This window comes from Leptolyngbya sp. FACHB-321, from assembly GCF_014695975.1.
GTDB lineage: Bacteria > Cyanobacteriota > Cyanobacteriia > Leptolyngbyales > Leptolyngbyaceae > Stenomitos.
In genome coordinates, this window is the sequence record NZ_JACJPI010000077.1 from 1 (window position 1) to 43,345 (window position 43,345).

The 43,345-nt window shown below is 48.8% G+C and carries 41 protein-coding genes and 1 CRISPR repeat array; of the genes, 23 read left to right on the forward strand and 18 right to left on the reverse strand.

All coding sequences use genetic code 11. The features are described 5' to 3' along the window. Window positions 1–462 precede the first annotated feature (462 nt). The gene (locus H6F76_RS22500; protein WP_190511649.1) at window positions 463–654 is read right to left on the reverse strand and encodes a hypothetical protein; all 192 of its coding nucleotides are present in this window, start codon (window positions 652–654) and stop codon (window positions 463–465) included. A gap of 91 nt (window positions 655–745) precedes the next feature. On the opposite strand from H6F76_RS22500, the gene H6F76_RS22505 reads away from it, so the two are divergent. Continuing rightward, window positions 746–1,021: a GlsB/YeaQ/YmgE family stress response membrane protein gene (locus tag H6F76_RS22505; protein WP_190511650.1), complete on the forward strand. Its 276-nt coding sequence runs from the start codon at window positions 746–748 to the stop codon at window positions 1,019–1,021. A 160-nt stretch (window positions 1,022–1,181) separates the two neighbouring features. Here H6F76_RS22505 and H6F76_RS22510 read toward each other — a convergent pair whose 3' ends face one another. Further along, the gene (locus H6F76_RS22510; protein WP_190511653.1) at window positions 1,182–1,334 is read right to left on the reverse strand and encodes a hypothetical protein; all 153 of its coding nucleotides are present in this window, start codon (window positions 1,332–1,334) and stop codon (window positions 1,182–1,184) included. 37 nt (window positions 1,335–1,371) lie between these two features. Continuing rightward, on the reverse strand, window positions 1,372–1,830 hold the full coding sequence (locus H6F76_RS22515) for a hypothetical protein (protein WP_190511654.1): 459 nt from the start codon (window positions 1,828–1,830) through the stop codon (window positions 1,372–1,374). 252 nt (window positions 1,831–2,082) lie between these two features. On the opposite strand from H6F76_RS22515, the gene H6F76_RS22520 reads away from it, so the two are divergent. Continuing rightward, window positions 2,083–2,922, forward strand: coding sequence for a hypothetical protein (locus H6F76_RS22520; RefSeq protein WP_190511656.1), 840 nt, complete (start codon window positions 2,083–2,085; stop codon window positions 2,920–2,922). Between the two features lie 182 nt (window positions 2,923–3,104). Here the strand turns inward: H6F76_RS22520 and H6F76_RS31160 are convergent, their stop codons facing one another. From H6F76_RS31160 to H6F76_RS22540, 4 genes are all read right to left on the reverse strand, one after another. Next, a complete protein-coding gene (locus tag H6F76_RS31160) occupies window positions 3,105–4,034 on the reverse strand; it encodes a ParB/RepB/Spo0J family partition protein (RefSeq protein ID WP_190511657.1) in 930 nt (309 codons plus the stop codon). Further along, window positions 4,031–4,786 carry a ParA family protein gene (locus tag H6F76_RS22530; RefSeq protein ID WP_190511660.1) on the reverse strand — a complete coding sequence of 252 codons (756 nt, stop codon included), beginning with the start codon at window positions 4,784–4,786 and terminating at the stop codon, window positions 4,031–4,033. The genes H6F76_RS31160 and H6F76_RS22530 overlap by 4 nt, the downstream gene beginning before the upstream one ends. Window positions 4,787–4,948: 162 nt before the next feature. Then, window positions 4,949–5,563: a tyrosine-type recombinase/integrase gene (locus H6F76_RS22535; RefSeq protein ID WP_190511662.1), complete on the reverse strand. Its 615-nt coding sequence runs from the start codon at window positions 5,561–5,563 to the stop codon at window positions 4,949–4,951. Further along, entirely contained in the window at window positions 5,560–6,651 is a 1,092-nt protein-coding gene (locus H6F76_RS22540) for a PDDEXK nuclease domain-containing protein (protein WP_190511664.1), read from the reverse strand. Before H6F76_RS22540 ends, H6F76_RS22535 begins: the two co-directional genes overlap by 4 nt. Window positions 6,652–7,189: 538 nt before the next feature. Here H6F76_RS22540 and H6F76_RS22545 point away from each other — a divergent pair. From H6F76_RS22545 to H6F76_RS22555, 3 genes are all read left to right on the forward strand, one after another. Next, window positions 7,190–8,140 carry a DUF559 domain-containing protein gene (locus H6F76_RS22545; protein WP_190511666.1) on the forward strand — a complete coding sequence of 317 codons (951 nt, stop codon included), beginning with the start codon at window positions 7,190–7,192 and terminating at the stop codon, window positions 8,138–8,140. Between the two features lie 456 nt (window positions 8,141–8,596). Next, a complete protein-coding gene (locus tag H6F76_RS22550; protein WP_190511668.1) occupies window positions 8,597–9,613 on the forward strand; it encodes a DNA methyltransferase in 1,017 nt (338 codons plus the stop codon). Between the two features lie 8 nt (window positions 9,614–9,621). Continuing rightward, window positions 9,622–10,287 carry a hypothetical protein gene (locus H6F76_RS22555; protein ID WP_190511670.1) on the forward strand — a complete coding sequence of 222 codons (666 nt, stop codon included), beginning with the start codon at window positions 9,622–9,624 and terminating at the stop codon, window positions 10,285–10,287. Window positions 10,288–10,779: 492 nt separating this feature from the next. On the opposite strand, the gene H6F76_RS22560 is transcribed toward H6F76_RS22555, so the two are convergent. Continuing rightward, window positions 10,780–13,203, reverse strand: a complete 2,424-nt coding sequence (locus tag H6F76_RS22560) for a tetratricopeptide repeat protein (RefSeq protein WP_190511672.1) — start codon at window positions 13,201–13,203, stop codon at window positions 10,780–10,782. A gap of 186 nt (window positions 13,204–13,389) precedes the next feature. Here H6F76_RS22560 and H6F76_RS22565 point away from each other — a divergent pair, with 186 nt between their 5' ends. Both H6F76_RS22565 and H6F76_RS22570 read left to right on the forward strand, forming a co-directional pair. Continuing rightward, window positions 13,390–13,716 (forward strand): hypothetical protein, encoded by a 327-nt coding sequence (locus H6F76_RS22565; protein WP_190511674.1) that lies wholly within the window; start codon window positions 13,390–13,392, stop codon window positions 13,714–13,716. Window positions 13,717–13,846: 130 nt separating this feature from the next. Beyond that, window positions 13,847–14,146 carry a hypothetical protein gene (locus H6F76_RS22570; RefSeq protein ID WP_190511676.1) on the forward strand — a complete coding sequence of 100 codons (300 nt, stop codon included), beginning with the start codon at window positions 13,847–13,849 and terminating at the stop codon, window positions 14,144–14,146. Between the two features lie 463 nt (window positions 14,147–14,609). On the opposite strand, the gene H6F76_RS22575 is transcribed toward H6F76_RS22570, so the two are convergent. The 6 genes from H6F76_RS22575 to H6F76_RS22600 all read right to left on the reverse strand — a co-directional run bounded on the left by H6F76_RS22575 (window position 14,610) and on the right by H6F76_RS22600 (window position 21,449). Next, window positions 14,610–16,451, reverse strand: coding sequence for a DUF262 domain-containing protein (locus tag H6F76_RS22575; protein WP_190511678.1), 1,842 nt, complete (start codon window positions 16,449–16,451; stop codon window positions 14,610–14,612). Window positions 16,452–16,757: 306 nt separating this feature from the next. After that, window positions 16,758–17,525 (reverse strand): hypothetical protein, encoded by a 768-nt coding sequence (locus tag H6F76_RS22580; RefSeq protein ID WP_190511680.1) that lies wholly within the window; start codon window positions 17,523–17,525, stop codon window positions 16,758–16,760. Between the two features lie 148 nt (window positions 17,526–17,673). Beyond that, on the reverse strand, window positions 17,674–19,926 hold the full coding sequence (locus H6F76_RS22585; RefSeq protein ID WP_190511682.1) for a hypothetical protein: 2,253 nt from the start codon (window positions 19,924–19,926) through the stop codon (window positions 17,674–17,676). 471 nt (window positions 19,927–20,397) lie between these two features. Further along, window positions 20,398–21,018, reverse strand: coding sequence for a Uma2 family endonuclease (locus H6F76_RS22590; RefSeq protein WP_190511684.1), 621 nt, complete (start codon window positions 21,016–21,018; stop codon window positions 20,398–20,400). Between the two features lie 11 nt (window positions 21,019–21,029). Continuing rightward, entirely contained in the window at window positions 21,030–21,182 is a 153-nt protein-coding gene (locus H6F76_RS22595) for a hypothetical protein (RefSeq protein ID WP_190511686.1), read from the reverse strand. Window positions 21,183–21,212: 30 nt separating this feature from the next. Further along, a complete protein-coding gene (locus tag H6F76_RS22600; protein ID WP_199322296.1) occupies window positions 21,213–21,449 on the reverse strand; it encodes a hypothetical protein in 237 nt (78 codons plus the stop codon). A 342-nt stretch (window positions 21,450–21,791) separates the two neighbouring features. On the opposite strand from H6F76_RS22600, the gene H6F76_RS22605 reads away from it, so the two are divergent. The 4 genes from H6F76_RS22605 (at window position 21,792) to H6F76_RS22620 (ending at window position 26,569) form a co-directional block, all read left to right on the forward strand. Continuing rightward, on the forward strand, window positions 21,792–22,091 hold the full coding sequence (locus H6F76_RS22605) for a hypothetical protein (protein WP_190511688.1): 300 nt from the start codon (window positions 21,792–21,794) through the stop codon (window positions 22,089–22,091). Window positions 22,092–22,118: 27 nt separating this feature from the next. Then, a complete protein-coding gene (locus H6F76_RS22610) occupies window positions 22,119–22,412 on the forward strand; it encodes a helix-turn-helix domain-containing protein (protein ID WP_190511690.1) in 294 nt (97 codons plus the stop codon). 95 nt (window positions 22,413–22,507) lie between these two features. Beyond that, complete coding sequence (locus H6F76_RS22615) at window positions 22,508–22,696, forward strand: hypothetical protein (protein WP_190511691.1); 189 nt, start codon at window positions 22,508–22,510, stop codon at window positions 22,694–22,696. 2,088 nt (window positions 22,697–24,784) lie between these two features. Continuing rightward, window positions 24,785–26,569 carry a tyrosine-type recombinase/integrase gene (locus H6F76_RS22620; protein ID WP_190511692.1) on the forward strand — a complete coding sequence of 595 codons (1,785 nt, stop codon included), beginning with the start codon at window positions 24,785–24,787 and terminating at the stop codon, window positions 26,567–26,569. A gap of 93 nt (window positions 26,570–26,662) precedes the next feature. Here H6F76_RS22620 and H6F76_RS22625 read toward each other — a convergent pair whose 3' ends face one another. The 3 genes from H6F76_RS22625 to H6F76_RS22635 all read right to left on the reverse strand — a co-directional run bounded on the left by H6F76_RS22625 (window position 26,663) and on the right by H6F76_RS22635 (window position 29,199). After that, window positions 26,663–27,649 carry a hypothetical protein gene (locus tag H6F76_RS22625; protein ID WP_190511693.1) on the reverse strand — a complete coding sequence of 329 codons (987 nt, stop codon included), beginning with the start codon at window positions 27,647–27,649 and terminating at the stop codon, window positions 26,663–26,665. Window positions 27,650–27,763: 114 nt separating this feature from the next. Further along, window positions 27,764–28,510 (reverse strand): hypothetical protein, encoded by a 747-nt coding sequence (locus H6F76_RS22630; RefSeq protein ID WP_190511694.1) that lies wholly within the window; start codon window positions 28,508–28,510, stop codon window positions 27,764–27,766. Beyond that, window positions 28,507–29,199 carry a hypothetical protein gene (locus H6F76_RS22635; protein ID WP_190511695.1) on the reverse strand — a complete coding sequence of 231 codons (693 nt, stop codon included), beginning with the start codon at window positions 29,197–29,199 and terminating at the stop codon, window positions 28,507–28,509. The genes H6F76_RS22630 and H6F76_RS22635 overlap by 4 nt, the downstream gene beginning before the upstream one ends. Before the next feature lie 290 nt (window positions 29,200–29,489). Here H6F76_RS22635 and H6F76_RS22640 point away from each other — a divergent pair, with 290 nt between their 5' ends. The 9 genes from H6F76_RS22640 to casB all read left to right on the forward strand — a co-directional run bounded on the left by H6F76_RS22640 (window position 29,490) and on the right by casB (window position 37,543). Then, window positions 29,490–30,110, forward strand: a complete 621-nt coding sequence (locus H6F76_RS22640; protein WP_190511696.1) for a hypothetical protein — start codon at window positions 29,490–29,492, stop codon at window positions 30,108–30,110. Between the two features lie 426 nt (window positions 30,111–30,536). Beyond that, window positions 30,537–31,136 (forward strand): thermonuclease family protein, encoded by a 600-nt coding sequence (locus H6F76_RS22645; RefSeq protein ID WP_190511698.1) that lies wholly within the window; start codon window positions 30,537–30,539, stop codon window positions 31,134–31,136. Between the two features lie 553 nt (window positions 31,137–31,689). Next, window positions 31,690–32,676 (forward strand): YafY family protein, encoded by a 987-nt coding sequence (locus H6F76_RS22650; RefSeq protein ID WP_190511701.1) that lies wholly within the window; start codon window positions 31,690–31,692, stop codon window positions 32,674–32,676. A gap of 19 nt (window positions 32,677–32,695) precedes the next feature. Continuing rightward, complete coding sequence (locus H6F76_RS22655; RefSeq protein ID WP_190511703.1) at window positions 32,696–32,884, forward strand: HD domain-containing protein; 189 nt, start codon at window positions 32,696–32,698, stop codon at window positions 32,882–32,884. 115 nt (window positions 32,885–32,999) lie between these two features. Beyond that, window positions 33,000–34,292: a type I-E CRISPR-associated protein Cas7/Cse4/CasC gene (locus H6F76_RS22660; protein WP_190511705.1), complete on the forward strand. Its 1,293-nt coding sequence runs from the start codon at window positions 33,000–33,002 to the stop codon at window positions 34,290–34,292. 1 nt (window position 34,293) lies between these two features. Continuing rightward, window positions 34,294–34,926 (forward strand): type I-E CRISPR-associated protein Cas5/CasD, encoded by a 633-nt coding sequence (gene cas5e / locus H6F76_RS22665; protein ID WP_190511707.1) that lies wholly within the window; start codon window positions 34,294–34,296, stop codon window positions 34,924–34,926. Beyond that, window positions 34,926–35,522: a type I-E CRISPR-associated protein Cas6/Cse3/CasE gene (gene cas6e / locus H6F76_RS22670; RefSeq protein WP_190511709.1), complete on the forward strand. Its 597-nt coding sequence runs from the start codon at window positions 34,926–34,928 to the stop codon at window positions 35,520–35,522. Before cas5e ends, cas6e begins: the two co-directional genes overlap by 1 nt. Further along, window positions 35,522–36,955 carry a type I-E CRISPR-associated protein Cse1/CasA gene (gene casA, locus H6F76_RS22675; RefSeq protein ID WP_190511711.1) on the forward strand — a complete coding sequence of 478 codons (1,434 nt, stop codon included), beginning with the start codon at window positions 35,522–35,524 and terminating at the stop codon, window positions 36,953–36,955. Before cas6e ends, casA begins: the two co-directional genes overlap by 1 nt. A gap of 21 nt (window positions 36,956–36,976) precedes the next feature. Next, the gene (gene casB / locus H6F76_RS22680) at window positions 36,977–37,543 is read left to right on the forward strand and encodes a type I-E CRISPR-associated protein Cse2/CasB (RefSeq protein WP_190511713.1); all 567 of its coding nucleotides are present in this window, start codon (window positions 36,977–36,979) and stop codon (window positions 37,541–37,543) included. On the opposite strand, the gene H6F76_RS22685 is transcribed toward casB, so the two are convergent. Continuing rightward, window positions 37,540–37,752, reverse strand: coding sequence for a hypothetical protein (locus H6F76_RS22685; protein WP_190511714.1), 213 nt, complete (start codon window positions 37,750–37,752; stop codon window positions 37,540–37,542). The two genes, casB and H6F76_RS22685, sit on opposite strands and share 4 nt — an antisense overlap. Between H6F76_RS22685 and cas3 the strand changes: the two genes are divergently transcribed. Genes cas3 through cas2e form a run of 3 tightly spaced genes read left to right on the forward strand, consistent with a single transcriptional unit; the run spans window position 37,751 to window position 41,654 of the window. Beyond that, complete coding sequence (gene cas3 / locus H6F76_RS22690) at window positions 37,751–40,450, forward strand: CRISPR-associated helicase Cas3' (protein ID WP_190511715.1); 2,700 nt, start codon at window positions 37,751–37,753, stop codon at window positions 40,448–40,450. The two genes, H6F76_RS22685 and cas3, sit on opposite strands and share 2 nt — an antisense overlap. 23 nt (window positions 40,451–40,473) lie before the next feature. Then, entirely contained in the window at window positions 40,474–41,385 is a 912-nt protein-coding gene (gene cas1e / locus H6F76_RS22695) for a type I-E CRISPR-associated endonuclease Cas1e (RefSeq protein ID WP_190511716.1), read from the forward strand. Then, window positions 41,385–41,654 carry a type I-E CRISPR-associated endoribonuclease Cas2e gene (cas2e, locus tag H6F76_RS22700; protein WP_190511717.1) on the forward strand — a complete coding sequence of 90 codons (270 nt, stop codon included), beginning with the start codon at window positions 41,385–41,387 and terminating at the stop codon, window positions 41,652–41,654. Before cas1e ends, cas2e begins: the two co-directional genes overlap by 1 nt. Before the next feature lie 22 nt (window positions 41,655–41,676). Continuing rightward, window positions 41,677–43,307: direct repeats of the CRISPR family, unit length 29 nt; unit sequence GTTGTCCCCACGAGCGTGGGGGTGCCCCG. Window positions 43,308–43,345: the final 38 nt, after the last annotated feature.

Below are 43,345 nucleotides of genomic sequence, written 5' to 3' on the forward strand. Positions count from 1 at the left end.
GGTAGAGGCGCATAAAGGTATGTTCTGGCATCAACCAATTCAGGATGCCCATGCAGACAGAGTAATCCTACCCGTTACGAAAAAGGCGTGTGTCTACCGAGCCTCCTTGCACCATGCCTAAAAGGGATTGCGACAGGATACGTGTAAAAACCTGCAATATAGCCCCCTAATCCTTGATACTCTTAGCTTCTAGCGATTCAACCTTAAATAGGGTGAAAACCTTGAATAGTTGCTGTGTGATGCAACTATTCAACCAAGGAATCAGGGTTTTAGCCTCTAAAAAAGCTGAGAAATCGCGGGTGTACTACTAATTTTCAAGTAGTACGCAGTCCAAAAGCAGTCCAAACCTGTACTACTGCAAGGTTTTAAGGATATTGCCTGGAAAGGTAAAAGCTGAAATGTAGCTAAATCAAGCATTTGAACCGCATCTTGCAGGTTTTTACACGTATCCTGTCGCAATCCCTAAAAGTGTTCCTTGCCAATGTAGACAGCGGTTTGGCTCAGCCGTGAAGGGACATCATCAGCGAAGTGACCCTCTCTTATGAGAGATAAATCATCAGCTTCGGCTGACTTGCCTTGCGCCATCGGGCAGAGTGCTGCTCCCTTTTTCTCCTCCCTCTGCTTTGCCCAGGTTCTCGCTACAGGCAGGGACAAGTCAGCGGGTGCGCCTGTTAACTTAAGAACATCAAAAGAGTTTTTCAGCGCCCTTTTTCAGCGCACTCACTATTTAACTGGAGTTAACATTATGAATATCTTGGCTTGGATCGTTTTAGGTTTGATTGCAGGCGCGATTGCTAAAGCGCTGTTTCCTGGTCATCAAGGTGGCGGCATCCTGGGCACCATGATTCTGGGTATTGTCGGTGCTTTTGTCGGTGGTAGCCTCTTCAGCTTTTTGACCACGGGTACCCTAGCGTTAACCTCAGCCGGACTGAGTTTGGGCGGCATCTTGGTCGCCGTGCTAGGCGCGATTGTTGCGCTGTTCATCTACTATGCTGTGACCCGTCGGAGCGCTTCCTACTAAGCATTGAAGCAAGCGACTAGCCTTAAGTAACAATGAAGCCCCTGCAAGTACAGGGGCTTTTGCATGGCGATCGATTTGGGGTCAGGAAGGCTGACTCCCACGGCTGTCGAGCGCATGAGGGTCAGCGGAAATGAACATCTTGCTTGGACTCAGGAGTCCACTACTTCAGGTTATTGCGAGTCACTAGGCGCTTACGTCCATCGTTAGTAGAGTCGAGCAAGCAAACAAGCATCCCTTGCGGCAGAAACCGTTTCTGTCGGCTTTCCACCCCTTGAGGGAGCTTTGTGCTGACCGCTATTGACTGCTTCATCATGCAACTCACTGCTGCACTGCTTTAATGCTGGCGCTGCTTAAGTCAAGTTAAGGTGGGTATGCACATGCGCCTGAAAGTTCTTCAGCCCGTCATTCCCGTGCCAACGTTTTTGGAAGGTCGGCAGCGCCGCTAGGTACATAGCATCGCCGCCCTCGTAGTACATAACTCCAGGGTACTCAAAGACTTTATCGGCTTTGAGTGTAGTGGCTAGGTTGGACCAGTCTATGACCCAAAGAACTTCCACAATCCGGTAAATGTTGAAGTCACCACGCCAAGCATCGTTTTCGGACTTATAGTCCAGCACTCTCACTAAGTGGGTAACGTACCCATGTTGTCGCAGTAGCAGCAGGTCTTCTCTTGCTGGTTTGTTAGCATTGCCTTCATTGTCTCGCCACGCCAACTTGAATAGGTGTCCTTTGTCAAACGGTTGGTATGCCCAGTGTTCGTGGTTCTGCGGCACAATGTTCTTCGTCCACTTCAGGTTTTGTAAATCCACATTGACGCTCCACCACGCTTAAAAATAGGTTGTGTGACTGAGCCGAGTGATCAGCTTGTTTAGGGTCGCAGTCACTGCCTCAATCAAAGCCGATCAGAATGCCAACCGTCCAGTGTGGTGGTGAGAAGTCTAACGAGCGATCACAGTCGGGTATGGGTTAGCCCAGAAGTCACACGACGGCAGACTATTGGCAACAGCCAGCGCCTTGGTCAGGGGTGAGCGAGCAGCACAATTCGAGCATCCTGATGAGAGGTGACCGCCTCGCTACCCGTCACCACGCTGAACAACCGTATGAAACTTTGGCACCGTGGTCAAACCTTCTTTATCTGCCTGCTGGCGGCTAGCTTCACGCCCGGTGTTTTGCTGTCACCAGGGCTGACCCACTCCGTGACAGACTCGTTGCAGGTAAGATACCGCGCTGCCATTCAAGATGCCGCGTTCGTCGAGCCTGAAAAAGCGGTCGATACGCTCCTTCCCATTACATCAGATAATCCCCTTTTGGTGTGGAATCCAACCAGGACGCAAGTTTTAGTCGTGACCTGGAAAAGCCAACGTGTGTATGAGCAGTTCATCCAGCCCAATACGCAGAGTTCCAGGCGTGAAGATCAGCTAGTCTGGGTGACGGTGGCACCCCAAGTCAAAGCCTTTTGCCAGCGCTATTTGCAACAACATCCCAACGCCACAGCCGCTGAGTTAACGCTTCGCTTAAAGCAGTACCTAGGACTCAATCCCACCTGGAAGTACGAGCAGTTTGTTGAACTCTGGGTGCGTCCCCAGGATCTGTTTCGACCGTGCGTCAACCCAGACATTACGCAGCGACAATGCCCACTCCATTTTGCTGGGGTTGTGCCTCAAGTGACTGGGCACACTCAGGGTACTGGGATTCAAGACTATCAGTCTTTTTATCAAACGTTGTACTTTCGCAGCATTCGAACAGCGCTTCAACCCTGGACAGGACTGGGTTACACCTATGATTGGGGCAGTCCGATCAGCCAGGTCGGTGCGAGTGAGTTTATCTTAGTGCCTGGAGCCACCTATGCCGTGAAACAAGCAGTACCGACGTTACAGTACTGTCAAACTGCCAGACCTTAAACGCGGTAGGGTTGATGCCGTCAGAGGTTAGGCACTGCTTAGCTTAGTTTGAGCAGCGGATGACACTAAGCCTAGTTAGTCAGCACTATAAATGTCACAGTTTGCTCCAACAACTCACTGAGAAGGGAAGCTATTGCTTCTGGCTCGTCTTCTTCCTCTCTACTTTGCTTGCACAATTTGGACTAATCTTGCTCTACAAGCTGTTCTAATGTTTCCAGAAGTTTCTCCAACGTCTTCTTCTGCTTGGGGCTATCCCAAACTTTTGAATTTTTAATACGCTTGTAAGCTGATTCAAAGCGCGTTTTGAGCGATGTAACTGGTGCTTCAACACTATTAACTTTGGCACTAGTTACTATGCGTTCCTTGATCTGAACCAGCGACAATTCCTCCTTAATAGCCGTTGCAAGTAACTCATGCCGTTGAGCTTCATCTTTTACCCGTGCAATTGCCCTCGCTTTGGTATAGGCAAGCTTCCCTTCCCTCAAAGCGTTCAAAATGTCAGTTGGCAAATTCAGTAGAGGCAGCCGATTAGTACGGAAGCTCTCAGGGGTAAAGCGTCCAACAGTAGCAAAAACCTTTTGCAGCACTTGCCATTCTTCTTTGTGGATAACGTTATCCACAGCGTTGCGTTCTGGATGGGCTGCCTGATTGAGTAAGGTAATAACGTACTCAACATCCTTCTGTAAGCGAAGTGCTACCAACTCTAAAATGCCCTCAGTTTCCTCAATAGGATTCAGGTCTTCCCGTTGCAGGTTTTCGATCAGGGCAACTTGTAGCGCTTCTTGATCGTTGAAATTCCGAATGACTACAGGCACTTCAGTCAGTCCAAGCATCGTTGCCGCTCGATAACGGCGTTCTCCGGCAACAATCTCATATTTGCCATCCTTTGAAGAACGCACCAACAACGGTTCCAAAATACCGTGCTGTTTGATTGACTCAACAAGCTGGTTCAATTTCTCTGGGTCAAAGTATCGGCGCGGCTGTTGCTCAAATGGCACGATGTCAGCCGTTGCTAAATGGCGATCCTCCGTCTCTGTTTGGTCTGTTCCACCAAAGAGAGCGTCAACACCTTTAATTTGATAAGGCTGGTTGGTGCGCTTTCTTCCACTCATGGTAATTTTTCTAGACTACGAGCAATCTGGTTGAACAAAGGCACCGCTGGATGCTTAGGGCTGTACAGTGCCAACGGTATATGTTCCTGGGATGCATCAGCAAAGCTTACAGAGCGAGGGATGGTTGGAAACACAGCCCCAATCTTAGCTAACTGTTCTTGAATAGACTGTAAAGACATAACTCCCTGTACGGTTCTGGCTTCATGCATTGTCGGTACTACACCCGCAACACTCAACGTTTTGTTAGCACGCGACCGCACACGAGCGATCGTACTCAGCAGAAGCTCCGTTCCTTTAAGGGCTTTGTATTGCGTCTGGATGGGAATGAGTACATGCGTTGCTGCTACCAAGGAGATGTAGCTCAAGATGCCAAGACTAGGAGGGCAATCAATAAAAATAAAATTGTACTTGTCTACAACAGCACTTAACGCTTCTTTTAACCGATAGTCTCTCATGTCCGCTACTACCAGTTCTAACTCTGCCCCACTTAAATTAATGTTGGCAGGCACAAGATCGATACCATGAAGATTGGTATGAATGGGTAGGGGTTCTGATGACATCACAGATTCGTAGATCGTTTTGTCTAGGTCAGATGGCTCTAGCCCCATAAAAGCTGTCAGGCTCGCTTGTGGGTCCATGTCAACTAACAGCACTTTCTTTTTGCGCTGCGCCAAGTGATAACCCAAATTCATGGTTAACGTGCTTTTTCCAACGCCTCCAGATTGATTGAAGACGGCAATAACCTGTCCCATTGGGTTGCCATTCGACAGTAACAACAGAAGGATACTGCACTGCTGATCGAATTGATAGGCTTACCAACTGAATCGAACCCTCGATCACAGTGTCGATACAACTGCTGACATGGACCTCTTTTTCCCTCATTAAAGGTATAGTGCTCTCCCTCAGTACAGTCACTAATCGTCCCATAAGCCCTTGAAACGACCGGGTGCAAGCTCCGTATACCGTACCGTGTGCTGAATGTTGCAATGTCCCAAATAAGCTTGGATCGTGCGCGTGTCTACGCCTTTATTTGCCAGGTAGTACCCCGTGCCATGCCGCAACATATGCGGATGTGTTGGAAACGGTAAAGCTGCCAGTACTCCCGCTTGCTCCACGATCCCTGAGATCGTGTCATTTGCTAGTGGTCCTTTACGACTGGACTGAAAGACAAAGGGCGAAGTCGGGTACTCCCGCTGGAGCTTTCGTAGCGCTCGCAACTCATCACCGCCTAACGGCTGAGTCGAAGGTGTACCCCGCTTGATCCGCCGCACATGGATGTTGCCAGACGCGAAATCAACCTGCTCCCACTTCAAATTGGCGGCTTCTTCTACCCGTAAACCGTGCCGATAGATCACTAAAATGAGGGTGCTATCCCGATGGGCATGGCGACCACCGTTCTTCTTGATCGCCCCACGCATGGCTTCGACCTCTTCCGCCAGCAGATGCTCGCGCGATCGCACCTCTGCATACGTGCGCGAGTTGGGCGATTTCCGGGATACTGTCTTTTGCGTATTCGGTGTTGTTGTCATGAGGGTGGTGCCTCATCAGACTCGCTCTGTGCTGTCTCGTCTAACGTTGCCTCGATTGACGCTGCTGCCGTATTGAGCACGATCTCCAGTTGCGCTACTGAAGGCAGACTGCTTTCCAGAGCAGGGGGCAGTTTGGACTGGAGTTGATAGGACGAGACCCCAATCGGTAAGTGGCTGCCTTGCAGTGCATATTCGACGATCGTGCGGTCTTTGGACTTGCACAGGATGATGCCGATCGTCGGATCATCCCGTTCAGTGCGTAACAAGTTATCGACTGCCGCCACATAGAAGCCCATCTGCCCGGAGTGCTGCGGCTCGAATTCACCCATTTTCAGGTCAATCACTACGTAACGGTGCAGTGGGATGTGATAGAAAAGCAGGTCGATCCTGTACTCCTTCCCACTGACTTCAAGGGGATGCTGGCTGCCCACAAAGGCAAAGCCTGTGCCCAGCTCCATCAAAAAGTCGCGGATATGTTCTACCAACCCCCGCTCCAGGTCACGCTCCTGAGCCTCTTCGCCTAGCGTCAAGAAGTCCAGCGCATACGGGTCTTTAATGAGTTGGTGTGCTAAATCCGATTGTGAGGGGGGCAGAGTGCGCTCAAAGTTAGTGACTGCTCCACCTTGACGCTCGTGCAGCCCACTCTCAATCTGCATGACGAGGATATTGCGACTCCAGCCGTTGGCGATCGTTTTTTGAATGTACCAGAGCCGCGTCGGCGGGTCTTTGACCTTTTCCAGAATCATGCAGTTATGGAACCAGGGTATTTGGACAGCAAGCTGCTGACCAATTTCGCCAGCGGGATAAGCGTCCGCAAAAGTCCGCATGTACTTGAGGTTGGAGCGGGAAAAGCCTTTCATCTCAGGGAACTCGCGCTTCAGGTCTTTCGCTAAACGATCGATCACCTTTGCACCCCACCCTTCCTCCTTTTGTCGTTGCAGAATCTCGCGCCCGATCTGCCAGTAGAGCAGGATCAATTCCTGGTTGACGGCAAGCGACGCTCGCACTTGAGCGGTACGAATGCGCGTCTTTAGCGCACTCAAGAATGCGTCATAACCCACAAGTTTGGGAAAAAGAGAATCGGTCACAGCGTGTTTGTTAGGTGAATGCGAGTCTTAAGAGCATGCTATGAGACACAGACTGAGAACAACAGCACATGCCTACCTTTCAGTCTCTAATGGTTTTACCAACTTTCGATAGTTGGAGGGTCTCATCCAAGCAGCAGTCAACGTGCGTCGTTGCTGGAGAGGATCGTCTAATTTTACCAACTTTCAACCATAAGTTGGTATTGCAGAACAAGGCTGGCGATCGCGCTGGGAGCGATGCAGTCGAGTGGGCTACACACCCCCTGCCCACCTTGATTGAGAACGCTGCTGCAGGGAAGTTAAACGAAGACAATGTACTGGGTGCTGCATAGTACATCTGCTAATCTCCGTAGAAAACCTGAAAATATGCGGAAGGATTCCGCCTATCCACCGCTAGCAGCGTATTATGCGGCAAGATTCGGCATAAGCAGTAGATTTGAGGTGTTGTGCAGAAAGATTCGGCATAACTACCTGCTATGGAATCTTAGGCGGAAGCTTTCAGCCTATTAATTGTTAGGCTTTACGTAATATTCGAGGGGAAATGAAATATCCAGGGCAACCAGAATCACCTCCAAGCTGGTACAAGGATCGAGGTCAATCCTACATCGAGAAAGAGTTTAGTAAAGAATTGGGTGATTTGGCTGACGCTATTGAAAGTGAACATTGGTTTGGAAACACTGAAAAACACAGTAGATTTAGAGTTGATTTTATTCTTAAAGATGCTCGTTTAATCATTGAGTTAGATGGATATGATTACCACTCAATGGAAGAGCAGCTTGAAAAAGACGCTATTAGACAGCGATATTTGTCACGAGCTGGTTATACCGTAATTAGGTTTACCGGCAGAGAAATCAACAGAAATCCCAAAAACTGTGTCTTAGAAGTTCGTCAAATTTATAATGAGCGCATGCAAAGAGCTCCAGCAAAATATCGTGTGATGTACATTGACTACCCATTTGTCTGTAGGGAGACAGCTAAAGCGATAAGTTTTTTCAAGGAGTTGCATCCTAACAAAAACTTAGCAGCAGTAAATTTAGAAGAGTTGATTCCTCATGCTATTGAATGGCTACATGAAAAATCTTTTATTACTGTTTTTGTATTTCATCCAGAAAAGAACTCTCATAAAGTTAAGCATTTGGATGGATATATTAAAGAATACGAGAAGGGCGAAATTCGTATAAATACTATTGCCGAGGAATGGTATAGCTTTGAGATTGGTAACCATATGGTCGCATTCTCACATCTATTTGATGAGTTTTTTTTAGTCGCGGACGACCCTGTATATTGCGAGCCCCTAAGAATAGTGCTACCTAAACAGCTTAGCTCTAGCGAGATTGGTTCAATCGAGAGCAAGTACTTAGCGAACGGCAAGCTATTAAGGAAAGGAAATGATGAAACAGCTTATGCAGGGACGGATTTAGCCTATGTACTATGGCAGGACATATGGTACATCATCGGTGCTTCAGTGGGGCTACAACTCGATGAGATGTAAGCCTAACACTGTGTTGGAGCGGACAGCCCAAAGATCTTAATGCTGAGTTCAAGATTATCTGCTGCCGCTATAGCTCTTACAGGAATGGGAGCTGCTATAAGTTTGGTCAATTGGTGGGCTGACGTAAGTGGTGGTCGCCGTGAAAAATGAAAAGTTCTCCTTGACATTATTTACTATCTATAAAGCAGTTTATCTGACAAATCTTCAGTGCTAGATAGCTGCATAATAACCCGACTGGAGCGATCTACCATTCACTTCTAGGTTTTGGCAGTACTGAAAGGCTTTCTGTGGGGGTTGAATATAAATCAAGCCTTGCAAACTAAAACATCACAAAGTAGTGGGCTGAAAACGGCAAAATCTGGTACGCTAAGGGGTCAATTGGTTGAGCTACAAATGTACTATCAGTATTAATCGTACATAGTAAAGCTCTATATTCTTGGCTCATTAGGATCCAAAATGCTACAAGACAAAGAACGCGCTCCCCGTAACAAGACAATTACTCTAGATGCAGAAGAACACATCGAGTATAAAAAAAGACTATTGCAACTGAATAAGCCCGTAGAGTTGCAAGAGGTTATTAATCGCATAATTAATCAAGACTTACTTCAAATTCTAGACTTTCTGCCGAAACAGTCAGTTGATCTACTCTTTATTGATCCACCTTATAATTTGAATAAGACGTTCAACTCTAGCAATTTTAAGAAGAGAAATTTAGATACTTACACAGATTGGTTAGATGCTTGTTTAGCTGGTTTGGAAGACATATTAAAACCGACTTCTTCAATTTATATTTGCTCAGACTGGCAATCCTCACCTGCTGTATTTGAAGCAGTTAAAAATCGTTTTCAGATTCGCAACCGTATTACATGGGAACGAGAAAAGGGACGTGGAGCTAGTAGAAACTGGAAAAACTCTTCGGAGGATATTTGGTTTTGTACAGTCTCTGATACTTATACATTCAATGTTGAGGCAGTAAAGCTTAAGCGAAAAGTTATTGCTCCCTACACTGTGAATGGTACGCCTAAAGATTGGGATATGACAGATAACGGGAATTATCGTCTTACTCATCCTTCTAATTTATGGACTGACCTTACGATTCCCTTCTGGTCAATGCCAGAAAACACTGATCATCCAACTCAGAAACCAGAGAAGTTAGTTGCAAAGGTTATTCTTGCAAGTTCTAATCCTGGAGATGTTGTGTTTGACCCTTTTCTGGGCTCAGGGACAACATCTGTAGTTGCCAAAAAGCTAGGAAGAAGATATTTCGGTGTAGAAATGGACGAGATGTACTCATGCTTAACTGAGAAACGTCTTGAACTTGCTGAGACTGAGTCTTCAATTCAAGGTTATTCAGAAGGGGTCTTTTGGGAGCGTAACACTTTAAGTGAACAGGTACGCTCTGTAGATAAGAAGCGCAATTCTCAAAATGGCAATACACCACGGCAACAAAGTATTTTCCCTTTAGCAGAGTAATAATCTCAATGGAAAAAAGCAAAATCTTTTACAGCGAAAAATTTGGTGAAGTTCAAGAAGCCATCAAAGAATTTCTGAACTCTCAAGAAGATTACTTATCTACATCAACCGCAAATAGCCCAAGGGCTGTTGGTGATGCTATTCAGGAGGTGCTTGGTAGTAATCTACAACAGGTACTTGGGGATGAGGTTTGCAAAAACTACTCAGCAATTTTTGCTCGAAGAGCGATGGCAGATTTGGCTTTTGAAGATGACAACAGCTTTTATTACATTATTGATGTAAAAACTCACAGGCTTAGTACAAAGTTTAATATGCCAAACCTCACTTCTGTAGAACGGCTATCTCGTTTCTATGAGGAGGATAAAAATGTCTTTGCTGTTCTTATGGTTGCCTATGATGTCGAGGGGACGCGTGTAGAAGTAGAAAGGGTTACATTCGCACCTATCGAGTTTTTGGGATGGGATTGTTTAACAATTGGAGCTTTAGGTTGGGGGCAAATTCAAATTGCTAACTCAAACTCAATAACCGTTAATCCTGGATATTCACGTAAACAGTGGATGCTAGAACTGTGTGATGCGCTATCCGAGTTTTATCCACGAGAAATTGCTAAGATTGGAGAGCGGTTGAACTACTTTGGTCGGGTTAAACAGTTTTGGCTAAATCATAGTGATTAATTATATTCATGCTGAGAGTAGCAACAGCTAGCTAATCGAGTCGAGGCAAATGTTTCTCCTGCCCCTCCCACACCATCCATCATGCGGGTTCGCAATGGGCGGTTCATGACGACGCGCAAACAACACTGGTAGCTCAAGCGTATCCTTGAACTTTCATCCAAAGATTCCGAATTGATAACAATTCTTGTTGTTCCAACCATTCATTGGTCATTCTCGTTTGCGTCGCTAACATTTTCGACAACTGCCAATAGCCTTTGCTACTAATGCCCGTCAAACTCGCGTGCTGCTTACTTGTCCCTAACTTGAGCAAGCTGCAATGCGGGTTCTCGGTCTGTGCCACTGCTCCCAGTAACGCATTCAGGTTCTGCGCCTCAACAAGGTTTGAGTATCGTCCGAACAGAAATGGCGGACTATCAAAAACGTCAAGGATGAATGGCTCTGCATCTTGAGAATTAAACTGTTGGACATAACACCTATCCTGCACAATCCCTATTACCTTGAGTTACTGGTGCCGTTCATCGTCTGCTGCACCCTTTCTACTTGTCGAGGTGCATTCATTCCAGTAAATAACCGTATCGCTTCTTCGGAGTCTGCTTGACTCTTTTCCGCTTCTCCTATTGCTTGATACGTTAAGGCTCGTTGAAAAAGAGCGTCAGCAAAATCACATTTAGCGCCGATCTTTTCTAAAAGATTTACCGCTTCTATATGATGTAAAAGCGCCCTTGAAAAATCCTGTTGTTCTCGATAAAGCTCTGCAAGACCGTTTAGAGCCTTAGCTTTTACCTGGGGATAATAATATTCTTCAGAAAATTCAATTGCTTGATTGTAAGTATCAATCGACTTTTTACTTAAATCTAAGTTCTTGTAAGTCATTCCTAAAAAAAGAAACTTGTACCCCCTCCCCCATTCTGTTAGAGCTGTTTCGGAACATTCAGACTTATAAAGAAAATCAGTTGCTTTTTCTTTAGACCCTATGCAGGAGCTCAAATAAGCTAGGCAGAACCATGAAGTCTCCCTATATCTAAGGTGGCACTTAATCTCATAAGTTAATAAAAGACATTCATTAAAAATAGATGCTGCTTCTTCAAGCTCCCAAAGATCTATTTTGCAAAGCCCTTTGTTAGCCAAGGCTACCACATTCAGGTTCCCAAAATCTGTCTGAATATCATTTGAATAGGCTTTAGATAATTTAAGACAATTACTAGCTATTTTTCCTGACTCATCATGGTAAAAGATGGCTTCATGGATACTACCCGTGAGCCATAATAAATCTCCAAGAATATTGAAAATTCTACATTGAGAATAGCCAGGATCGACATTATCCTTAACTAAGTTAATGGACGAAATCATTTGATTTAAAAGACCTAACCTATAAAATGAAATACCTAATGCAGAGTGTTTAGCTAGTTTATTAGGTCTTCTTTCAATAATCACATTACAAGCACCTCGTAAATCATCAATTGAAATATAATGATGATATGCTTCAAAAGCTGTAAGGGCATCCTCCGGCTTCTCAATTGCTTCAACACTTTCTATCCACGATTGTGCAGCTTTACGGTTTGTGACTTCCCATTCCTCGCCGCTTCTCAAGCGGGAAATTGCCTCGGCTCGAACAACAGGATGCAAGTAGTAGCCTTCGTCAAAAAGCTTGATCAAGCAGCGATCGTACAACGCCTTCACGATCCGTGCCTTTTGCCGTTCTGGGGCGTCCCACAGCAACTCCAGCAATCCCTGCTCTGGCACATAGGGCACATCTTGAAAGCGAAAGCATCCCATGCGGCACAGCAATCGATATTCCCATTCACTATCTTGCTGGAGCTTGTTGAACTGACTTTCAATCAAATTTGCCAGTTTCGGATGCCGTAATAGTTCAGCTTTGTTTTTCTGCCAGTACGCCTCTAAATTTCCCTTACACTCACGGCAAATATCGCCCTTAAAAATTGACATTGCCTCTGCATTACCTCCATAGGCATTGTGCATTTGATAAAGGGCAGAGGTTTCTGAGATCGTCTCAATTTCGGGCGCAACTCCGGTAGCAATCCCATGACTCAAATAGAACTCATGCCAATCTGCTGCCTGTAGCTCCTGCAACTCATACAATTCAATGCCTTTGATGCTCGGCTCACAAATCTGCTCACGACTGGTGATCAGCGTGACGGTCTGCAACCCCACCTCCGTCAGCCCTCGCAGCAGCTTTACATAGTTACGGTGCGCCGCCACAAAAAGCCCTTGCTCCAAAGCAGGTTCTAAGTTATCAATCCAAATCACGATGCGCTGCCTGCTGTCCTGAAGCTTTCGCAGCAGTCGAGTCAGGCTTACGTCAAAATCTTGGGCGGGTTCTTCATCTAGATAGCGCCGCAGCCATTCGTCAACCTTGTTTTCGATCGACGTGACATTCTGCGTCTCCTGCCCTACATCATGCCGTAGCACAAGATCGAATGCCTTACAAAATTCTTTCGCTAACATTGATTTGCCCTTGCCGCCCTCGCCAAAGATCAAAATCACGCGCTGACCGCTGTTAATAAACGCGTTGAGATCTGCGATTGCCCCTTGCCGCCCGACAAAATTCAGATTGCTAACCTGTGATGGCTCGGCTACTGGGGATGTTTGAGCGACAACGGGAGCTAGGTTATCTGATTCAATGTACTTCGCGAGCGCTTCAGCACTAACCCACTCCGGCTTGTGCTCCCGAAAGAGTTCAGTTAGGGCAGAACGCTTATCCGAGCGCTCACCCAGTTCAGCCTTAAAGCCAAATTTCTGGGCTATCTGCTGAATGTGTTTTCTGTAGGTAGTCTCTTGGATACAGAAACGCGCAGCAGCAGCTTTATCTGATGCACCAGACAGCAGGTACTCCAACACCGCTTCCTGATGCTTGGTTAACTGTTGGAATTTCTCGTCAAAGCTACTTTTGTTCATTGCCAGCAACCATGACACGCACCGTACACACAGCCTAGTATCCCCTGTGCTTGTGGATATTCTTACACAGCAAAACTCTGTGTATTTGCGTACTGCTCTAATCAAATTCAGGTGAGCGCAACGTCAATAGACTAGCCTCTCCGAGAACATATCCAGGTTATACAACCCATTCAGAGGATTCTTATCATGATTCGTTTAAAGACAACGGCTCTAATGCTTTCTAGCCTCATTGCGCTCTCCGGGGTTATGACACTTGCCAACGCGATTGGGCTGGTAGGCAACCCGCAACCCGCTCAAGCTGGCTGGCTAGGCGACTTTATTCCTGTCCCAACTGGCATTTACTTTGAGGTTAACGGCAAAAAATTCTATCTGGGCGACTATAGCGCTGATCCCACTCTCGCCTTCCCCGGCAGCCGATGGGAGGTCAAGGTTAACGGTCGCATCTGGGCACATGGCTATGGAGAGACTCCAGGTTGGGTCGTTGACCAAGCCAAGAAGATCTTTGGCATCTAGTGTCCACACCTTCTTATGAATTGCACCTTGTAGAGGAGCGAGTGGTGCTTCTCTCCAAGGGCAAGAAACCCAATACACCTCAAGCAACTGATGAAGCCACCCTTCACTTCGTCCATAAGGAGTTTCTGCTATGCCCTTCTTGAATCGCTCTGTCGCTTCAGAACGGTCCTCCCCTACTGACAAACTTCCATCACACGGCTTGCTGATTCAGAGTGGTTATAGCCCGGTTGTCAAGCTTGCATTCACCGTTCTCAAATATTTTTTCCTCTTTCTAGCTGGTTTCACAATCGCTTCGCTTCTCTCAGTAAGCTTGGGAGCGAACCAGCTTATGGAGTTGCTCTTGGGGCTGTTTACCTTCTGTCTCAAACCATTAATTGCGTTCACGTTTTGCATCGTTGCGATCGTTGTTCTGGTAGAGTCTTGGAAATAAGCTTATGTCTAGCTGTAAGTCGGGTTGAAACAGCACCGTATATTTAGCGAATGTGCTACTTAAACCCTAATCGCGCCGATGGTGACCAGCGAAAACACATTGATACTGCAAGCGCCCCAGAGGGAATTCCATCGGTCAGTAGCAGCGCAATTGTCAGACGTGTCTAAACTGCCAACAAGGCGGCTGGGGAGTAGTGGAACGTGAACCCACTTAAGGTTTTGCACCTACCGTCAAAGCAGACTACCTTCTATCGCCACTCATTACTTTGCCACTTCGCCCCTGCTGTAGTGGTGATCATGAATGTGTAAGCACCACGTCGCAACTGCTGTCGTCTGACTTAGACCGATTGTCGAATCCGCTTGAATGGCAACAGGTTTAGGTACACTTTGTCCGCTGTTCTCGTTGCCTATCGATCGCTATACGTCCTTAAGTCGGTTCACCGTTCCGTTCCTCCCCAGACCCCTTAATCCTCCTCATCGGCTTCATCTTCAGGCACAGCTTCATCAGAAAGCACGATCGTTTTACCCATGACGGCTTCGATTTTAGTGAGCAAGGTGCGTTTGCGCGCTGCCATAAAACCTTCAAAGTCGTTTTGTCGCAGGGTGGCTGGTTCGATGCAGTGGCTTGCCAGCAGTAGATTCATACCTGCATCGTCCAATTGCACGGCTGAGTGCGTCTGCAATTGCAACAAGTAATCGCTAGGGGCTTTGCCGCCGATCATACGATTGGCTTTGTAGGAAATGGGCGTTTTATTGAGGATAGAGTTGTAACGTGCTGAGGGGACTTGCTTGTCTTCACACCACTTTTTGGGAAAGATGTGGTGAATATCGAGCTTGCACTCTTCCCAGTCGGTTTCGTCGAGTTCACGGAGCGTCGATTTCCAGAAGAAGTCTTTTGCACCCTCTCGCTGCACCAGGATGCTGATCCCTTTGTAAGCGGCACTATTCCGCGATCGCAGCGTTTCCAGGCGAGCGGGTTGGAAGTTGGCATCACGCACAGTTGCAGGTTCCTGATCGCTACCCTTGATCCAGTGCATAAGTTCCTGAAGATCGAGTGCCATACGGGTTTCAACGGCTCCGCCGTAAAGCTCACCCAGCACCCCAGACCAGAACCAACGAGCCAGTTTGTCGTAGATCTTTGGCTGTAACCAGTCATTATCTAAAAGCGCTAAGACTGTAGCGAGTGGCACGAGTTGGGTGCTATAGGGTAGGTCACGGGTTGAAAAGAAAGATTCTTTACGGAGAAACTTTGCCGCTTTCCAGAAGCCTTCCGTAAGTTTGGTTTTCCATTGCTGGTAAGCGGCTAAAGGTAGGGACAGGACGGCTTCCCGTTTAGCGCTCACCCCTGTGACCTGTTTGCCTGTTTTACCTTCTAGCAAGTCTTGCTGCCGTTTGTCCCAGGTGTGCAGTAGGGTTAGCCCTTGTAAAAATTCCGTTGGTTGTATGTGCTTGAGCAACCGCTGCCTAGAGAGTTGTTGTTGAATGCCTTGCAGGTTTTCTTTGGCATTGCCATACCAGTCGTCACGCAGATTGACATTATCGGCAGCGTAGGTAGCGGTGATTAGTTCAAACACGGAAAGGGAAACGCCGCCAGTATTGACTTTCTCAAAGACGAGACAAACCGCTTCTTTTTTGTTTTCTTTGCTGAGTTCAATGATGGGGAGATTGTAGTTGCGGAACTCGTTAAGAACTTGTCTGCGAAATTTTGCGTACTGTCCAAACTTATCAGCATCGTAAGCAAGCAAGCCTTCTTCCCAACCGTCAGAGTTGAGAATTTGATTGCAGGGGAAGTAGAAATTTTCGTATTCCTTTTCAGGGGTACTGAGGTCGAGTTTGATGGTGCGACCGAAGTTTTCTTTGACCAGCCGGTTTTCATCGACACCGATAATGGCGGTTTCGTAATGCTCTTCCCCTGCGAGGGCAAGTTCGATGTCAATGTAGTAGTAGCGCTTGAGCGGTTTGCCTGTAGGGTTGCGGGTGTCTACAGCCTGCTGAAGCATCAGCACTTGAGTTAAGGAGGTAAGGCGTTGCTGACCGTCAAGAATCAGCAGTTCTGTGTCGTTGGGTTGGATGTTAGTAGAGTCAAGCCCTTCAACAGGACGTACTTTGAAGCGAGTGTCGCCACCAGCTTCTAGCATCATGACGGCACCAACTGGGAAGGCGCGAGCGATGCTGACTAGCAGCGAACGGATGTCTTCATCCTTCCAGACCCACCCTCGCTGGAAGTCAGGCAGTTGGATTTTGCCAGCAACGATGTCACGTAGCAGATCAGCGAGGCGTTTTTTGGTTGAGTCGAAATTAGACATACTGCTGCTGTGAGTTTTGGGTCTGGCATTTTGGCAAGCGGACGCTTGCCGCTTCCAGAGTGCCCATTATTGTTTGCCGAGGCCTAACCTACGACACCTAAATTGTCAGGGGCTGGTAACAAGGCAGCTAGGCATTCCCATAGCTTTTGAACTACAGCCAAAACTGGGGATGCAGCTTCTGCTGTACGTTTCTTCCAGCTTTAAGGCTCCTGAATTTAACGCAGTCCCGAATTAGCCTTTCATGATATGCACCATCAATATCAGGTAGCCCTCAGCAGAGGCTTTTGTTTATACCGATCATTTCCATTAAGTGCGAGCATTTTTGATCTGTGCAATTCGGCGTAAAATCTCTTGAGCGCATTCCGCAGCTGCGGCTGGTGAGTCACAGTCGTTTGCATTAACTCTCTGTAAACAGGCACCTTCTTCTTCAAGCATGGTTGTCCGGTTGTACGCTTCAACAGGAGTTTCATGATGCACAGTGTCGCCATCAACTTCCACAATTGTGATCAGACCATCTTTGATGATCACAAAGTCCGGCTCTATGCGACGGTAAGCCTTTCCGCCTCTAATGAATACTGGCAATGGAGCAAAAGATACGCCTAAAGCTTTGAAAGCTTTGTACAAGTTGATTTCTTGTGATGAACGAAAGAGTAACCCATCACAGGTCTTAGGAGCAACGTTGTCTGAACGTACGCGCCCCTGGTTAGTGAGTCCTTTCCCAGCTAACCAAGTCTTAGCTTTCTCCTGCCATGCTTCATCAGAGGCAAGCTGCGGTGTGATTATTACTTGTCGTAGGGAGTCTTGTGGATAAGCACTTAGAATTAACTGAGCTTTCTTTTCAATAGACTCTTGGAGTTCTTGCAAGGTTATCTCTATCTGAGCAAACAGATAATGCGGCACTGGTAGAATCAGATTAAAGATTCCAGTCCCCCCATTCCAATTGTCGAAGTCGATTTGAAGGATTACTGGTGTCGAGTTTGCTAGGATGGCGACTTCTATGGCTTGACCTTGCGCCGCAAAGAGACGAGCTAGGGTTGCAACAAGAGGGTGAGGATCGTTGTAATCGAGTTCCATAAAGGCTAAAACTTTGGGTCTACCTATTTGTAGCCTTTGCTAGTGCTTTGCACTATAAAGACAGAAATCCTAACTTTTATGGCAATCGGAAATCACTAAGGATCAAGCTACCTCTCGACCAGCAGGTTCCTAACCAATGTATCCCGTGTCAATCCATGTGTTGCAACTGACTTTGAAGCTCAAACAACAATAGCTGTAAATCATCTCCATCAAATTCCAAATCAGGTTTGTCAAACACCTCCAAGATGAAACTTGACCACTTCTCTAGTGTCCAACCCAACTCTGCCACCTTCTGGTCGATCGCCGCTCGAAGGCTCGCTTCGGGAATAGGATACTGCTGCACTGCCGCCCGCAACAACACGGGTTCATCCAGAAACGTGGTCAAATCTGGTCGCACATACCAATCAGCCTGCTCCAACGCAAAAGCAGGTGGAGGCGCAGTGAAATAAATGGCATCCAGTTCATCCTCGACTGAGAGCCAGCCCACTAAGCGTGCCAAAGCCAGCCAGTCTTCCTCTTCTGGCTTCAGAAAGCGAGCACCTACTGCCAGCAAATCGACCTGCGCCAGCGGGTTATAAACACCAGCCAACCACGCCAGTGCCAGCTCTTCTGAATGTTCCTGCTGAGACTGAGCAAAGAACGCTTCGACTTCCGCTTGCAGTGCCCGATCCACGTCAGGCTCCGGCACTGGCTGTTGAGGCACAACACTCAATTGCCGAATTTCTTGCAAAGCGGTTTTACTACCTCGGCGTTGCGGTTGCGATCGTCCAAACCCACCTGGCATGACTGCTTCCTCACTCGAAGGTTGTGCGGCTGGCTTCGGTGCCACGACCTCTGTACTGACGAGACTGACCGACTCTTGCTGTATTTGGGCAGCAAAAAACTGCTGGGCTTCTGCCATTAGAATCGGGTCATCACTTGCCAACCATGCCTGCATCTTAGCAAGGTGCTTCTCTGCCCTAACAGCCTTTCGGTTGTCAGCTTCGACAGCGATGCCTGTGGAGAACCCCCCAGACCCCCCAACTTCTAGAAAGCCAACCGCTTGCCCTTGAGGGGCAGCAGTATGGCTGACAAGCTTATTGTCCTTCAAGGTATGGTATTCTCCGTCTGGTAAGGGTTTCAGGGGTTCTGAAAATGTGGGAGTTGCCGTAAGGGTATGGTATTCCCCGTCTGGTAAGCCTTTCAGGTAGCTGGGGTGCCAGAGTTCTTTGTATTTATCGAGGGTGGCATTCCCAATGCCGTAGGCGCGGATTGCCTGTCTCCGGGCTGTTACAGGTGTTGGTAAGGCGTTTTTGGTGAGCAGATCGGTGACTGCCTGACGGATACGATCGCGCGCCTCTTGCGACTTCTGCTGATTCTGATTCGGTGGCGCGGGTTCACTTGTCGCATCCGGTAGGGGTGCCGTCTTTACCTGGTGCTTGAAGCCAAAGGGGTAGTAATGACTGGACTGGATGGAACGGGTATAGAACATGGCTCGCTGTTCCAGGTCTGCCTGATGGCTGCAATACGAATCAAAGCCAGGGAGAGCGCGTGCCACTTCACAGATGGCAGCCGCTAAGTCTTCACCAGTGAGAGGAGCGGAACCGCGTTGGACGTGACCGAAAATGTATTCCCTCATCGCGATCCGACCGAGCAGGTAATTGGTTTGCCCTGAGTCAGTCCACCCCGCTAAAACCTCAATATTCAGGTCGTGGAGAAACTTCTCGGCTTTGCCGGAGAGTTTGTACCGTTTGCGCTTCACCTGTTGCAAGACCCGTTTCAGGGTGTATGAGTCGATGGCGTTGCGGTGTTGGGCAAACTGCCAGCGCTGCACAAAGGTCGTTTGGTCGCCGTAGATAGGCTGGAAGTCACGGTTGAGCAGGTAGGAGCCTGCTTGTAAGGGGAGCCGATGAGCAGCGTAAAGGCTCGGTGTTTCGCTGAAGGGCTTGGGGTTGGGGAACAGTTCGAGTTGTCCCGGTTTGAGTTTGAACCCGGCGTTCGCCAACAAGACGGAGACGGACTGGGCGATCGCCCAGGTTTCTTGCCGCTTCTGGAAGGGCAGGTATAGGTGGATACCGCCCCGGTAGCTACTGGTGACGATGACGGTTTCAACCAAACCTAACGGTTCTAGCGCTGCCAACAGGCGTGGGATGGCGAAGCGATCGCTGTGGGGATGGTAAAGACTACCGGGATCAATGTCGAGCATGAGGTAGTCGGTCTGTTTGCCAAACCGCACGCCATACAAGTAAGCGCCTTCTTGGAGCAGGCGATCGCTTAGAGGGTGCCTGTCTTCGGTTTTCCAGTCGGGGCGATCCCCAGGGTCAGGATGCTCGGCATAGATGAAATCAAACCGATGTGGAAAGAGACGCAGAAACGCATTTGGTTCCTGGATTGCCTGGAATTGAAGGGCGGGAAGGTTCATCGGCGACCCTCCTTGCCCACAGCAGCATTTTGCAGGACAGGCTTGCCCCTGCCCTTATCAAATTTTTGATGCACGAAGTAACTCCCTATGACTGGTGTAAGCAGTGGATAGGAAGCCATGCAAAAACTAGAGCAATTTGTCAAAAAGGTTGCACCATTTGACGAATTGCTACTAAAATTGGCATAGCAAAGCTGGGTGACCTAACAACCTGCCGCCTAAAGCATCAGTTAGAGTCCCTGCTCCTATCTTTCAATTGAATAACAAGCCTTTTGACCCCTTCTGTTTCGCCGCAGCGGGGGTTTTTGGCTTCTAGGGTTGCCTAGAACATGACGAACACTCCTCTCGCTTCAAACGTGGAAACTTGTAATTCACCAGTTGCTCGTGTTGTCGTGGGAGCTTTGCTGTGGTGAAGTATCAATGATCTAACCGCAGATTCAAGCAAGTGGCAAAGTTTTTCAAAAACTGCTCTTGTCATACCTTTGCTCGAATGATTTGGTTGGCTGTTAGCTTTAGCGCTGGGAAAGTCGGTATCTCTACGACCTGATCGCCTCTGTAGACTGTTTCATCGTAAAAGCCTTCCACCAGGTTCAAGACAGTGACCCGTTTGTCGCCAGGTTTGTTGTTACGGTCAACGTCTACCCAGTCCACAATGATATAGACGGGGATGCCGACAATGTTGTATTCCACCCGCTTGTGCCGATGGTCTGTAATTCCAGTGCCCATGCTTACCACTTCCATGACCAGCAATGGTGCAGGCTCATCCAGTTCAATGACTGCTTCCCGGTTCAATAGCCCTTCCCATTGAGTGGTAGGCACAATGCAAAGATCAGGCACTCTAGACGTGTCCCGCCGCCCTACTTGAGGCACCCTCACACCGATCGCGGCTTGTCTGACCACCCAAGCAAAACCAGCTTGCTCAATCGCTGTCTCAAGGTGGCGCTCACAAAAGCGCATGATTTCGGCGTGCTGACCGCGAGGCTGACCCATTGCTACTAGCTCCCCACGAAAAAGCTCATAGCGAGTGTCAGTGCCATCTTCATAGGTCAGGTATTCGTCAAAGGTGAATAGCGATGTGGCAGTTGCTGGTGTCATGGCGATCGCCCTTACTTAGCTTGCTTCAGCCGATTTAACTCATTCATGATCTGTTTACCCCGCACAATCTGTCCTGGGGTCGGCACTTTGCCTCGCTGATTGTCGATGATCATGTCTCGGAGCATAGCGATCGCTTCCATTTCTAACCGTTGCTGTGTTGGCAAGCCCTGGTTTATCGGTGTTATGTGATGACCTCACTTATCTACTTTTGCGCTGCTCAGGGAAGCCTTCTTACTTTCCAGCCAGTCGAACATCACACCCTCAACAAGATTGGAGACGGTACGACGCTCAGATTCGGCGATCGACTCTAGCTCTTGCTTCATCTCCGGAGGGCAAGTGAATGTGATTTTGGCTGTGTTTTTACGTGCCATCTGATCGTATGCGCTATGTTCTGACAGCATCATATCTCCTCCGAAAAATTCTGAAATCACTTTGTACGCCTAATCACATCCGATTTCATAGATGTTATTTAATAAGTTCTGATCTTATGCTAACTTATTAGAACAAGAGCGGAGCACAATAGAACTGGACTGGAAGGGGTGTGAAACGTTGATTCTTTTTTTTGCAAGGACCTTCTAGAACCCTCATTCTGCTGCTGCGCTGCTGCGTAGTTGGCAGTGGTGCTGGTTCAAGAACGACAGATCATTGCTTTGCCCAAACTCGGTCTAGGTTCCTGTACGACCACTCATCTAACCCCTTGCTGTAAAGCTGCGGTTATCAGTTCGGTTACTTCAGGTCACGCTCGTTGTCGTCACAGTTATTCTGAAAAGCCCATGCCACATCCCTTATTGCTTCCATCGATCGCCCTACCACAGCCACCCCCGCTCTACCTGCCAGCACCGCGCTTCCAAATCGGAACATGGGTGTTCTGGAAAGCGCTCAAAGACCCAGACTTCGGGCATATCGTCGGTCTAGTTTGGGCGACAGAAGGCAGTACCAAAGCGATCGGGTATCACTATGCAGTGCTGCTCGATAAAGCTGCGTTTTCAAGTGCCTTCATTAACCTTGACTGGGCTTTTGAGGACGACTTGGCAGTCATGCCTGTTCAGAATCCGCTTGTAATTGCGAAATAATCCCTTCACTCTAGCTTTAGAGGTCTTATGGCACGTCCCCCTTCTGATCAGCAGTGGCAACTCTTTGAGCACTTGTACTTGCGTTGCCCACCGCCCCTTCATCCAGCTAAATTCCTAGAAGCTTGGGAGGTGTCCTACAGCGAGTTAGCCAAGCTGAGTGGTGTCTCCCGCAGCACGATCGAGCATTGGATGAGCCATTCTGCCTCGCACAGAGAAGCCACACTGCTGCATCAACGCAGACTTGCCGCCATCGATCGCCTGTTTCGGCATGTCGATCGGATTCCCACAGATTTGATCAAATGCTGGTGTGACTCAGACTGATTCAACAGCCACCGTCTCAGCAAAAGTCTAGTTCTGAACTTTGCCAGCAGCCAAAACATTTGCTCCAAAAATCGTGGGAAACTGCCAAGACTTCTATGAGCAAAGCAATGCAAACGGCATTTTTAGCAGCTTTGCATGAGAAAGCTCCCAAACTCTCAGGGAGTTCAGGAACCCAACTTGCCGCTCGAAAGAGCGACCACCAGGCACTTGTGCGGCTTGAGACCACTGCCTCCTCACATTTAAGGAGACAATACTCCATTGCACCAGAAGATGAAGCGCGTTAATGCAATGTGAAACGCTCAAGTTGTGCGCGGCAGACCGATCGTAGCATGGACTCAATCATTCTTAGCCAGCCATCTATCAAGTATGAGCTTAAAAAGCGCCTTAAATAACTTCAACATTTTTATAAAGTTAATAAAAAGATACTAAGAGAGAAAGTTGTAATCGGCACACAAGCGGCTGTTACTCACGCAACAATTTGTAATAATTATCGGACACCTCTTAAGAGGGGCTTTCAAAGAAATGAATTTCATGTAAACTTCTGCAACCTCCTATAACTTCCTGTAAATTTCTGCAATATGCCGATACATTGTTAATATTTTTCCGGTTAATTAAAAATATGCTTTTGTATAAATCCCCTGTCAAATAAACAACACAGCGATTACTGCTCTCAGTTAAGTTTTTTTACACTAGTTACAAAGAGAATAAGAGAGTAAGCGAGAATCGTGATCAAAATCTTTGAGTTTGCTAAAGGCTGTCATCAATGAAGGGCTAACTCCAATAGTCAGAAGGGGTTACAGCTCCTAGCTTGATTGATTGAGCAGGCGTGGTAATGCTTGTATTTCAAGCTTTGGGTGAAGAATTGATGACGCGCCCGATATAGTCATGGGCATTTCGGGCTTACTTTTACTGCTTGTGATTTGTTGAGAAATATTTCTTTGGTGTTTGACGTTGGCGGTTCTCACTCTCCGTCCCTTGGGTGCCCCCCTGCAAAGGCTGATTGACGCTCACAAAGGCGATTCAGTAAAGTAGCGAGTATTCCACTTCGGTTCGCCTAAAGGAATACCAGTCGTCAGTTTGTAGTTCGAGTACAGAACAATGAGAACAGAAAAAAACGGCTAATTGACACTTAATTAAAGCTTCAGGGGTTCATTAGCCACGACTTAACTGAAGGTTTCCAGAGCTAGCGGGTAAAACATCAAAAGCATCGGCAGCTAGCCGTTTTTGGGGCGGAAAGCCCAGAAAACACAGAAAGCATTCATCAACCATTCATCTTGCTAAAAGGAAGTACATCATGCTCCTGCTGATTCGTCATGTTCATTTTTCAGGATTTTGCCTCTTACGGCAGGGCTGCCGTTTTGGGAGTTACCAGTTCGTTCAGCTATGGGGAACGCATCAATCTCCAATAGATTTACTTCGCCCCTTCAGCTATTCCGTCCGTGAGGCTATAAACCTTTATCGTTTTGGTTTGCGCTTCGAGTTTGATCAATGCGCTGACGCAGATTCTGTAGTGATGGGCTTTCCAGTGCGAATGAGAAGTACTTGGGTAAGCCTTAAGTCATTACAGAGGTCTACTTTTTCAGGCATTGAAGGTCTTTTCGCTGCTTTAAGTACGCTCTAAGCGCACTGCAAAAAATCGAGTCTCCAAAGCAATGCAGTGAAAAGGCAAGCAATTTCACGTCTGGAACAAGGATTTAAGGGGTAAACGCTTCTCGCTCACAGAAAGGCACACCAATGTTGTGCCACGGATTCGATCGCCCTAACTGTCATCGTTAGTGATCTTGGCTGCTTCTAACCTTCTGCAATGTCTTGAAGATTCTTAAGTTGCCTTTCAATTTTTCCAGAGAGTCTGCACTCTCTGGCTTTGAGAAAAGCTTCTGCAATTTTAAGTATGCCTTTAAGTACGCTACAAAAAGTGGCTTTTGAAACTCTTGCTGTGGCTGCATTATAGCGGTTAGGCAGTAGGTACTTATGCAGTTATTAACCCAGTGTTTTTTATTAGAAGGAAGTATGACCATGCCCTCTTAATTTGCCATGCCAGCTTTTCAAGAGACTATCGCATGTGATAGCGCGATTGCTTTAGAAAATATTCATTCGTATCTCTACTGATAAGAAAGAGAGGTTCTTCGCTTATTTATATCAGTTGTCATTAAGTTCTGTCGGTAGAGCCTCAGCAAGCTGAGAGTGTTTTAGCTTAAGCGTGAAATTCATCCATGTTTTCAGGTGAATCTAGCAGTTATGGAGTCGAAAAAATAGTTATGTAGTTATGAAATCTAAAGGCTAAAACCCAGATTTTTCGTTGGTTACTTCTACCTTTGTGATCAAAAGGGTAAGAGTAAAAACGGTATTTTCCATAACTTTCAAAATCTAATATGACGACACAATTATCCGAAGCCCTAGCAAAATATGAAGCGATAAATGGCAAACGTGAAACTGGCGAAGTTCGCTCAATTATCAATTTGTACATCTTGCGTGCATTGCTGATAACTCTTGGGCTAGAAGAACTACAACATCGAAAACTAAAATATGTTCTGGATCAAATTACGCTTGCTGGTTTTGTCGCCCTAGCAGACCCCATTTTCAATGAAGCACTGCTTCTGATGACTGCAAATCACACCCGAAAAGTGAGAAAGAGCAAGTGGAAACGCTTCTGTAATTGGCTGTTGCAACAAGACTGGTACTTGCCTGATCCTCTTCCTAGAGAAATCATTGCAATCAAAAATCAATTTAATACTCATATTCCTAAAGGCACGTACACGATAGTCACTGCCCTTAAAAGGGAAAAAGAAGCAAAGGAAAAAGAAGCAAAACAGCTTTTGCTGAGAGAATCAGACTGGACTCCTCGCCTCAGAGAAGAGTTTCAAGCTTTCGATCGCTTCTATACAACGGTCAATCCATGGCGAAAAAAGGTTGTGCGTCCTACTACGCTCAAAAGCTGGCATAACGCAATTGCTTCGATTCTGGGGTTTCAAAGAAATCGGGAAACGCCCCTCGATCAGCTTAGCTTGCAGCAACTGTTAGATCTGTCCGTTCTCAAGGATTATGAAACCTGGTCAAGAGAGAAGGGGAACAGCTCTCTATCAATCAAAACAGTTATTGCGGTCGCCATTCCAGTTGCGAAATGGTCATTTAACCAATCTTTTCCGGGCGAAGATTGGCGGAATTCAGAGGCAGTCAAGACTGCCAAAGGCTATGTTAAAGCTGTACCTGACCTTCAGGACAGACCCCATGCTTCTGACGAAGCATTTGAGGCGCGAGCAATCAGTATAGAGCAGTGCTGGGAAGTCTTAAAGTACCTGGGTTGGCGTTGCAAAGATCTAGAAAGACAGCATGGAGTGACCAGAGAAGTCATTGATGCCTGGATGGATTACTTCCTCCTTGCCATCCTAATTACAACAGGTGGACGACAACGCGAAGCGCGTGAACTCACCTTTCAAAAGCTTTCTTTAGAAGGCAATGGCGAGATTCTCGTCGAGCTAACACCAGAAGGGCACAAAACTGGCAGCAAAACAGATAAAGGAAGGGTCTACCCTTTGTTTGTTGGACCCATACAGCAGGAACTGAATGCCGACTTCTTTTACTACCGCGATTACGTCCGCCCTCAAAATTTGGGGCATGATTACGCATTTTTCATGCGTGAAAGCAGAACTATAGGTACTCAACACTCTCTTCGGGGAGACCCAATTGCCTCTCACCAGTATCTTTCAAACTTGGTGCCCCGCACTGTTGCAGTGACCACAGCTCACTTGTACGGCTTTGAAAACGCCAAGTGGACGGCTCCTCACGATTTTCGCCGCATCATTGCTACCTGGGTTTGCACTTATGGCAGCCCCGAACACTTGGCAATTTATGCGGAACTACTTGGTCATGACGTCAGCGAATTGATCAAGCGCTACAACAAAATGCATCCTGGCAAATTGGCTCGGCAAGCGGGGCTTGCCTACAAAGACATTGCTGCTAATGAGGCAAGAGTTAAAGAGTGGCAATCACCTGGCTCGTCGCCGGTAGCGCTCTCGGTGGCGCAGATGAATCCGCCTGCGCTCATTGCAATGCTTAAAAAGCTGGTCAAGAAGTTGTGGAACGCCTTGAGCCCACGCAAACGGGCGACAGTCTTTGAGTCGCTTTCCGCAGCAGAGCGCGAGGTGTTAGACGAGTGAAGCATCTAAGTAACCTGTTCCGCTTCTGGTACGGGATCAGGCGCTTGCTACAAACAGGCACAAGTGACGTGCAACTGCTTAATCTGCCTCCAATCAGGGTGGGTAAAACCGTCGATTCGGCTCAGAATACCAGTAGGCAAAGGTGCCCTCTGTCCGACAGCGAATCCGTTCAGCGCAATCTGGCAAGTATTTCCAACGTTGCAAGGTATTGTTTGGAATCGCAGTTAAGCGCGCGAGTTGAGACTGGGTTAAGCCGCCTTTACACTCATGTCCTTCACAGGGCGCTGCATCTGGCTCAGGTTCGCAGTTGCCGTTTTGAGTTGCTTGTCTCTCCAGCCATGCCGGTCTCTCAGCCTCAAAAGTGGGCGTTATGCCTGTAGAGGCGTGAGCCGCTACCTTCATTGGGACAGGGTAGTAGCGCTCTAGTAAGGGATCGTAAGTCCACCCTAACCCGTTTGGATCACGTTGTACTGCCCATTCCTTTTGCTTCAGATCCCTCAAATATTTCTTGAGGGTAGCGGGATTGGTTTGCAAGCGCGCGACTAAGCGATTGGTGGTAATACCCTTCGTCCAATCTTCTGAAGCTAGCTCTGCGGGAAATGGGTATAAGTGAGCGTTACTTAGAGGAACTTGCGATCGCGCTTCAATAGAAGCAGTCTTGTTTAGTAGGCTGCCTTGAGAGTCGCCTGATGGCTCAACTAATTGAGCCGTTAAAGAGCGCCTGCACCATTGTTGTGACTGCACAGGCATAAGTGTTTTGCTTTCACATGCAGCATTGACAACTCCATGCTTTATGTTTAGTGATGTAAACGAGCCTTGACCTTCTAAAGCAATTATTTGTGCTTCTAAACGCAGAATGATATTTTCTATTCGATCAAGCCGCTGAAGTAGATTGGTCTTGCCTAATGCTGCATGCAGTTGTGTATGCAGTTGAATGGATTCAAGCTTGAAGAACGTTTCTAATATAGTAGTAATGGCTTGAGAAACTGACCCAAGCTGATGGGTTTGTTTATAGACAGTCAGACTCTTTAGTAGCACTGGGGGCACATCAGCGTGAACTGTAACAAAACAAAATGCCATGATTACTTACACTTCTAAGCATTATCCAAGGGCTTGATTCTTGCTCTATCATGCAACCAGCAACGTTGGTTCATTGCGAAGATGCATCAGCACTGACGGCAATCCAGACAGGGATTATTCCCCCTCACCCTGCGGTGGCGAAGGCTCCATTGCCTCCGACTCTTCTACTCGCGCCCTAAAATGAGGTTTCCCATCGGTATAGAGCGTTTGGGCAACAACCCTCAGCATTTCCATCACTTGCCGTACTAACGTTTTGGGGAAGTTCTGTACCTGCAAAAGTACTTCGCCAGCCGAGGAAACCACGAAGGTCAAATCATCTACCTGGATTTCAAGCGGGTAGTGATCCCCGGAGACCACCCAATGCTCCTGCGCCTGAGCACGTTCTAAATGCAAGTAACACGGTTCCTTGAGGGGCACCGCCACCAGTGCGTCAAGTTCAGGCAGATGCATGATCTCAAAGGGGACTTCCACCCCTTCCTCGACCCGCTGGCGCTCAGGCATTTCTTCCTGCCGCAACGGTGTGATCAACCGCGCCTGCAATAACTCCAGTTGGCTGGCTGGTTGCTTCAGCGTCTCACGGACACTCTGCCAGTACTGGCTCCATTGACAGGAATCCGGCTGATACAGTGTGCGCTCGATCGCGTCTAACGCCTGCTCTAAAACTGTCGCTGGATGCCGATAGCCCGCCCTGCCCTGCACCTGCACGATGTGACACATCTCCTCTAGCGTCAAAGAAATCAGGCAGTCTTCGAGTAGGCTACTCCTGCCAGGCGTTTCTGGTTCCATCGCTGTAGCGGCTAAGGCGACGACAGCAGCCCGTAGAAAGGTGCGCTGGGAAGTGATGGACAGCAAGCGGCTCATAAGGTGACCTCAATGAGCAGGGCAGAAAAACGATCAACGGTATGGATGATGACTCCCACCAACACACCCACCATCGCTCTGGCTGGATCAAGATCCTGGGCAGCCGCCGTGTAAGCGGCGAGTCGAAACACTTCTTCAGCCAGCGTTTGCCGCATCTCGGAGATCGAGCGCATACAGGTGCCCTTCACTTCCATCAAGTACAGCTTGCTGGTAGTAAGCTGGCTGCCCGCAGAAGCATCTGTCCCAAGCATGTCCGGGTAGTCATGGTAAGGACGGCACAGAATGCGGGCTTTGAATAACCGCTGCATCACGATGGCACCGATGCCCTCAGCTACGGCTGCTACCGCGCTCTTGGAGACACTCAAACCTTGCCCACCCGACTTATGGGTGAAGTAGTACAGCGGGGCAAAACCAGGCTCAAAATAAAGCGGACGCTGAAGCGCCAGAAAGCCTTTGATTTGCGCTGTGGCATCCGGCACCAACTGCTCGGAATAGCGATGGATCGACCAGCGTAACGTCGCCTCATCCACTTGGAGGGAGCCAGCAGGCTCAAACAGCGCTTGTTTCGCCGCGATTGCACGGTCAAACTGTCGGCATAAGGCTTGGCGGCTCGTGGCAGCTTTCGCCAGTGCCGCTTCTGTACGGGTCAATTGCAGTTGCCGTCGCTCTAGAGTGATCTCAATGGGCATCGTCAGTGGTAGGCAAACAGGACTGTTTTCACCCTACGTGCTGGCATTTCAATCCGGCAAGCAATCCCTGTTACGGTGACAAGTACAGACTGGCACTGGCATCAAGGCGGCGATTGCCTCAGTTGATGCAGACGTTGACGTTGTGAGTGGAAGGTGGCAGCAAGAGCCTGGAGCGAAAGATGTGTCACCTTGCTGTGTCGGTGCTATTATGGACACCAATAATTGAAGAAAGCCGCTGCCACGATTTATGGGGGAGCGGCTTTTTCGTCTTTAAAAGGAAGACACTACTGATGTTCAAGCATTTGACCCCAGCGCAAACCCAAGCACTGCACAAAATCGTCACGTCGTTTGATTACCAAAGCCTCTTTCCCTACCACAGCTACCGCTTGGGAATGCTGGCTCAAGGCTCTTGGATGATCGCCAAAGCGATCCACACACTGGTAGGCGGCGAATTGTACCAGGTCGCCTTCCGGCTGAACGACACGTGCAGAACTATCTTTATCCAGGCGGCTGTGAAGTTAGACCAAGACACGTTCATCGATGGGCAGGGTCTACACACCATTGAACAACTGCTGGATTCATGGTCGGGTCTATACACCAGTGAACAACTGCTGGAGCCATGGTCGCACCTGCAACTGCCGGAAGATGGCTGTCTCACCATTGAGCCGCTGTTCTTTCTACCCGACCAAGTGGAGGACAATGCGGCGGTGGTGGAGCAACTCGTGTGGACCATCGAACAACAACTACGGCTACAGTGGGACGTGGGAGCCGTCGATCGCCTCAGACGGTGGCTCGATTGGGAATCAGGCAAGCAGGCATTAGAAGCCACGGAGTGCTGTCGATGGCTGAGCGAACAGTCCTTGGAGGAGGAGGAACACGCTTTACTGTGCAGCGCTTGGGAGGACTTTTGACTGAACGCCTTGGGCAGGTGCACCACAAGCGGTGCACCTGCCCTGCTAGCCATCCCTGTCTTCTGCCTGTTTAGCCTTGACGCAGTGACCGACCAGGAGCAATGGACGTGCTCGCCACTCATGGCTGTCCGCTCTCAACAAGATGGGTTGACCTGGAACGAGCTTATGCAAGTTTCCAACAGCATCCTCACTAATGAGTAAGTGAGACGACAGACCAAAAAGCTCATCCGCAAGCGCCAGGTTTAGTGTTGTTCAGATGAGGCAGAGAAGTGACAGACGTTAACGAGCGCTCATGTCAGACCGAGCACTGCTGCTTTCCTCACAAGCGTGTTGTTCATAGAGGAAGTGATAGGGTGAGCGTTCCGTATGAGGGCACTCTAAAACCTGTCTTTACCAAGCTATCTAGGACATGAGGGATGCGACCGCATGAAAGCGAAAACGCTGCTGAACCTGCTGCCCCTTGGAGCGATCGCGATCGTTGGTTGGTTCTATGTCGCTTCGCAGTGGCAGCAGTTGCAAGCAAAACGACCGGGTTATGATGATCCAACCGCCGCTGCCCCAGCGCCAGGACTTTTGCCGCAGCCTCAAAGTGAGCCAGCAACTGTGATTAACGTGCATGATGGGGATACCATCACCGTTAAGTTAGGTTGGCAAACAGTAAAGGTGCGGCTATGTGGCATTGATGCGCCAGCGTTAAGCCAGCCGTTTGGCGTGCAGAGTCGGGATCACTTGCGATCGCTCCTTGCCAGCGCTGATAATCAGGTGATTTTGTACATTAGTGACATCGATCGCTATGGGCGTAAGGTAGCTGAAGTGTATGTTCCAGCCCGTAACCCACAGCAGCCAGAAGAGGAGCAGCTGTTGAACGATGAACAGTTGCTAGCAGGGATGGCTTATATGTATGCAAAGTATGCCAGTCGATGCCCGAATGGAAGTGGGTTCGCGCCGATGGAAGCGGTCGCTCAGCGAAAAAAGTTGGGCGTGTGGGGAGAACTGAATGCGGTTAAGCCTTGGAATGGGTGGTAGCAGCAGTAACCTGAGCCTCGCCCCACTTGGTGTAGTAGTCTTTAGGGCAGCCGTGGGCATACTGAGCAGGCATGAAAAGCTTTACCCTGCTTTCACATAACCTTGAAGTGCTTAAAGATCATAGGTAACCGTTAACAAGCGTGCTGCATCACTTGTTTCTTTGAGTAGGTTAGTAGTCTAGTTTGGCTGGTTAGACGGAGGTTTTGACGCGGCGGTAGCTAAGGGTCAAGCTAGTCAAACAGCGATTGCCAAACTGATTGAGGCACTGCGGCGACCCTTGGACTGAAAGCAAGCACAGTTTGCGGCTGGGTGTTCCTACCCTACGAGCAATCGTTGGGAAACCAGCGTGTGAAACCATACCCAATGGCACTCAAGCTGCTTTATAGACTGCTTCAGCAGATGGATGAAGCCGGACAAGCTTGACTGCACTGCTACTTGCCAGCGCACAAAGAGCTAAAGCTTTCTCTCCCCAAAATTTACGCATGGTTTCAAGGCGGAAGCGTTTTTGCAGGGTAGCCCACCTACGATGCCAATAGCTCATCTGATGTAAAGTATGTCGCGTCATCTTGAAAGGCTTTTACAACTCGACTCTCTCCTACGGCAAGGGCAACGGCAAACAGCTGCTAGTCTTGCTACTGTGCTTGAGGTGAGCGAACGGACGATCCGCAATGACTTGAATTTCCTGCGCGATCGCTATCATGCACCGCTAGAGTGCAGCAGGCAGAAGGGGTTTCACTATACAGACCCAGCATGGCGGTTGCCAAGTATTAGCCTGAGTAAGGGTGAACTGTTTGCGCTAACGTTGGGAGCCAGGATGTTGGAAGCCTATGCAGGTTCACCCTATGCCACAGACCTCCGTTCAGCTCTCACGCGCTTTAGTGAACGGTTGCCAGAGGAAACTTGGGTAGACTTGCACCAACTGGCAGAAGAACGTATTTTGTTTCGAGCCGGAGCAGAAATCGACCTCGACCCGGAGGTGTGGCACAGGTTAGAGGATGCTTGCCGCACCCATAAGACGGTGCAGATGACCTACTACACTGCCAGTCGAGATGCGGTTTCGGAACGAGAACTTGATCCCTATGTGCTGCATCTCTACCGGGGCACGAATCCCTACGTGATTGGGCACTGTCACAAGCGGCAAGCGATTCGCTGGTTTCGGGTAGACCGGATTCAACAGCTGGAGGTACTGGCGGCAACGTTTGTACCAGACCCCACGTTTGATGCTAAAGACCATCTGGAAATGATTTTTCAGCATGAAGCGGGTGGGGTGCCGCTGCCTGTGGCGATTTGGTTTGATGCGCGAACGGCTCCCTATGTGCGAGAGCGCCGCTGGCACCCGACGCAGGAGCTTACAGAACATTTAGATGGGTCGGTAACGCTGCACATGGTCGTTAGGGGCTTGAATGACCTGAAGCGATGGGTGCTGGGGTATGGGCGGGGAGCGGTCGTTAAGCAGCCACCAGAGCTGGTTGAGATGGTGCAACAGGAAACTGAAGCGATGCTGCGGCATTACTACCAGTCTGATGCCAACTTACATTAATTCACTAGATAGAAAACTGATGACAGAGAAGTTTTGGGCTAAGACCGGAGCCGGCAATTTTCATGCCGATGGCTCACCAGAATATCACCCAGTCATTTGCCATCTGGCAGATACAGCGGCGGTTGCAATGGCGATTGTAAGGAGTTATTTGAGTCCTGTGGCGATCACAACCCTAGAAACAGACCTATGTCCCCAAATAATTCTGTGATTAAAGACTATTGCCTGTCAAGTACAAATGAACTAATCTTTTTGAATTAAAGTCTTTTGGGGTAAATGAAAGCTGATTTGGTTGGTAACGAAGAACACTAATAGGGGAAGCAACGATGAACACTACAAAATTGGGTCACTTTCTAACAGTTCACTGGATTCAAACGTTACCGATCTCAAATCCCAACCGCGATCGCTCAGGTGCACCAAAAACCACCTACTACGGGGGCAGTATGCGGGGACGTATTAGCTCCCAATCTTGGAGTCGGCAGGTGCGTGAAACTTTTAATGAAAAATGGGAAGGGGATGCTGGAAATCGTTCCCGGCTATGGGCAGATCGGCTAGCCCAAAAATTGCAGGATGAATTGGAGTACGAACGGACAGATGCTCTGATGGTTGCATTCCTAATGTTGTCAGCGACAGGTGCAAAGACTGACAAAGCGGAAACCTTTAGAGCCGGTCAAACAGACGTGCTGATGTTTTTGTCCAACACTGAACTTGAGGAGCTAGTAGCGATCGCGCGTCGTTACCAACCCCAACTTGATCAGGCTCTTGTAGAATTACGTCCTAATCTCACTGATGCCCTAAACCAAGGGAAAGCCCCTTCGTTTGAGATCAGTGGTAAGAAGAGTAAGGACAAGAAGAAGAAGGGGTCTGAAGAGGTTAAACCAGATCTAGCTGGTTTAAAGGAATTGCATGAGCGGGTTCAAAAAGCCATTATTCATGACCATATGACCAGCGCTGCCGATGTTGCGTTGTTTGGACGGTTCTTGGCGAGTCTCACTGATGCAAATATTGATGGGTCACTGTCTCGCGCCCACATGGTTACCACTCATTCGGTTGCAGTCGAAACGGATTTCTGGACTGCAATGGATGACTTTAGTAACAGTTCTGGAGGCGAAGAGGAAGAGAGCACGAGTGGCAGTGGAGCAGGGCATCTAGGCGATCGCCCTCAAACAAGCGGCGTGTATGCCTGCTCCTGTGCCATAGATCTAGGGCAATTGCAAGTGAACTTAGGCGAAGGTGGGGATGTCAAAAAGGTAATTCGTACTTTCTTGCCTGCCTTGATTACAGCTTCACGGGGTAAAGGTTATATTCATCAATTTCACCATCGGTCATTACCTAACTTGTTTATGGTTGAGCTAACGGAGTCTTGCCCGCTCAACTGTCTGGTTGCCTTTGAGAAACCAGTAGAGTTACAAAAGAAAGAAGGATACCTGGAACGCTCGGTTCGGCAACTAGATACCTGGTGGCATGACCAAAATACGCTGCTAGATGGTTTGGTCAAGACCCAAACCTGTGCAGTTGTTGAACCATCATTGCAGTCCCAGTTGTCTCATGTTACTCCCCATTTGGAACCTAGCTATGGTGCTCTGTTAGAAACAGTGTTGGCATGGTTGGAGGGTTAACATGAACACTCTTTTGATCTGCCTATCTGGACCATTGCAATCTTGGGGTGAGTCTGCTCGGTTTAATCTACGTCCTACACAGCAAACCCCAACTAAATCTGGTGTGTTGGGGTTGGTTTGTGCAGCAATGGGTATTGCTCGTAGCGATACAGCAACCTTGTCAAAGCTAAACCAATTGAGGTTTGGTGTTCGAGTAGACTGCCCTGGTCAACTACTGATCGATTTTCATACAGTTCAAAAGGTGGTAAACGTTGAAGGGAAGATCCCCCAAGACACAACACCAACTGAGCGCTATTACTTAGCAGGGGCAGTCTTTTTAGCTGGTTTAGAGGGTAACGATCGTGCGCTCTTGGAAACGATTCACTGTGCGCTATTAAAACCTCGCTGGTTACTATCCTTGGGTAGAAAAAGCTGTATACCAGGTGAACGTCCCTGGTTACAAGATGGGCTTAAGGATGACAGTTTGGAGAATGCCCTGCGACGCTATAAATCTTTGCATAAGGATGCAATCTCCACTTTCCTAGAAGTGGAAGATTCGACAGGTAGCCTACGGATGGATAACCCACTGCACTTCGGGCAGCGGCAATATTCTCCTCGCTTGGTGCGAACGCTTCCACTGGAGGCGGAATCATAATGTTTTATACCCGCATTATTCTCAGCCCTAGACACCAAGCACTCAGGAACGATCAACAAAACGCTTATCTACAACACCGACGCATTGAAAGTTTATTTCCAGACCATAAACGTAGTGATGCAAGTGTTCTCTTCCGCTGGGAGCAACAGACCATTTTTATTCAATCCGCTGTCGAGCCTCGATTTGACCTTTTACCGAAAAACTACACCAATGACGTGCAGACAAAGCTTCTGAACTTAGATCAGTTGCTCAAACCCAATCAGTGGCTGGAATTTCGGTTGTTGGCAGACACCAGTGGTATCGAAGCGGAGACCCGCCGTCGAAAGCCCCGTAATGCCGAGCAATTACCAGATTGGCTAGCTAGCCGTCTAGATAGCGCTGCCAAGCTAGATAAGTTTGTGGCAATCCAGCACGGTCCACAGATTGCTGTTCACCGCTTAGAGCAACGTTGGAAGTTAAAGCCGACGAGTTTTACAGGGTACCTAACCGTCATCGATCCAAAACAATTAGGTGACGTGATCACAGCTGGATTTGGACGGAGCCGAGCTTATGGTTGTGGTTTAATGCAGGTCGCACCTGCCAAGGAGAGTGTGTAATGAGTTATTCGTTACTAACTGAACCCTGGATCCCAGCTCGTCAAGGAGGGGAGGTTAAGTCTATTGGTTTGCTGCAACTTTTTCAGTCCTGGAATTCATTACATGATTTATGTGCCGCTAATCCGCCTCGACAAATAGCCCTCTACCGATTCTTGATTGCGATCGCTCATGCGGCTTTCCGGGGTCCAGCTACTACTCAAGAGTACAAAGCCCTTTGGGTCGATAGACAATTAGGCGATCGTATTTGTGAGTACCTGAATCAATGGGCAAATCGGTTTGACTTATTGCATCCGGATCGTCCATTCCTTCAGGATGTTAGGATTGCTACCACAATTGGGCAAACCCCCATTGGTAAAGCAATTTACCAGGATGCTAATACCCCTATCATTTGGTTCAAGCCCAGCGATACTCCCTGGCTAGCATTACCCGATGCCACTCAAGAGCTGTTGCGGATGCAATCACTAGAGTTGGGTGGACGCAAGAGTGATTCAATCACTGCTGGTCCAGGTCGCTGGACTCAAGGGCGACATGTGTTTCCGATTGGTTCTTCCCTTAGAGACACCCTATTACTTAATCTATCGGGTTATGAAGCCTCTGACATCGATCAACCTGTGTGGGAGAAAGATACCCCCTATGGGATCGGAGAGCGGCATCCAGCAGGCTACTTAGATTGGCTTACTTACTGTGAACGTCGCATTTTACTGACGATGCAAGGAGATAAGGTAACTCATCTGCGGTTAGCATCGGGTTGGAAACTGCCGACCGGAAGTAGTTCTACTTATGATCAACATCAAGCGTTTCGGCTCCTTAGCAAAGGACAAGTCTGGCTGCCCTTATTGTTTAATCCTCAACGACAACTCTGGGATGACTCGGAAGCCATTCTGCATACTATTGAAGATAATCACTATCGACCCAAGATTTTTGATTGGCTGAGCAACAATCGAAAATTACTAAATCCCCAACCCGTTAGAGTTCTAGGGTTTGCCCATGCTGGCGGTACAAATACAGCAAAACCGTTGCACTGGGCGGATGATTCGCTGGCGGTTCCGGAGTCGATTTTAGAAGATGCAGATATTTGGCAATGGATAGAAGGAGCTATCACTTGGGCACGTCATTTTGGTCAGGTATTTACTGGGAAGACGTTGAGTTATGCTCCTAGTCCCTTAAATCGAGGTGAAAGAGACACAATCCTCGCTCAACTGCCATCACTGCAGGCTGCGCTCTATGGCTACATTGGGCAACAATTTCCAGGGTTGCTACTCGATTTAGCAGATGCAGATCGCGCTCAAACTCGATTGCAACAATGGCAGACCCAGTTGGCAACCTACAGCAAGCAACTCGTCTCACCACTAATTACAGCTCTACCCGATTACCGAAGCAAGGCGATCACTGAACAAATGTTCAAAACTGCCATACGGATGGCTAATCCATAACCTAATGCAGGAGAATGTCGCGTGACCCAAGCCCTCCCATCTCTTAAAGACCATTGCCGCACAACAGTTGCCGAATTGATTAGAATCTGTCAGGATCGTGCAGTTCGCAGTGCTCTACGTCCCTTATTAGCTGGGATACCGGATATGCAAATTCGGGCGATGCGTTATCTACCCAGAAATGCACCTGTTAACCAAGATTTACTCTACTTGATTGCTGGCTTAGTTGCAGAGTATCCCTGCTCACTACCAGAGCCAAACAACGTCATGTCCTTTGGAGCATCACTATATAAGCTTTCACAACATCCTGACATTAAAGCAACTGGTATTGAGCGGCGGCTAGAATCCCTGCTACAGCTTGAGCTCGATTCTTTAATGCAGCCATTGCATAGCTTAGTAGTACAGTTTAGCAGTACACAAAGTAGCAAAACTTCAATCGTTATTGATTACGCCACACTGCTATATCACCTACGTTGTTGGGATGACTCTCGAAAGTGGGTACAGCTAACTTGGGCAAGGGATTTTTGGTGCCCAAAAGAGGATGGGAAAGAGCAGAACTCGGATGAAACTCTCGATATTGTTAAGAGTTAGAAGACCCAATGTCCTGCAAACAGCAGGGGTAAACCATCTTTTGGGGTTAATTTCTCGATCGAAAAGCCAATAATGTCCCACATCTGTGGGGGCGTTTGGGCAATAACTATCTCGCTGAAGCGAGGGTGCTTTGGCAAGTGCAGCTTAGAAGCATTCGGTCTGTGGCTCGTCAGGTAATCCTTTATCACCTTCGCTTGATTTACATCCATGAGCTACATCGATTTATGGGCAAAAACAGCCCAAGGCACTAATTTTCATCCCGTTATTTGTCATTTGCTGGATACCGCTGTCGTCTGTCGACGGTTGCTCCAGTTGCTCCCAGCCGCTGCCGTAGCACGGTTACAGCAAGGGTTAGGACTAGATGAGGCTAGTTTAAGCGCTTGGGTGCCCTTTTTGGCTGGAAGCCATGACACTGGCAAAGTTTCACCCCCTTTCCAATTTCAGGATTCTGCGGTTTTGGAGATTGCCAAACAATTGGCTGGTGGATCTCTCTATGATCTCTGGGCAAATCCACAAAAAGAGACTTTACCTAAAACTGCTAAACCACCGGGACATGGAACAATTACAGCTTGTACCCTACCGGAATATCTGCAAACTTGGGTTGATAATGAGGTAGCGGATGAACTAGCGGCGATCGTGGGTGGGCATCATGGTCTTATTCCCATACATGATGAGATAGAAAACATCACTAAAGGATCTCAGTCCCGTAAATACAATCTTGGCAATAGTGCTGAATCTCCTCAATGGAAACAGTGGCGGATTGAAATTCTGGATACCCTTGCCGATTACTGTGGGATCAAAAATACCGAACCACCCCAAATGCCCGATGCTGCTGCTGCTGTTTTACTGGCAGGTATTACAACCTTGGCTGATTGGTTAGCTAGTAATCAGGATTGCTTTCCTGCTGCTGGAGCCAAGCCCGATTTGACGGACTACATCGACAGTTTAGCGGTAAAGGTGGATGCAACACTGAAAGCAGCCCAATGGCAGGAATGGCAACCGCATCAAAAGCCGCTTTCATTTGAGGAATTATTTAAGAATGAACCACGAGGGTTACAAGAGGCAATTGAAAACCTTATGCCCACTTTGCAGGGTGAACCTGCTTTGCTGATTGTTGAAGCCCCAACGGGGGAAGGCAAGACCGAAGCAGCCCTCACGGTGGCTCATTGGCATACCAGTAGCGGAATGCCCGGAACCTACATAGGGATGCCAACCCAAGCCACAGGTAATGCGCTGTACGATCGCCTCAAAAACTACCTCAATCATTGGTATCCCGACCAAATCATCAATCTGCAACTGGCTCATTCTGCATCCGCTCTGGATGAAAACTTTAGTAGTACTATTTGTCGGTTGGAAAATATTCATGACAAAGACCATGAGCCATCTGGAGTGGCAGCTAGTGAATGGTTTGTTCACCGTAAACGTGCCCTCCTTGCACCCTGGGGTGTTGGTACAGTTGATCAAGCATTAGTGGGCATTCTCAGAACCAAGCACCAATTTTTGCGGTTATTGGGGTTAGCGGGTAAAACTGTGATTCTGGATGAGGTACATGCCTATGATGGCTACACCTCCCGACTATTGGATCAACTGGTGCACTGGTGCGGGATTTTAGGCAGTCCTGTGGTGGTTCTGAGTGCCACACTCAGTTCTGGTCAGCGGCAACGATTGCTCACCAGTTATGCCGAAGGTTTAGGGCTGGCAAAGCCAGAGTTGCCAGTTGCAGAGTATCCACGGTTAACGGTTTATGCACAGGGCAAAGCAACTGTTGACCCATCCTTCACCCAAGAAAAACTGGCTAAAATTAACCGGAACAAACCTGTTCGGATCCAATGGATTGAAGAAACACAAATTGATGCTTACTTAGGCAAAGGAGCTACAGCAGTTATTCGCTCAACGGTTAGACGTTGCCAAGGCACTGCTGAACAGTATCCCCAAGCAGAAGTTTTCCATAGTCGTTTTACCCAAGAGCATCGGCAGGAAAAGGAAGCCAATTGTCTACAACACTATGGCAAGCCCAAATCGGAGGATGACGCCGCCCGCTTACCATCGTTATTAGTTGCAACTCAGGTGATTGAACAGTCCCTTGATGTTGATTTTGATGTTTTGATTTCTGACCTATGCCCTATTGATCTACTCATTCAACGGATAGGGAGACTGTGGCGGCACGGTCGCAAGCATCGTAATGCACCTGAACGAGTTATTTACCTGATTCGCCCCAAACCTGGGAAAAGCGGTCTACCTAACTTTGGTGATGATGTTGAGAGCGGAATGGTGAAAGGGCGTTACCAATCCAGAGTTTACGATCGTCATGCACTGTTACGAACCTGGTATTTATTGCGCGATCGACCAGTCATCATGCTTCCCCACGACACCGATTACCTGATTCAACAAGCCTATGAGCTTGAAAATCCTGCTCCAGCTAAACTGACAGATGCTGAACAACTAGATTGGGACAGCAGTTTAGCTGCTTACCAGAATTATCAGATCAGTCTTGAAAAACAAGCTGAGCAAGGTTTGATTCCAAGTTTGAAACATTACTGCTATGCCGAGAACCTCACCAATCGCAGCGTTAAGGATGATAAAGAGGTGGAAATGGTGACTCGGTTGATCAATGACTCGATGACGGTGATCTTAGATACGGGGGATAACAAGGTGATCCGCGATCGCGCTCCCGTGAAGGATGAAATTCGTCAGGTTTTACGGCAGCAAGTTCGGCTATCCAGTCCGGGACTAATCCATGCGCTGAATAAGGCACTGGGCAACCTACAAATTCAAGTTCCAAAAGCTTGGCAAGAGGTAACTTATTTGCGCGAATTGCCATTGCTTAACGTTCCTACCCAAATTGGGAGTTACTCCATAACCTATAGCAATCGACTTGGATTAGTTGCTAGCAGGAGATCCAACTAAACAAATTCAGAAATATTTCATTTATGACACGACGCGCACTTCCCAAAGTGCGGGACAGCATCAGCTTCCTGTACTTTGAACACTGTCGCATTGAGCAAGATGTCAAAGCGATCGCCATTTTTCAAGAAAAGAACCGTTACCGCATTCCCTGTGCCAGCATCTCAACACTCATGCTTGGACCGGGTACGTCTATTACCCACGCTGCCATTAAGACTCTGGCAGAAAATGCTTGTGCAGTGCAGTGGGTCGGTGAAGAGGCATTACGGTTCTATGCTAGCGGACAGAGTAATGCCAGTAATACAGAGCGTCTGTTTCACCAAGCACGGCTCTGGGCTGATTCCCTGCAACGTTTAGCAGTGGTCAGACGGCTGTATCAGTTTCGGTTTCAAGAGGATTTGTCCCCTGACCTGACCCTCCAACAAATTCGCGGGTTGGAAGGAGTCCGGGTCCGTAGACTTTATGGTCGCTTGAGCAAAGAAACTGGAGTGGAGTGGCAAGGACGCGACTACAAACAGACAGACTGGAACGATGCCAATCCGATCAATAAGGCGCTGTCGATCGCCAATGCCTGTCTCTATGCTGTGTGTCAAGCAGCCCTGACGACGGTGGGTTACTCAATGGCACTGGGCTTCATTCACACGGGCAAGCCGCTCTCTTTTATCTACGATATTGCCGATCTATATAAAGCAGAAACTTCGATCCCCGCGGCGTTTGAAGCTGTGGCAGAGACCCACTTCGATTTGGAGGAAATCGTGCGCCGCAAATGCCGCGAGAAATTCTTTCAGGCTCGCTTAATGCAACGCATAATTCGGGATGTTGATCAGGTCTTGCAATACGATGGTGCAGACGAAATGGCAGAACCCGTGTGTTTTCTTTGGGATGACCAGGTAGAGCAAGTTGAAGGCGGCAAAGATTGGTCAGAGGGACAATTGTAGTGGTTGTCTTTATTGTGGAGAATGTTCGCCCTAGCCTCAGGGGTGAACTAAGCCGCTGGTTGTTTGAAGTCAAAGCCGGAGTCTTTACAGGTAAGCTTTCTGCCCTTGTGCGCGATGAACTCTGGCAGTTGATTGGGCAACAACTCGGTAAGGGGTCTGCTGTGATGATTTATCCAGCCAGTAATGAGCAAGGCTTTAATGCCAAAACCCTTGGTAATCCGTCTAGACGCTTGGTAGACATAGAGGGACTACTGCTAGTCAGAACCTAGCAAAATCAACTACTTTGTAAGTGTTGTCCCCACGAGCGTGGGGGTGCCCCGCGCTGTCTCTTCATACGCTTGCAGCCGTTGCCCGTTGTCCCCACGAGCGTGGGGGTGCCCCGTAAGTGAAGCACAACATCAGCGAGACAGAGAAGTTGTCCCCACGAGCGTGGGGGTGCCCCGGCTAATTGGGAACTGAAAATCCACTTTCTTGAACGTTGTCCCCACGAGCGTGGGGGTGCCCCGGATGGTGTCATTCCGCCGCTTGCCTCATCGCCGTTGTCCCCACGAGCGTGGGGGTGCCCCGCAGGCTTAACCCAGTCTGAGCAAACCCGTTGAGCGTTGTCCCCACGAGCGTGGGGGTGCCCCGTCATTTTGTCGCTGACGGCAGTAAGTGTGACGGTTGTCCCCACGAGCGTGGGGGTGCCCCGGTCTTAACGACTTTATAGGGGCACTCAAGAACCGTTGTCCCCACGAGCGTGGGGGTGCCCCGACTCGCGCCGATTTGCAACAGTCGAAGCGGTGGTTGTCCCCACGAGCGTGGGGGTGCCCCGGATGATATGCGATCGCGCGGGCTAGAGAGTCCCGTTGTCCCCACGAGCGTGGGGGTGCCCCGTTATCTACTGGGTCAGTCGGTTGCTCAGGATTCGTTGTCCCCACGAGCGTGGGGGTGCCCCGCGATCGCGGTTCGTCAGCAACGACTTAGGAGCGTTGTCCCCACGAGCGTGGGGGTGCCCCGTAATAAACGTTGCGCCATGAGATTGGCAGTTCTGTTGTCCCCACGAGCGTGGGGGTGCCCCGGGGCGATCGCGCAATATTGCAGCACTCTTGCCGTTGTCCCCACGAGCGTGGGGGTGCCCCGTCTGTGATTGTGGAAGCCGTTTGATTATGGGCGTTGTCCCCACGAGCGTGGGGGTGCCCCGCCAAACAGCCACGCTTCAAACGCAAGGGCGATCAGTTGTCCCCACGAGCGTGGGGGTGCCCCGAACGCGTCGGTGATGAGCAAAGAGCAGACGGGGTTGTCCCCACGAGCGTGGGGGTGCCCCGGTGTGCTCGTTACCGTTGGTATGCCCTGAGTCGTTGTCCCCACGAGCGTGGGGGTGCCCCGGGACTAGTGTTCACGCTTCAATGTGCCGTTGCGTTGTCCCCACGAGCGTGGGGGTGCCCTGTCAATCTTCAATAGTGACTCTTCATAAATGGTGTTGTCCCCACGAGCGTGGGGGTGCCCCAGCTGGTTCCCGTACTTAGTTACGGGTGAGTCCTCGTTGTCCCCACGAGCGTGGGGGTGCCCCGGGTATGTCGTGCCCTACTCCCACCACTACGCCGTTGTCCCCACGAGCGTGGGGGTGCCCCGTTGGTGGCACCTTCCCGACTGATTCGCTTGCGTTGTCCCCACGAGCGTGGGGGTGCCCCGCGCAACTTGACCCCAAACCCATGCAGTCGGAGATCGTTGTCCCCACGAGCGTGGGGGTGCCCCGTAGCTAATGATTTGAGAACAGTCTTCAGATGGCGTTGTCCCCACGAGCGTGGGGGTGCCCCGGTGGTTGCAAAACTGCGGAATCTTGCGGGTCAGTTGTCCCCACGAGCGTGGGGGTGCCCCGTTAGCATTCTGAGTGGCAGTCCACCCGCTGCCGTTGTCCCCACGAGCGTGGGGGTGCCCCGGATGGGCAGCAGCACCGGGAAAGGCAAAAGACGTTGTC

What these genes read in the sequence shown, in the direction of transcription:
- H6F76_RS22505 (WP_190511650.1), top strand. Translation starts at nt 746, where the DNA reads ATGAATATCTTGGCTTGGATCGTTTTAGGTTTGATTGCAGGCGCGATT.
- H6F76_RS22510 (WP_190511653.1), bottom strand. Translation starts at nt 1,334, where the DNA reads ATGATGAAGCAGTCAATAGCGGTCAGCACAAAGCTCCCTCAAGGGGTG.
- H6F76_RS31160 (WP_190511657.1), bottom strand. Translation starts at nt 4,034, where the DNA reads ATGAGTGGAAGAAAGCGCACCAACCAGCCTTATCAAATTAAAGGTGTT.
- H6F76_RS22530 (WP_190511660.1), bottom strand. Translation starts at nt 4,786, where the DNA reads ATGGGACAGGTTATTGCCGTCTTCAATCAATCTGGAGGCGTTGGAAAA.
- H6F76_RS22535 (WP_190511662.1), bottom strand. Translation starts at nt 5,563, where the DNA reads ATGACAACAACACCGAATACGCAAAAGACAGTATCCCGGAAATCGCCC.
- H6F76_RS22545 (WP_190511666.1), top strand. Translation starts at nt 7,190, where the DNA reads ATGAAATATCCAGGGCAACCAGAATCACCTCCAAGCTGGTACAAGGAT.
- H6F76_RS22550 (WP_190511668.1), top strand. Translation starts at nt 8,597, where the DNA reads ATGCTACAAGACAAAGAACGCGCTCCCCGTAACAAGACAATTACTCTA.
- H6F76_RS22555 (WP_190511670.1), top strand. Translation starts at nt 9,622, where the DNA reads ATGGAAAAAAGCAAAATCTTTTACAGCGAAAAATTTGGTGAAGTTCAA.
- H6F76_RS22560 (WP_190511672.1), bottom strand. Translation starts at nt 13,203, where the DNA reads ATGAACAAAAGTAGCTTTGACGAGAAATTCCAACAGTTAACCAAGCAT.
- H6F76_RS22565 (WP_190511674.1), top strand. Translation starts at nt 13,390, where the DNA reads ATGATTCGTTTAAAGACAACGGCTCTAATGCTTTCTAGCCTCATTGCG.
- H6F76_RS22570 (WP_190511676.1), top strand. Translation starts at nt 13,847, where the DNA reads ATGCCCTTCTTGAATCGCTCTGTCGCTTCAGAACGGTCCTCCCCTACT.
- H6F76_RS22575 (WP_190511678.1), bottom strand. Translation starts at nt 16,451, where the DNA reads ATGTCTAATTTCGACTCAACCAAAAAACGCCTCGCTGATCTGCTACGT.
- H6F76_RS22580 (WP_190511680.1), bottom strand. Translation starts at nt 17,525, where the DNA reads ATGGAACTCGATTACAACGATCCTCACCCTCTTGTTGCAACCCTAGCT.
- H6F76_RS22585 (WP_190511682.1), bottom strand. Translation starts at nt 19,926, where the DNA reads ATGAACCTTCCCGCCCTTCAATTCCAGGCAATCCAGGAACCAAATGCG.
- H6F76_RS22590 (WP_190511684.1), bottom strand. Translation starts at nt 21,018, where the DNA reads ATGACACCAGCAACTGCCACATCGCTATTCACCTTTGACGAATACCTG.
- H6F76_RS22605 (WP_190511688.1), top strand. Translation starts at nt 21,792, where the DNA reads ATGCCACATCCCTTATTGCTTCCATCGATCGCCCTACCACAGCCACCC.
- H6F76_RS22610 (WP_190511690.1), top strand. Translation starts at nt 22,119, where the DNA reads ATGGCACGTCCCCCTTCTGATCAGCAGTGGCAACTCTTTGAGCACTTG.
- H6F76_RS22615 (WP_190511691.1), top strand. Translation starts at nt 22,508, where the DNA reads ATGAGCAAAGCAATGCAAACGGCATTTTTAGCAGCTTTGCATGAGAAA.
- H6F76_RS22620 (WP_190511692.1), top strand. Translation starts at nt 24,785, where the DNA reads ATGACGACACAATTATCCGAAGCCCTAGCAAAATATGAAGCGATAAAT.
- H6F76_RS22625 (WP_190511693.1), bottom strand. Translation starts at nt 27,649, where the DNA reads ATGGCATTTTGTTTTGTTACAGTTCACGCTGATGTGCCCCCAGTGCTA.
- H6F76_RS22630 (WP_190511694.1), bottom strand. Translation starts at nt 28,510, where the DNA reads ATGAGCCGCTTGCTGTCCATCACTTCCCAGCGCACCTTTCTACGGGCT.
- H6F76_RS22635 (WP_190511695.1), bottom strand. Translation starts at nt 29,199, where the DNA reads ATGCCCATTGAGATCACTCTAGAGCGACGGCAACTGCAATTGACCCGT.
- H6F76_RS22640 (WP_190511696.1), top strand. Translation starts at nt 29,490, where the DNA reads ATGTTCAAGCATTTGACCCCAGCGCAAACCCAAGCACTGCACAAAATC.
- H6F76_RS22645 (WP_190511698.1), top strand. Translation starts at nt 30,537, where the DNA reads ATGAAAGCGAAAACGCTGCTGAACCTGCTGCCCCTTGGAGCGATCGCG.
- H6F76_RS22650 (WP_190511701.1), top strand. Translation starts at nt 31,690, where the DNA reads ATGTCGCGTCATCTTGAAAGGCTTTTACAACTCGACTCTCTCCTACGG.
- H6F76_RS22655 (WP_190511703.1), top strand. Translation starts at nt 32,696, where the DNA reads ATGACAGAGAAGTTTTGGGCTAAGACCGGAGCCGGCAATTTTCATGCC.
- H6F76_RS22660 (WP_190511705.1), top strand. Translation starts at nt 33,000, where the DNA reads ATGAACACTACAAAATTGGGTCACTTTCTAACAGTTCACTGGATTCAA.
- cas5e (WP_190511707.1), top strand. Translation starts at nt 34,294, where the DNA reads ATGAACACTCTTTTGATCTGCCTATCTGGACCATTGCAATCTTGGGGT.
- cas6e (WP_190511709.1), top strand. Translation starts at nt 34,926, where the DNA reads ATGTTTTATACCCGCATTATTCTCAGCCCTAGACACCAAGCACTCAGG.
- casA (WP_190511711.1), top strand. Translation starts at nt 35,522, where the DNA reads ATGAGTTATTCGTTACTAACTGAACCCTGGATCCCAGCTCGTCAAGGA.
- cas3 (WP_190511715.1), top strand. Translation starts at nt 37,751, where the DNA reads ATGAGCTACATCGATTTATGGGCAAAAACAGCCCAAGGCACTAATTTT.
- H6F76_RS22685 (WP_190511714.1), bottom strand. Translation starts at nt 37,752, where the DNA reads ATGGATGTAAATCAAGCGAAGGTGATAAAGGATTACCTGACGAGCCAC.
- cas1e (WP_190511716.1), top strand. Translation starts at nt 40,474, where the DNA reads ATGACACGACGCGCACTTCCCAAAGTGCGGGACAGCATCAGCTTCCTG.